This is a genomic window from Paenibacillus durus (assembly GCF_000756615.1).
Taxonomy (GTDB): Bacteria; Bacillota; Bacilli; order Paenibacillales; family Paenibacillaceae; genus Paenibacillus_AQ; species Paenibacillus_AQ durus.
This window is the reverse complement of the sequence record NZ_CP009288.1, coordinates 692,058-749,728: the sequence shown is the minus strand read 5'-3', so window position 1 is coordinate 749,728 and position 57,671 is coordinate 692,058. Positions and strand designations below refer to the sequence as shown.

Below are 57,671 nucleotides of genomic sequence, written 5' to 3'. Positions count from 1 at the left end.
ATGCGGCTGGTCAAGAATCTCCGGGTGAACGCACCCGTCAGAGCCGGAGAGGTGCTGATCGCCGGTATTCTGGGAACCGGCACAGATGTCATCAGTTCAAAAAGCGTTGCGCAAGATCAGCAATCATCAGTTGCTCATGACATATCCGGTGCAGGCTGTTAATGATCTTCATGCGTGATTTTCATCATGCGGAATATTAACATCAGGCCATAATTTTGCTATACTATACAGCAGAATAATAATTTTTCTAAGCTTCCCCAAAAGCAGTGCGAATGCTTACGGGGATATTTTTTTATTCACTTTCGGAACTTAAGGGATGGTAACCACAACGTCGTTGGAATACCCGCCTTCATAGCTGTTGGCGATTGGAGTAATCCGGAAGTAATGCGTACCGGAAGCATAGCTGCCCGCGCTGTAGCTCGTGCCGGTAATAGCCGACGAGTTCACCTTCGTGAATCCGAAGTATTTGTCGGTGCTGTGGTAAACGTTGTATCCGGTAGCGGCAGCGCCTACAATATTGGGACTGGTACCCAGATCGCTGGTAGCTGTCCAGGACAGGTCAACACTGCTGCCTGTAACTGATGCTGTTGGCGCAGAATTCATTTTTGTCGGACCTATTCCGTTCATCGTTGTAAAATAAATACTGGTGATTCCATTAGGATCAAGACTATTTGTAATTTCTCCGCCACCCTGCAGAGGGATTTCAGGAATATCGAGTCTGTAGGCTGTATTAGATAGCAGATTTTTCTGGGCGCCTGTTCCGTTTCCGGCTATGCTCAGCGGGATGTAGAAGAAATCGTCTTGATTCGATTTTACCGGCTGAAATACATCAGTAGTCGTTGTCGGACTGCTCGGATTGTCATAAGTGACTTCAGTGTAGCCGCTGCCTGTATTTTTATACAATTTCAAACCGCTTAGCACCGCGCTTGCATTGCTGGCAGGCTTGCTGAGGGAGATATACAAGCCGCCATCTCTTGCAATATTTCCGTTGTTCTGCGAGTCCATGAATGTCCACATGTTCACATTGCCGGTACCGTAATCGCTGCTGGAATCAGGACGAACGAAAGAGATGACCGGATTTTTCCGTTGCAATGCATCTCCCAGGGTCAGCCCGTTGCCCGCGCGAACCGTAGAGCTTGCTTCAATGGTGTACGCTTCTTTTTCGTCAAAAGTGCCGCTGGCGGCAGTGAGAATATAGCTTGATCCCGGAGCATAGCCGGAAACGCTCAGATTGTACGGAGTAGAGTAGGACGAAATTCCCGTGATGCTGATTGGCGTTCCGCCGGTGCCGATTCCTTCATAGATTTTAAACATATCCTTGGTTATGGACGAAGTTCCTTTGTCCAGATAGACGACAACTTCATCGTCATCGAGAACCTGGACACCTCTGAACAAAAAGTTCGCGTTACTCTGGGCGTTAAGAGCAAACGACGTCTGGGAAAATATCGTAACTGTGCCAATGGCTGCAAGCATGAGTGTTGCCACTTTGCGTTTTACTTTATTTTTATTAAAGATTAACATAATATATTGTTCCTCCTATATATCGTTTTGATTGGATATATTTCGCCTCTCCTGCACCGGATATGGCATGAGGAACTGATTTTGTACAATATTCAGCTTTCAAAGAACATTTCAGCGTAACCAGTATGTATACAGAGCGTTGATTAAGCTTATATTGCTATTATACGCTTAATATTAAGCTTTTTCAATGCTTTTCGCTTAAATTAAAGCTATTCTATTATAATTAGCACTATTTAATGATATTTAGTACATTGATAAGTTTCATTTCCGGGAGTGATTCGATGGAAACCATAGGACAAAGACTTAAATACTTGAGGGAAACTCTTGATTTATCGCAGCAGCATGTCGCGAATGAAACCGGGGTTTCAAGAGGGAATATCAGCAACTACGAGAAAGACAGAGTCTCGCCGGCCGCCGATACAATTGTAGCGTTATGCTCCTTTTTCGCCGTGTCTGCCGACTGGCTGCTGACCGGTCAAGACCATGTTCCTGGGGATGCAGGCAGAACTGATATTTCTTCCGTTCAGGAGCCGGGTGTTATTAATCTGGGTGAAGAATTTAAGAAAGCGCTATATATGAACGCCACGAAAGAAGAAGAACAGCTCATTCTAATGTACAGGGATTTCTCCAGGGAAGATAAAGACTTTATCATGAATATGGTGCTTTTTAAACACGAGCAATTGAAGAAAGTTGAAAAAAAGAGCCTGCCGTCATCGAGCTGAACGTCTGGCGAAGGAACAGGAATCAGGTTCTTGATCAGGAGCAGACATAACTTTTCATCCGGATTATATGAATACAAAGAACCCTGCCAAGCTACTTTCAGCAGTGGCAGGGTTCTTTGTCATGGAAGGGGCCCTCTTAACCGTCAGGCCACCATCCATTTTCACTCTTAACCTTCAGTTCTCTGCTATTTTACAGACCGCGCTTGTCCATCAGTGATTTCAGCATGACTGCGCCTTCGGCGCGGCTTGCATTATCCGCGGGGCCGAAGCTGCCGTTCGGGCGTCCTTTAATGATCCCCAGAGTGTAGACGCTCTTCACCGCATCACTCGCCCATGCGCCAATGCGTTCGTTATCGGTAAATGCCGTATTGCTCAGAGTGCTTACCTTACCTCCGGCATAAGTGTACGCCCGGTCAATCATTACAGCCATTTCCTGCCGGGAAATCTTGTCGCTAGGGCGGAAACGTCCGTCCGAGCCTTTAATGATTCCCGCCTTGACAGCTTTGTTCACATCGCTTGCATACCACGCGCCGGCTGCAACATCCTTAAAGGCGTTGCCTGCGTCCGCATCCGCAAGGTTTAGTACTCTGGACAGCAGGGAAGCGAACTCCGCACGGGTGATATTGCTTTTAGGGGCAAAGGAGGTTTCGTTGATTCCCTTGATGACATGACGCGCCACCATCACTTCGATCTCCTTCTTGGCCCAGTGGGATTGAATATCCGCAAAGGTCTTCTCGGATTCCGCCACCATGAAGGTGGAGAAATGGCTGGTTGCAAAGGTCAATTTACCCTCTTTAATCCGGCCGCCGACATATTCCCACTGCCCGGACGCTTCATTCAGGTAGTACACGCCCAATTTATCCCGATCGGCTGTTCCTGCGGGAATGGGCAGCGTCACCCGGATCTCTTTGTTGAAATTATGAAGCGGGACCCCGTCAGACGAAGCGCTGAACGAGTAGACCGCCTTTTGTCTGGCTGCCGCAGGAGACGTCGTTAGAGCCTCTCCGGAGACTTGCAAGCTGCTAAACGTCATCTTCTTCCCCTGGATTAGCGCCTCCGGAGGAATCGTTAACGACAACTCACCGTCTCTGATGATCGTCAGCTTGTTCATTTGCTTGAGCAAGTTCACGACCTCTGCGGGAAGGCTTACCGTTTTGTCCTTTCCGGCTTCTTGAGAAACATCGATTACAAGAGAGGCTTCGCCGATATCCTTGAGTATATCAGTTGCTTTCTTCACATCTACGTCCAGGGTGACCGTGTCGTTGTCCTTGACGATGTTCCCTAAATCGGGTGCAGGAACGACCTTCTCGGGAACGGCCGGAGTGCCCGGTTCGGGGGCCCCGGGATTGTTACCTGACGGATCGGCGGGACCCGGGTTATCGCCTGACGGACCGCCGGAACCCGGGTTCACCGCTTTGCTCTCTCCCGTCTTGAACGAAAGCGTCACATCCTGCCCGAGCTTGCTGCCATTGTTGGAACACAGGTCTTTACTGATAAAAATCCGGTATTCCGTATTGGGCTCAAGTCCGCTTTCCGGGGAAAGCAGGATAACTTTCTTGCTGTCCGTCTCTTGCAATACGATCTGAGAGCCTTTTTGATAGTAACTCAAATCCACCGCCGGGCTATTGGCAATGCTGTCAATCAAGTTCACATCCACGGCTACCGGAGTGTTCCCCTTAAAGAGCTTGATCGAATCTTCGTTATTGTCATTCTTCCCGATCACGAAATCGGGATAATTCTTGTTGTAAAAAAAGTTCACGTTGCTGTTAAATACAAGGGCGATCTGATCGGTATCCACCGGGACGGGCTCCACAAACCCGTTCTCCGCTCCCTTGATCGAACTTCCCATATACTCCAGCCCTTGAGCGGCTAAGGGAACTGAGAACAATTGCTCGGCCGATGCCTGAGCCGTGTTCACCGCTATCTTGTACTTGCCATCAGGAAGCGAGCTTCCTGATGGCAAGGTGAAGATGGCCTTGTAATACCCTTTACTATCCGTCTTGGTTCCCGAGTAGAAGATGACATTGTTCTCCTTACCTTCCGGATAGACCTGGATGAACACATCGGTATTAGGCATCGGGAGGTCTTCATCCGCTACCTTTCCTGAAATGACCATGACATAGCCGGGGCTGTACGCCGTAATCCCGCCGTTGGTGACAATTTCCACAGTAGGATCGGCCCATACCGGCTGAACCAGCAGGAAACAGGTCATCCATAAGGCAAGAATAGCACTGGCTACTTTTTTCATGGGCTACCTTCCTTCCTCGTGGTTGACTCCAAGCACTAAATGCTTCGTCTCCGCCAGCACTCTTGGCTTGTTCCGGTAGCTCGAGCTTTCACGCATCATGACATCGACATAGACGTCTCCTTCGATATCTTCAGGCACTTTAATAAGGAAAGTGAAATTCGGTAGATATCTGTCGGGTCCTGGGTAGGAGCCGGTATTTATACTCTTTGTTGCAATGACTTCTCCGCCATGTTCCAGGCGTGCCCCCTTCCCGCCCCGGGCAATAAGGTAGACAGCCGCGTCATGAAGTATTGCGTCGCTCATGTTCTTTGCTTTGACCGTAACCAAGTATTCTTTGCCCGGCTCCAGCTTGTCTGTAACCGGAGCGTTAAGCACATCGCTTCGTGTGAAGCTGATCTCATCGGTAAAGGCTGCCGGCTTCGTATAGAAAGTCACACTTGAATCCGTACCCATCACATTTTTGTCCGCATCCGTAACCTTTCCTGGTACGGTCAGCTTATAATATGCGCCACCGTCAAGCGGTTTGGACGGCTTCAGCACAAGTCCGGTTCCATCGCTGCTGAACGTATAACCGGCCGGGATACGTTTGCTGCCGCCCGATGGATTGGAAGCCGTGCCGATCTGCTCCAGAATGACATCCGCTCCGTTCGAAAGGCTGCCCGGTTTGACAGGCGCGGCAAAGCTGATCTTCAGTTCAGCATCCGTACCCACCTCGTACGAAATATCTTTTCCAACCGCTGGTGTCAGGAAAGTAACCAGCGGAGCGGTCGCGAAGCTCCAACTGTAATTCACTGGGAGATGGCGACCTTCGCTATCTGCTACGGCATTAGTTACCGTTAAGACGTATGTTGTTCCATACCCTAACTTGCTCTTTGGCTTAAGTGTAACCTTTCGTGCTGCCGGATCGTAAGCAACCTCAGCCGGAACGACTTTTCCGGATTTTGTTAACTTCACCGTATCGCCGCTAACTGTCGCCGGATTCATATCTTCGGAGAAACTGAACGAGAGGCTGCCGTCTATCGGTACTCTCTTGGCATACGGAGCCGGCTGTTGGTCTAGAATGCGGAACGCGGTATCTTTGGCCTGCGCCCACAGGACAGGATGATCCATGTCGGGGGCATTGCTGATAGTGATCCCCTTGCTGCTGGCCGACGTATCATTATCCGCCTGCAGCGCTTCAACCGCCGCAGCCGCTGTTGACTCATCGGTTACCCGGGTTCCATGTACCGTTGCGTACACCGTTTCGGGACCTATAATCACGTTTTGTTGTTGCTTATTGTCCCATTTCTGATAGCGATACTGCTCGCCGGTCCACACTTGAATTCCCGTATCCGAATCCGAGACCCGGTTACCGTGCATTTCAATCTGTCCCCGCTCCCGCACGGATACACCTGCTGACATAAACCCGTCACGAATTTTCTTATAGTTCCAAATATATCCGTCAAACTCATTATCGCTGTTCCAGCCGGTTACAAATTGTCCCCGATAGCCTTTGATCTCGCTGTCACGAATGACAGTCTTGCCGCCAGTCACCAGTACACCATAACCGGGCTTCCCTGCACCGTCAAATGTACTATTTTCAATCGTCAGCATACCGTCCGGGGAAGAGATTTCCGGCCACTGCTTTACATACACGCCCGCTAGCTTGGCTGGACCGAACGTGCTGTTTCGAATGGTGGGGCTGTCATACCGTGATGTTCTGACACCATACAATGTATTTTCCATACCGGTTAATGTTACGTTGTCCAGCAAAGAGCCCTTCCCTGCAGCCTCTATTATAGCATTTGACTCCATTCCGTTTGCATCAATGACAACATTTCGAATGGCGCTGCCGTCACCCATAGTAAAATAGAGTCCTGTATACGCACCCAGAGAATCCCCAGGTTGACTATGATAAGAAGCAAGCTTCACTGCTTTTCCTTTAAAATCAATGTCTATTATTGGACTAACATCCGAATTCAAATTAACCCTATTTTTCAGAATAATCGTCTTCACTTCCGGCCGCTCAATGGCAGCCATCAGTTCTTCCCTGTACCGGTCCGCATCTTCGTCAGTGAAATTCGCGATCCCCCCGATGACAGCCTCCTCGGTCCATTTGACCGTAACAGGAACAGTAAGCTTCGTAGCCGACTCTCTTCCCGCAATTTTTACAGTTCCGGTTAAATGTACTACGACTTCCGATGCATCAAGAGGCTTGAATACATGCGCAATTACATTATCTGTCCGGATGATATCAGGCCGGTCGCTCGTCCATTCAACATTTACAAGATCATCATACTTATAGTCAGAAGGAGCTCTAAAATTCAGAAGAAACCCCTGTGTAACGGATTGCCTGGAATCCCCGTCCGTATACTGGAACGGCAGCGCCCCGCTTTCAATATCCGTTTTTAATTTATTGGTAATTTCCTCATCCGTCATTGCAGCGGCAAGAAACGGGTGTGACAGCTCGATAATGGGCTCGGTATTATTATAGACATCATAATTTCTTGCCTTATATTCGTAGACCTTCCCTGCCTCCACATTGTAATCGTAATAGACAAAATCTTCTCTCTTTAACCCTATATAAGATGTCCGGTCACCGATTTGAGCAATGAATTTGCCATCCCTGTAAAGGTTCCATTCGGATATCCCGGTACCGTCCTCGCCTGGATTTATTTGAAGCTTGATGGCCATTCTTCCGTCAGGCCCCTGTACATAACCCTGCGGATAAATCTCTGGAAGATTAGCGATCTGGGGGTCATATAATTCAGTGTACATATGGTATTTGCCTGCTTCAGTGAAGTCATCGGTGGAGAAGGTAAAGATCCGATTGTCCACCTTGGAGCGGTCCGTATCGTTCTGATATGTCCATGCCTCCGACTGCCCATTCTCGTCGATTCCGTTAGGCATCAACTGGTTTCTTCCGTCGTACACCCCACTCTTCGCAAGCATGTTGTCCGGAATGACATTCGAGATCGGAACGGTCATCGTTACTTTTTTGGTACCGCGCTCGCCAGGGCCTTTGAGAAGAACGCCATATACCGGCCCTATTCCATCAATCTGCGGAAATACCGGATCATCATTATAAGGATGGACCTTCGGTCTGGCATCCTCGACGGTAATCGTATTTACACCCGGATTCAGCTTTTCCGCTTGTACTTTCAATCCGGACTCAAAAATATACGTCTTCCCTTCCTCAATCGGCGTCTCTACCTGTAACGCCAGCAGAACCGTCGCCGAAGCAATCTCGCCAGACGGAACATTGGCGGCGTCATCCGCCTTGGCGCGAACTTTAACTTGGCTTACGCCAGAAGTGAGGCTTAGCGTTGAAGCATCGATATAAGCATATGTCACTCCGCTAACCGTGTGCGGCACGTCCAGAGTGTTCCATGAACCAAAGCCGCTTCCATCTTCAGCCAGGCTGTATTCCAGATTCGCCGCTCCCTCGGGAAGACCTTTCAAGATTAATTGCGTCCCGGTGAGAGCCGCTGCGATAAGAGATGGAGCGCCCGGTGTTGGAGGAGTCGTCGTTACCGTTTGGACGGCACTCTCCCCCTCAGGGGTATTCAGCTCAGGATTAGCCTTGACACGCACCTGCACTTTGCTTACTTCCGGAGTTACCGGGGCGTACACTGAGTTGGTTACGGAACTGTTGTCCGATTCGTTCACTACCTGCAGCGTTGCCGTTGTACCCGTTACCGCCAGATCAGACCATGCGCCGTAGCTCATTCCATCTTTGGCATACGAATATTCCAGATTAGCCGCGTTATTCGGCAGTCCTCTGAGCGTCAGTTCATTTCCAAGCAGCGTCGCCGCCGTAAACGATGGTATGGACGGTGCTACTGGCCCGACCGTTGTAAACCCGATTTCAATATCAGCGCCCAGTGAATTGGTATTATTATTAGCTGTGATCCCTTTAACTCCGCCATGATCTCCAATTAGCGTTAAGATATATTGGCTTCCTGCCGCCAGTCCATTGAATGTCAATGTTAACGGCTGGCCCATTAGACCGTCCTCAACCTTGATCTCCGCCGGAACACGGCTTCCATTAACAACCCTTTCCAGCTTTACCTTTGATCTATTGTCTATTGTGTAATTCTTGTTCGGCGGCGTGCCGTATCCTAATACTGCATTTGAAAAAGCAGCTGAAAAATAGCCGCTCAGCGGAATGTCTACATTAGCGCCCGGGTCCGCTGATGCTTGCATAGTAGTTGAATTATTCAGCTTAAAGCTTGTTAGACTAAGCCCAGCTGCAAACACCGCTCCTGAAGGAACCAAACTCACAAACGCAAGCACAAATGCCATTAACATCTTAAAAATTGAACTTCTCCGCTTCCTCCAAACTTGTTGCATGGAATTGCCCCCTATCCTGTTAATGATTAAGTACAGTACTGGCTATATATGTCTTTCTCCCCCGCATTCCTCCCCTTTGGATTCATTGCTCGTATTCTGCCAATCTAGGAATCATTCTGGTTGCCCGACCGCTTACCGGCCCGTCTGCGCCGGAAATACAGCAATTCCGCGGCTGCCCATCCCGCGAGCAGCACGACCAGGACAATCATCATCAGACGCCAGTGGGGATCGGTACTTCCTGTATCGGAAAGAGTTGCTGCCGCTTCCGGCTCAGCCGAAGCCGCCTCTCCTGCCCCGGCCTTTGCGGAAGGCTCCGGCATATTTCCCGGTTGAGCCTGTGCAGCCGCAGGCGCTTCAGTGGCCTCCGGCCTTTGCGGAGAAGCCGTAGCGGCAGCTGTCGCTTGGGTCCCGCTAGCCGGGGTCTGGCTCTCCTGCGCCGCCGGTTTTGCCGTCTGCGCAGGGGAGCTAGGGGCAGCCGTGCTTTCAGCAGCTTTATTGGCGGGAGCCGCACTGGCGGCAGTCTTATTGGCGGGAGCCGCGCTCGCAGCAATATCGGTCCCTGCAGCACCACTTCCTGCCGGCTTGCTGGCGGCAGGCGCCTGATCGCTCTTTGTCTTCTTGCTCTCCCCCGACCCTTCCGCTGCGCCCGCTGCAGTCGCCTTAGCCTTCTGCCCGGACGCTTCTTTAGGAGCGGTACTTACGCTTGCCGCCTTCGGTTTTGCGGCACTCTGCACCTTCTGCCCAGCGGGGACGCTTGGCGCCTTAGGGCTTGGAGCAGCAGTCGTCTCCGCCTTAGCAGGAACGCTTGGCGCTTTTGCCTGTTCCTCCCGCTTCGTTGTAAAAGCAATCGTTACGCCATGGCCCGAAGTCGTGCCGCCCAAGGTGGAGACCCCGTTTTTGGCGACCAGTTCAGGACCAACCTTCAGACTGTAGCTTACTCCGGGAGCCAGAGCACTGACCGGCTCCACAAATACGGCCTGCCGCTGGGAAGGATCAATCGTATCGTCCACTTTGGTCACTTCAATTGATACTGCTCCATTGTCTGAAGACAGCGTGAAGCACTCCCGGTTAATTCCCCATACCGTGCTGTTGACTACGTTCTTGTCAAACAACAACCGAAATTTCGGCTTCAGCGGAATATCCGAAGCATCGACGATGCTCGTCTTTTCGTCTACAAGCGTTGCCGAGACGAACTTCAGCGGCTTCGCCCCGGAAGTTCCCCCGCCAGACCCGGTACCGTCGCCATCACCGGCGTAGACCGGCTGTACCGTTAGTACCATCCACATAAGCAGTAAGACCGCCACTATGTACCGCTTCATTACGTTATATCGCATAACCATACATCCCCCTATTACCGGCAAGCTGACAACAGAATCAGCAGCCCGAGAATTCCAAACATGACGCAATCCTTATGGCCGTATCGCAATCTTTGTACTCTGCTTAAATGCGCGCCTCCCCAGTAGCAGCGGCTTTCCATAGCCACCGCCAGATCTCCCGCCCGCTGCAGGGAAGCAGCCAGCAGAGGAAGCAGCACGGCCGCCACACTTTTGATGCGGATCAACAACCGGCTCGAGTGAAGCGGAGCGCCGCGGGATCGCTGGGCGCGCGCCACAATTTCCGCCTCCTCGCTCATCACCGGAATGAACCTCAAGGAAATGCTGATCAACATCGCAAATTTATGTACGGGTATACCAATCCGGGACAAAGGAGACAGCAGCTTCTCAAGACCCGAGGCAAGCTGAATGGGAGACGTCGTCATTGTCAGAAGGCATGAACTGAGCAGAAGCGCCGCGAGCCGAAAGACCGTCAGCCCGCCCTGTATAACTCCCTCCCTGGTAACTGTCACTCCATGCACTGCAAGAAGCGCTTGCCCGTCCGTAATCACCGCCTGAAGCACGAACGATAGCCCGAGCAGCAGCCACAAGCCGCGAAGCCGCCGGAGCATCCGGTTCAGAGGGACTTGCGCCAGTTGAAAACCAAGCACGAGCAGCGCCGCATCAATCAAGACGATGAATGCATCCGCCTTGAGCAGTACGGTGAACGTCAATGCGAGACAGCCTATAATCTTCGTTCGCGGATCAAGCCTGTGGATGACCGTATCTCCCTGCATGAACTGCCCGAGCTTCACGCCTTTCATGTCCCTTCCTCCCTATCAAAGTAAGCAATTCTTCGAGCGCTTCTTCCCGTGACCGTACACCTGTATTTACCGGGTACCCTAGCTCCGCAAGCTTGATCAACACCAGGGCATATTCCGAAAAAAACAAACCGGGGCTGCTGCTCATCATTTCTTCACGCATCACATCACGGGTGCTGCCCCATGCCGCGAGCCGCCCATCGGCAAGTACGGCGATCTTATCAGCAAGCGCCATCACCTCCCGCATACTGTGGGAAATCATGAGAACCGTCATGCCCATCTCTTGCTGAAGCCGCTTGACCAGAGACAAAATATCGGTCTTCCCCGGTCCGTCAAGTCCGGCCGTCGCTTCATCAAGAATGAGGATATCCGGCTTCATGGCAAGCACACCGGCGATAGCCGCCCTGCGCCGCTGCCCTCCGCTTAATGACAGAGGAGGAACAGCCCCAACCTCATCCGGGTTAAGGCCGACAAGAGACAGCGCCTCTCTCGCTCTTGCCGCCGCATCCGCCTGCTTCATCCCCATGTTCCGCAGTCCGTAAGCAACATCATCGATCACAGTCGCTTCAAATAACTGCTGCTCCGGATATTGGAATAGCAGGCCCACTTTCCGCCAAAGTCCATTTCGGTGCTGCCTGTCCGATGTCTTCTTCCCCAAAACCGTTACATATCCCTCATCCGGGCATAGAAGCCCGTTTATATGCTGAACAAGCGTCGATTTGCCGGAGCCATTCGAACCGACTATGCCGATGAACTCACCCGGCTCCACCGCGAACGTTATATCGTTCAGCGCTTGTCTTTCATCCAAGGAGCCTCGGCCGTACCGGTAACTTACATGCTGGAATTCAATAATCGGCATATCCACTCCACCATTCCTTCAACCCTAACGACCGATGCATCGGCCGGTATCCCTCTGGCTGCAAGCCTGCGCATCAGGAACGGGACATCCGGCATAGCAATCCCCCAATCCGCAAGAGACTCTTCCTGTGCAAAAACGACTTCCGGCGTGTCATCAATCGCCACCCTTCCCCGCTCCAGTACAATCAGGCGGTCTGTACACAACAGATCTTCCACATGGTGGGAGATGAGCAGCACGGTTACGCCAAGCTCGCGGTTTACCTTATGTAAAGTTTCCATCAGTTCATCCCTGCCCCATGGATCAAGCATCGAGGTCGGTTCATCAAGGATGAGATGGGACGGCCTCATCGCAAGAGCTCCGGCAATCGCCACCCGCTGCTTCTGCCCCCCCGACAGCAAATTCGGATTTCGGTGACGGAGCTCCGTCAGACCCGTTGCCTGCAGCGCCCAGTCGGTGCGTTCCTTCACCTCACCTTGTGACAGCCCCAAATTTTCCGGACCGAATGCGACGTCCTCCTCGACTATGGAGCTGACGATCTGATTGTCCGGATGTTGAAAAACCATCCCCGTCAGCCGCCGGACATCCATCAGACAAGAGTAATCCGCTGTATCAAACCCATCAATCAGCACCGTGCCGCGAGTGGGCTGCTGCAGTCCGTTCAACATACGGGCCAGTGTGGTCTTGCCCGACCCGTTTCTGCCTGCCAGACCGACAAACTCACCTCCGCCAATTTGAAAGGATACATCCTGCAAAATAGGAACAGCCTCACCGGTTGCGGAATGAACGGTTTTGGAAACTCCCCTCACCTGAATCATGCTCTATTCCCATCTGACCAGTCTGGGCTTCAGCCGATTAATGAGGAAGACGGCAACCAGTCCCCCTGCGGCCCCGAATGCAACATGGGTCAGGGAAGTATATCCTAAGCCCAAAGCGAGAAAGCCCATCGGCAGCTGCAGCAGAAGACCCAAGAGCAAAGATATGAACAGCTTCGACAGACTAGCCAAAGCTCCACAGATGACACCGACGAAGGGATTGGCCATTTGATAAAAAAACACAGGCGCAAGCAGGTCCACTACAAGGCCCGGAACAAAGTATTTGAAGAAAATGAAGATTCCTTCTTTGCCAAGTCCAAGCACCACCGCCAGTACGCCGGAGACAGACCCCATAATCATTCCGCCTCCAAATTTGGGAATCAGCCCTGCTCCCAGCAGCATAATCGCCATCCAGAAGATGCTTGTGTGTCCCGGAATCTGCAGCGGGAGCCGCGTCACATCGTTGACCACGACAATCATCGTGCCGAACATCGTAAACCGAAGCACGTCCGCCAAGCCGAGCTTGAACAGAAACCGACTCTGCACCCCGGCTAATCTTCCCGAAAGCTTCTCATCATGCGCTTGCCCCGGATTATCCTCCATTTTCTCCACCCCTCTATTCAATCTTGTTAATTTCTCTTACATCTTGAACAATTGGCGGACCCTGAGATTTCAGATCGATCAGGTCGACAGTTCCGTGTTCATTAAAGGCCAGCACATAGGATTGACTCAAGCTTTGTTCGTCCGCCAGAAACACTTTTTCCTCTTTCAAGCCCTTTATTTCCACCTGTCTATAGCCGCTTAATCCCGACGCGCCGATCGCATAGAGCAGCGTCGGTCCCTTGGCACCTGGATCGCCGGGATATTGCTGATTCATCAGCGATTCCAGCACATCCACCCCCATAAGCGACACCAGCGAACCGGAAAGCTTGTCCTGCACCTTGATGATCGCGCCTGACTCGAGCCCTTTTTCCCGGGACAGCTTTTCCAATAAGTAGGCTGAAGGAAGAATCAGCGCAATGAATAACAACCCTATCAAGATTCGTATTTTCAAAGATCTCGTATTCACAACTTTGTCACCACACATTTCTCTATTTGGAGATAATTAAATATAAATGTCATACGTGTTAACATTGTTTTTGAACTCATTGTGTATGTTTTATTATATTTGATTATACCAAGGTATAATTGAATATAATTGTGTCATTACATAGAATGTTTTGTCGAAGATGCGTAACATAGCACTACATATTAAGTCATATAATATAACACTCTAACCTTTTTCTCCGTTGCAACCACTCAATGGCAGCCAGTTCAGTAACTCCGAATGTTAATATTTTTTTCATAGCTTGCATTGTATAATGAACCGTAATGAATAGAGCAGGAGGGGAGATTCGCTTATTCCGCCGAGGCATCTCCATTGAGGGGCGGATTGAGCATCTAAAAAGGTCTGTGAGGAAATAGATTCCCGTCTAAGTCAGACATGGTATACTGATAGAAATACTGAGGGTATGAAATGTGCTGTACGAGGAAGAACGGCTAAAGGCCGTTGATTATTCAGGCTGAACATGAAGCCGATTAATGGAGGTAGTCGAGTGTGATTAAAGAGCTTGTCAAGAAAAACCGAACATACAGAAGATTTTATGAGGATGTTAAAATTGAGCGAGAAACTTTGGAGGAGCTGATTGATCTGGCGCGCCTTTCTTCCAGCGGAGGCAATTTGCAATCCCTGAAGTACATCCTTTCCCATGATGAAGAGAAGAACAGCCTGATCTTTCCGCATCTGAGATGGGCGGGTTATTTGACGGATTGGGACGGACCGGAGGAGGGCGAGAGACCTTCGGCTTACATCGTAGTGCTGGGCGACAAAGAGATAAGCGCTAACCATTTCTGGGACCATGGAATCGCTTGCCAAAGCATCCTGCTCGGCGCTTGCGAGAAGGGACTAGGGGGCTGCATGTTCGGTGCAAGCAATAAACAGGCTTTAGTAGAGGCGCTTGATATTCCGGAGCGGTACGAGCTTATTCTGGTTATTGCGCTTGGCAAACCGAAGGAAGTTGTTGTCCTGGAAGAAGTAACGGAGCCGCAGAATATTAAATACTGGCGCGACGAACAAGGCGTTCACCATGTGCCGAAGCGAAAACTCGAGGACATCATCATTAATTTTTAAATTGTCCCATAGAACCCTAACGCGAATTTCATACCCTCTTCATTATTAAAAAAGGAACGCCGAAGCGTTCCTTGTCGTTTCTTGTCACCAAAGCTATTATTTTACGACCAGCACCGGAATTTTCGCACTTTGCACCACATTATGGCTGACGCTCCCGAGCACGAATTCGCGGATGCCGCCAAGCCCCCTGCTGCCGATCACGATAATATCCGCGACGTTATCCTTGGCATATTTCAGAATGGTCTCTGCAGGCGAACCTTGCAGCAGCTCAACTTTTGCGTTAAGCCCTTCCGTTTCAAGCCGTTTCTTCACTTCTTCCGTCGTCTGTACCGCCAAATCATAGTAATCCTTGTTAACCGAAGCCGGTAGAGGCGCGAGAGCTTCCCCGATAAAAAACCGCGGAAATTCAAATGCGTGTACGACATGCAGGGAGGACCCCGGCGTTACCTTGGCTAATTCGACCGCGCGATCCAACGCTTTGTTGGCGGCTTTCGAACCGTCATAGGCGAGCAAGATTTTAGAGAATAACATGTGCGCCACCTCTTTTTTTGTTTTGGCCTGCCGATGAAATAGTTATTGCAAAAAATAGCCGTATATCAGGACGTTCAGGAGCAGCAGCAGCGGAATGCCGATTACAAAGGACATATGCCGCGTCTTGTGGCGTCTGCGGTACATGGCTGTAAGCACGCCGAGAGCCCCGCCGATCGCCGCCAGCAGAAACAGCGTTTTCTCAGGGACCCGCTCCCGTCTGCTTCGGGCTTTATCCTTGTCCTCCGACATGACCATATAACCGATAATATTGATGACCGCAAACCACAACGTCACAAGCTTGACCATTCCAGGCTCCCTTCCCCTGCCGTCCTATATCTTTATTATATTCTCCTTTCAGGCAAAAAACCAACAAGACCTTCGCCTCTAATCGCCTGTTTTCCCGTCTTTCCTGACGCTATCTCCTTTTGCAGACAGACATGCGCTGCTCTTCATTCACAGCCGGACTCAGGCGCTTATTTTGACGCTTGCCTGATCTTTTTGCCTAAGCCAAATGAAAGAGAGCAGCGCAGCGAAGCCAGCGGCAATCCCCCCTAGCCAAAATCCTCCCCTCAATCCATACAGCGCACTCATCCAGCCCGCGACAAAAGGACCGCCCGACATTCCCAGCGCATACACCGCCTGATAGAATCCCATCGCCGTCGCCCGCTTGTGCGGATGGATATCCGACACCGACTTACCAAGCAGCAGCGGGAAAATCAGCCCCTGCATAAACCCGTTCCCGATCTGGGTGGCGCACAGCGTCCCGAAACTCGGCATTGCCGGGATAAGCAGCGTGAATAATGCACTTCCGGCAAAACCGAGGACGAGCGTGCCACGGTCGCCCAGCCATCTTCCGAGCACCCGCGCCCCGTACAGCGTCGCCGCCGCGTGGGGCAGCATGAACGCCAGTGTGAGCCAGCCCAGGCTTTCTTTGTCGGCTCCGAGACTCAGCGCCTGATTGGGCGTGTATCCGAACATCGTAATGAACAGCACGCAGTGGGCCAGCACCGACAGCAGGGATACTTTTACCAGCACCGGTTCCCGCATGACCGGCACCAGTTCGCCGAGCTTAATCGCGGTTTCTCCGCGTACTTCATGCTTCTCAGGCAGACGCAGTCCGATCAGAAGCGCCAGCGCAGCAACGACGGCTCCGGTCCAGAACGGGGCATTCCAGCCCCAATGCTCCACCATGTAACCGCTGAGCATCATGCTGGTTAGTTGGGCGATTACCATCGTGAACTGCAGCATTCCCATCGCCCTGCCGGCCTCCTCCTTTGGAAAATACCCGGCGTACATTACGCTGTACACGACCCATGCGCTTGCCGCAATGCCGGATACGGCGCGTCCCGCAAGCGCCCAGCCGGGATAAGGCCCCAGCAGAAACAGCAGGCAGCTGGCACCGCTTGCGATCAGCCCCAGCCATATGAACGGCCGCCTCCGGTTAAGATAGTCCGAACCGATCCCGATAGGCATCCGGAATAAAATCTGCATCAGGCCGTAAACACCCAGCACCATGCCTACCATGAAGTAGGAAGCGCCTAGATGCTCCACATAAGGAGAAAGCACTGGAACGTAAATATAGGAGGAGAACCAGAATAAATAAACAATCACCAGAAAAAACAAGCGGCCGCTTCGGCTGCCCTCTGGAGCTGGATCCGCCTGTGTTGACACTCTCGCTTGACTTAACGCCACTTGGAATCACCCAATCCCTCGTTTAATGACCTGCCTCATCAATCTTTCCGCTGTATTCACGGACGTTTTGCTGCTTTCCTTATTAATACCGTGACGAGTTCACATCCTTCGAAAAAATTTCGGGTGATGCTTCGTCCGGGTACTGATTTGATTCCTAATTCGTTATTTCGTGGAGGGAAGCTGTCCGTTACTGGAGCCGGGTCTTTTTTTATACACCTCGCCCCAATCGCGCATCAACAGAATAATCGGAACCAGCGTATGGCCAAACTCCGTTAGCGAGTATTCGACCTTGGGCGGCACCTGATGATACACTTCGCGATGGATCACGCCGTCCTCTTCCAGTTCTCTCAGCTGCAGGGTCAGCATTCTTTGGGTAATCGCGGGGCATATCCGTCTGAACTCGTTAAACCGCTTGGCCCCTTCGATCAGGTGGTAGAGCAGAACGCCCTTCCATTTGCCTCCGATCACATCCAGCGTATATTCTACCGGACAACCCAGATCATTCGGACATTCGCCATATCCAACTTTACGGTTCCGCATACAAATCCCCCTAGGTATCAATATGGATACTACATAACATTAATGTGTGTACTTATTATTTTGCAGCCGAATATTTAAATTAATTATAGGACATTTCTTCTATTGGCACACAAAAAATTTAGGGAGATGGAGGACATATGAACCGCTTAATCTTACGAAGCTTCTAAGCAAGATCACATGGGCCGAACCATAGAAAAGATCGTGCTGGAGCATTTTGAATAACCCTCCTTAAGAAGGGCTTGGATGCTCCCTCACGCCCCACTCTTTACCTGGAGCTTATAGCTCCGATGCGTTCTTAGTGCAAAGAGGCCATGAACGGATTTCCGTCCTAGGCCTCTTCTTGACTCCTAAGCTTCACTTTTACTTTCGCTTCGGCCTTTACCGCTTATCGGCGCCATTATTCCCCGTCTTTTTTACCTTCCATAGCGGCTTTTAGCAGATCCCCCAGATTGGTGCCTAAGCTTTCCGGCTTGCTGTACTGCTGCACAAGTTTCTGCTGCTCACGCTTATTCAAATGCTTGCTATCCTTGTTCACCGTCTCCGTAATGCCGCAGCCAAGGCACTGCACGAATAGTCCGGCCTTGCCTTCTTTCAATTCCATCTTCTTGTGGCACTGCGGGCAGCGGCGGTTCGACAGCCGCTTCTCTCCGGCGCGGGTATACCCGCAGTCATCCGCCGGGCATACAAGCAGCTTGCCGCGCTTCGACTTCTTCTCCAGCAGCCGCGTGCCGCACTGCGGGCAGTGGCTGTTCGAGACGTTATGCGGCTTATATTCGGCGCCGCTGTTCTTCACCTCTGCGACGAGTTCCTTCGCCATGCCGCGTATGCCCTGGAGGAATGGCTCCGGCTTTCCTTGGCCGCGGGCAATCCGTTCCAGTTCGGCCTCCCAGCGGGCCGTCAAGTCCGGAGTGCGCAGCTGCGGGGAAACCAGCTCGATCAGTTGCTTGCCCTTGCCTGTCGGATGCAAGACATTGCCCTGCCGCTCGATCGTATCCGACGATACGAGCTTCTCGATAATGTCGGCGCGGGTCGCCGGCGTGCCAAGGCCGTACTTCTCCATCTGCGTTAGCAGCGCCGCCTCGCTGTAGCGTCCCGGAGGCTGCGTCCGTCCGCCGCGCAGCATGCAGCGGCGGATCGATACCGTATCGCCCTGCCGCAGCTCCGGCAGCGTCACCTCGTGGCCTTCCGCCTCTCCTCCTCCGGACTCGGATTCCCCGTCTTCGTCCGTACTGAGATCGCCGCCGTAGACTTCCCGCCAGCCGGCATCCTTAACGGTCGTTCCCTTCGCCGTAAAGGTTTCCCCGTCTACCGTAACCGTCACCGCTACAGCGTCGTACCTTGCAGGCGGATAGAACAGGCTGATGAACCGGCGAACTATCAGATCGTACAGCTTCCGCTCCTCCGCGCTGAGCTGATTCAGCAGTACAGTCTGCTCCGTCGGGATAATCGCATGGTGATCGCTTACCTTGCTATCGTCGACAATCCGCTTCGTAATGTTCAGCGGCTTTCGCAGTAGTGGCCGCGCCAAGGGCGCGTACGGGCCCACCGCCACGCTGTCCAGACGCTCCTTCAGCGTCCCGTCATGTCCGCCGTCAAATACCGGCTATCCGTGCGGGGATACGTGACCAGCTTATGCTGCTCATACAGCCGCTGAAGCACGCTCGACGTCTGCTTTGCCGAAAACCCGAATTTGCGGTTCGCATCCCGCTGCAGCTCCGTCAATTCGTAAGCGAGCGGATGCGGCTCGCTCTTCTCGCTCTTTTGGACCTTGACCAGCGTACCGCTCCGCCCTTCGAGCCGTTGCGCAAGCGCGGTACTCTTTTCCTTATCAAAAATCCTGCCGTCTCCTCCGCTTGCTCTCCACTGCGCCTGGAAATTCCCGAAGTCAGCCGTCAGCGTATCAAATTCCTGCGACCGAAAATTCATGATTTCCCGTTCCCGGTCCATAATCATGCCGAGCGTCGGCGTCTGTACCCGGCCCGCCGAGAGCGGCGCGCCGAACTTGGTGGTCAGCGCCCGCGTCACATTCAGGCCAACCATCCAGTCAGCCTCGGCGCGGCAGCGCGCCGACTCGTACAGCCGGTCGAACTCCCGGCCCGGCTTAAGCGACGCAAAGCCTTCCTTGATCGCTTTATCCGTCTGGGAAGAGATCCATAGCCGCCGGAACGGCTTTTTCCACTGAGCCATGGTCATGATCCAACGCGCCAGCAGTTCTCCTTCGCGCGCCGCATCCGTCGCGATAATGAGCTCGCCAACATCCTGGCGCTTCATCAAATGCTGAACCGCCTTGAACTGTCCGCCCGTCTCCCGCAGCACCTTCAGCTTCATCCGGTCCGGCAGAATCGGCAAATCCTCGAGCGCCCATGTCGCAAATTTATGATCATAATCCTCAGGCTCCGCCAGACCCACCAGATGGCCGAGCGCCCAGGTTACAATATACCCCGGTCCTTCCATATAGCTCTTCTGCTTCTCACGGCAGCCCATCACCCGCGCAATCTCGCGCGCTACTGACGGCTTCTCCGCTAATATCAATGCTTTCATTGGATGCTCCTTTCCGTCTTGAACCATTATAACAAAGAAAAACAGTGTAGGTTCCAGGAACTTCAGAACATAACGACAGCATGTTAAATTCCTTACTGCTCAGACAAGCTGATTCTGTAATAGATGACGACTTGAACATCCATTTCTTCCTCCCAGCGCAAAATTCAGCTGGAAACCCCTGCAGGTTTGCAGGCAAATGTTCAGCTAGGGAGCATTTGCCTTAGCGAGGATGTTCAATCTTGCATTCAAGTCCCGGTAATAGAATGTTCCACGCTGGCTCGTCCATTCGGATATTCGTGCTTTCGAGTAAAAACAAAAAACCACTGCTTAGTTTCAGCAGTGGTTCATGTGCTTGGCAGCGTCCTACTCTCCCAGGACCCTTCGGTCCAAGTACCATCGGCGCTGGAGGGCTTAACGGTCGTGTTCGGGATGGGTACGCGTGGAACCCCTCCGCCATCGCCACCAAACGGGCATTTGTGAAACAAATGCTGCCGCGAAACATTCGGTCCTTCACCTTCCGGTGCGGATGAATGTTGCAGCGTTCTTCAGGCTTGATCGCCTGAAAACTGGATTCGAAACGAAACATTGCGTCTTCCCCATTCCGGGGTCCCCGCAAAGTACTCGGATTCAGCTTCGTCAGCCTCATCTTCACTTTGTGGGGTGAATTTGGATAAGCCCTCGACCGATTAGTATTGGTCAGCTCCACACGTTGCCGTGCTTCCACCTCCAACCTATCTACCTCGTCGTCTTCAAGGGGTCTTACATACTGGGAAATCTCATCTTGAGGGGGGCTTCACGCTTAGATGCTTTCAGCGCTTATCCCGTCCGTACGTAGCTACCCAGCCATGCTCCTGGCGGAACAACTGGTGCACCAGCGGTACGTCCATCCCGGTCCTCTCGTACTAAGGACAGCTCCTCTCAAATTTCCTGCGCCCACGACAGATAGGGACCGAACTGTCTCACGACGTTCTGAACCCAGCTCGCGTACCGCTTTAATGGGCGAACAGCCCAACCCTTGGGACCTACTTCAGCCCCAGGATGCGATGAGCCGACATCGAGGTGCCAAACCTCCCCGTCGATGTGGACTCTTGGGGGAGATAAGCCTGTTATCCCCAGGGTAGCTTTTATCCGTTGAGCGATGGCCCTTCCATGCGGTACCACCGGATCACTAAGCCCGACTTTCGTCCCTGCTCGACTTGTAGGTCTCGCAGTCAAGCTCCCTTCTGCCTTTGCACTCTTCGAATGATTTCCAACCATTCTGAGGGAACCTTGGGACGCCTCCGTTACTCTTTAGGAGGCGACCGCCCCAGTCAAACTGCCCGCCTGACACGGTCCCCGTACCCGATGAGGGTACCAGGTTAGAACCTAGATACGATCAGGGTGGTATCCCAACGTCGCCTCCACCGAAGCTGGCGCTCCGGCTTCTAAGGCTCCCACCTATCCTGTACAGATCGTACCCAAGTTCAATATCAAGCTGCAGTAAAGCTCCATGGGGTCTTTCCGTCTTGTCGCGGGTAACCTGCATCTTCACAGGTATTAAAATTTCACCGGATCTCTCGTTGAGACAGCGCCCAAGTCGTTACGCCATTCGTGCGGGTCAGAATTTACCTGACAAGGAATTTCGCTACCTTAGGACCGTTATAGTTACGGCCGCCGTTTACTGGGGCTTCGGTTCACAGCTTCGGATTACTCCTAACCGCTCCCCTTAACCTTCCAGCACCGGGCAGGCGTCAGCCCGTATACTTCGCCTTGCGGCTTCGCACAGACCTGTGTTTTTGCTAAACAGTCGCTTGGGCCTTTTCACTGCGGCCCCCTCGGGCTATTCACCCTACCGAGGCACCCCTTCTCCCGAAGTTACGGGGTCATTTTGCCGAGTTCCTTAACGAGAGTTCTTCCGCGCGCCTTAGAATTCTCTTCTCGCCTACCTGTGTCGGTTTGCGGTACGGGCACCTTCTCCTGGCTAGAGGCTTTTCTTGGCAGTGTGAGATCATGACCTTCGCTACTACAATTTTCGCTCCCCATCACAGCCCAGCCTTACGGTGTACGGATTTGCCTATACACCAGCCTCACTGCTTGGACGGACATCCATCAGTCCGCGTCACTACCCTCCTGCGTCCCCCCATTGCTCATAACGGATTATGGTGGTACAGGAATATCAACCTGTTGTCCTTCGACTACGCCTGTCGGCCTCGCCTTAGGTCCCGACTTACCCTGAGCGGACGAGCCTTCCTCAGGAAACCTTGGGCTTTCGGCGGATCAGATTCTCACTGATCTTTTCGTTACTCATACCGGCATTCTCACTTGTGTACGCTCCAGCTGTCCTTACAGTCAACCTTCAATGTATACACAACGCTCCCCTACCCCTGATGCAAGCATCAAGCCATAGCTTCGGTGGTGTGTTTAGCCCCGTTACATTTTCGGCGCAGAGTCACTCGACCAGTGAGCTATTACGCACTCTTTCAATGGTGGCTGCTTCTAAGCCAACATCCTGGTTGTCTGTGCAACTCCACATCCTTTCCCACTTAACACACACTTGGGGACCTTAGCTGATGGTCTGGGCTGTTTCCCTTTTGACAATGGATCTTAGCACTCACTGTCTGACTCCCGGCGACAAGTAGATGGCATTCGGAGTTTGACTGAGCTTGGTAACCCTTGCGGGCCCCGCACCCAATCAGTGCTCTACCTCCATTACTCTCATTCACCGAGGCTAGCCCTAAAGCTATTTCGGGGAGAACCAGCTATCTCCGAGTTCGATTGGAATTTCTCCGCTACCCCCACCTCATCCCCGAACTTTTCAACGTTCGTGGGTTCGGGCCTCCAGTGCGTGTTACCGCACCTTCACCCTGGACAGGGGTAGATCACACGGTTTCGGGTCTACGCCCACGTACTAAGTCGCCCTATTCAGACTCGCTTTCGCTGCGGCTCCGGCTCCTCGCCTTAACCTTGCACGTTAAACGTAACTCGCCGGTTCATTCTACAAAAGGCACGCCATCACCCAGATAACGGGCTCTGACTTCTTGTAAGCACACGGTTTCAGGACCTGTTTCACTCCCCTTCCGGGGTGCTTTTCACCTTTCCCTCACGGTACTGTTTCACTATCGGTCGCCAGGGAGTATTTAGCCTTGGCAGATGGTCCTGCCGGATTCATACGGGGTTTCACGTGCCCCGCACTACTCGGGATCCGTCTCGGAGGGAACGACTTTTCAGCTACAGGGCTTTTACCTCTTCTAGCGGGCCTTTCCAGACCTCTTCGCTTAAACCGTTCCTTTGTAACTCCATGTGAGACGTCCCACAACCCCGAAGAGCAAGCTCTTCGGTTTAGGCTGTTCCGCGTTCGCTCGCCGCTACTGACGGAATCACTCTTGTTTTCTCTTCCTCAGGGTACTTAGATGTTTCAGTTCCCCTGGTCTGCCTCTAGCTCTCCTATGAATTCAGAGAGAAGTGACTGTGCATTACCACAGCCGGGTTTCCCCATTCGGACACCCCCGGATCAAAGCTTGCTTACAGCTCCCCGAGGCCTTTTCGTTGTTCGCCACGTCCTTCATCGGCTCCTGGCGCCTAGGCATCCTCCGTGTGCTCTTACTAGCTTAACCAACGCTCCAATTTCCGCCTGATCGCTCCGTCTTGTTTGAAAGGCCGCTTCCGGATGTCTCCGTTCGCTTTCGCCTTTCAAGCCAAAAGTCGCTCTCATTCGAAAATCTTCGCTCTCAGCTAATAACTATTTCAACTTGTTTGGACACAAGTTCAGCTAAAAGATGTTCTAAAACGCAATTTTCGTTTCGGTATCCAGTTTTCAAGGATCAAGATTTGAGAGCTTGAACTCTCAAAACTGAGCAACGAGTGAGCGTTGCCGGAAGTCAAACTTCCGCATTTGAATGTTTCCGCTACGGGAAACGATTCTCCATAGAAAGGAGGTGATCCAGCCGCACCTTCCGATACGGCTACCTTGTTACGACTTCACCCCAATCATCTACCCCACCTTCGGCGGCTGGCTCCTTGCGGTTACCCCACCGACTTCGGGTGTTGTAAACTCTCGTGGTGTGACGGGCGGTGTGTACAAGACCCGGGAACGTATTCACCGCGGCATGCTGATCCGCGATTACTAGCAATTCCGACTTCATGCAGGCGAGTTGCAGCCTGCAATCCGAACTGAGACCGGCTTTCTAAGATTGGCTCCGCCTCGCGGCTTCGCTTCCCGTTGTACCGGCCATTGTAGTACGTGTGTAGCCCAGGTCATAAGGGGCATGATGATTTGACGTCATCCCCACCTTCCTCCGGTTTGTCACCGGCAGTCACTCTAGAGTGCCCAGCTTGACCTGCTGGCAACTAAAGTCAAGGGTTGCGCTCGTTGCGGGACTTAACCCAACATCTCACGACACGAGCTGACGACAACCATGCACCACCTGTCTCCTCTGTCCCGAAGGCCGCCTCTATCTCTAGAGGATTCAGAGGGATGTCAAGACCTGGTAAGGTTCTTCGCGTTGCTTCGAATTAAACCACATACTCCACTGCTTGTGCGGGTCCCCGTCAATTCCTTTGAGTTTCAGTCTTGCGACCGTACTCCCCAGGCGGAGTGCTTACTGTGTTAACTTCGGCACCAAGGGTATCGAAACCCCTAACACCTAGCACTCATCGTTTACGGCGTGGACTACCAGGGTATCTAATCCTGTTTGCTCCCCACGCTTTCGCGCCTCAGCGTCAGTTACAGCCCAGAAAGTCGCCTTCGCCACTGGTGTTCCTCCACATCTCTACGCATTTCACCGCTACACGTGGAATTCCACTTTCCTCTTCTGCACTCAAGCTGCCCAGTTTCCAGTGCGACCACAGGTTGAGCCCATGGTTTAAACACCAGACTTAAACAGCCGCCTGCGCGCGCTTTACGCCCAATAATTCCGGACAACGCTTGCCCCCTACGTATTACCGCGGCTGCTGGCACGTAGTTAGCCGGGGCTTTCTTCTCAGGTACCGTCACTCTTGTAGCAGTTACTCTACAAGACGTTCTTCCCTGGCAACAGAGCTTTACGATCCGAAAACCTTCATCACTCACGCGGCGTTGCTCCGTCAGGCTTTCGCCCATTGCGGAAGATTCCCTACTGCTGCCTCCCGTAGGAGTCTGGGCCGTGTCTCAGTCCCAGTGTGGCCGTTCACCCTCTCAGGTCGGCTACGCATCGTCGCCTTGGTGAGCCGTTACCCCACCAACTAGCTAATGCGCCGCAGGCCCATCCCTTGGTGACAGATTGCTCCGCCTTTCAGCCTCTTAGCAGGAGCTAAGAGGAATTATCCGGTATTAGCTACCGTTTCCGGTAGTTATCCCAGTCCAAGGGGCAGATTGCCTACGTGTTACTCACCCGTCCGCCGCTAAGTCTTTTGAAGAGCAAGCTCTCCAAAAGACTCCGCTCGACTTGCATGTATTAGGCACGCCGCCAGCGTTCGTCCTGAGCCAGGATCAAACTCTCCAATAAAGTATTGAAAGAGCGATTAGCTCAATTTGAAACATCTGACGAGAATTTGCATTCTCAAGGATGGCATTTCAAAAGCGTGAAACACGCTGTGAAATTCATCTTATTTTTGGAACTCGCTAAAAGCGAATTCCCACTCACTCGTTGTTCAGTTTTCAAAGATCAAACTTCTTTGCCGCCGCTCAACTTTGCCTCAGCAGCAACTTTTATAATATATCATACACTCTACAGAAACGCAAGCTTTTTTTGAAAGTTTATTTTATCTTGTCGATAAAAGCTTGTGTCCCCCGAGGACGACTTACCTATAATACCTCTTCTTTGGGAATATGGCAACCCCTAAATACAAAAAAACAATCCACTTATTATTTAAGCGGATTGTACATTTCATTCATGAAGCTTTCAGTTGCTTAATAATATTTCACACCGGTATATTTGCTGGCGTTTTTAATCAGGGAGACCGATTTATTACTCTTACCCAAGCCGGCGTCTACCGTCGTGTCAATAGTCACCCACTGCCCATCAATGAGGACTTCATTCCATGCATGGTATTGAGATACATAGCTGCTTTCACCCATCACTAGCTTAGCGGGAACGTTCACACTGCGGAGCATAGCGGCAAAGAGGGAAGCATAGTCGTAGCAAATTCCTTTTTTGCTGGTAAGCGTTCTGTCGATGTCCGGCACATAGTCGGTGGATACGTTGGCTGCCAATGCGTAGTCGTATTTTACATTGGAGACGATATAGTTATAGATGGCGGTTACTTTTTCTTTGTCGGTGTTGGCATTCTGGGTGAGTTGTTTCGCTTTTTGGATCGCTTTGTCGGACGGACTCCATTTAACATTCTGCACAGAGCTCAGATATACGGCGTTAGGGTCGCTTACCGAAAGGTCGATAGAATCGGAATATATGATTTTATACTTGTTGCCGCTGGTATTCTCAAGGATGGAAACTTTATAGGAGCCGCTGCCTAGCTGCAGCGGGAAGGACTCGTTGGGCTCTGATGCGAAGAGGTTGTAAGTATAACTGCTGCCGTTCTTCGTAATCATCAGTTTCGTGCGCTTGCCCTGAGGAGCGTTATATTGAATGCCAACAACGCCTTGGCTTAAATTCGAAGTGTCGAGCCATTCGGAACTGCCGCTCGCGGCGGCTGCCGGGATAACTGGAACGGAGGTGGCTAATGTAAATAATATGAGAAGTATGAAATAAAACTTCTTCATAGATAAAACTCCTTTCGGTAGCTGGCTGCCATCCTCCCGGGAAGGCCCTTTAGCTTTGCGTCCCTACCTTTCGATAGGTTTGCCATTATCGTACAAGTTCCATCTCTTTTGAATATATGGTATAAATGCCATTATTTTTTAAAAATGAATAAATAAAAAAGCCTCTTCATTCGGTAGCTGGCTGCCATCCTTGCGGGAAGGCCCTCTAGCTTTGCGTCCCTATCTTTCGATAGGTTTGCCGTTATCGTGGTTAGCTTTTCTAATATCAGATTACCATATTTATATAAATTATCAATAGGAAACTAGGAAAATATACCTGGTCAATTGCCTATTTTCCCATATTTCCGCGACAGTCACGGGAGCTTTGCGTGTACAATTAACCGATGTGTCGGATTAATCAGCGGATCGCATGTGATGAGCGTAAGGATGCGGTCTTTGTTATTGCCTTCCAGCACGGACACGTCAGTAGGCTCGACAATCGAGATATCGTAGACCGTATAGTTATAGACCTTCCCTTTGGTCTTAACAGAAATCGTATCGCCAATCTCCACCTCATTCAGGCGGTTGAACAGTCTTCCCTTGGTATGGGCGCGGTGAGCGGCGATAGCCGCATTTCCAATTTCTCCAAGCGGAGCGGTCTCGGTCAAATGCACGGCCGCATGCCGCATATTGGCTTTGGTGGCTCCTTCAAGCACGGGAAGCTTAACGTTGATTTTATCGATCTCAATCAGCGCGATCGCCTTCTCGTCTACGTCTGAACCGCCTTTATCCGCCGCGAGCTGCGACTGCTCGTCCAAGGCCGATTCTTCGGCAAGCAGCTGTGTCACTTTGGCGTATTTGAGCCGCAGATCGGGATCGGCCGAATTCTGAGCCGTCTCCGCACTTTGTTCAAAGCTCTGCTCCGCTTCCTTCAGCAGCTTCTGCTGCTGCCAATCTTCAAACCATTCGCTGGCCTTCGGATAAAGGATAAGCAGAACGCCGGCGATAATTATGATATAAGAAAGCTTGCGCAATATCTTCACCCTCTATCGTCGCTCCGCATCTGCTCCTGAGATCGCCTCACCGGAGACAGGCAGAGACTGCTTCGGCTTCACAAACACCCATTTTCTGCTGCCAAAAAAATTGATGATGACCGTAACAAACGTAACCAATACCTTCGACGACAGTTCCTGCAATCTCAGACGGCCGATTAGAACGCTCATGAGCAGCAGGGATATGCACAGCACAAACAGATTCAATGCTATAAACCTCAGAAGCTGCCTATGATCAAATCCTTCTTCCTTGCTCCGCTGCCGGTCCTTGAACGTTATTTTACTGTTCAAAATAAAGCTGTTGGCCGTTCCTGCGGCATAGGAGATGACCTGGGCGACGACATAGAACAGCCCGAGCGAGTTCAGCAGCGCGAACACGGCCATATCTACCAGCGTATTCAGCAGGCCGACAATATTAAATTTAACGAACTGAAGGAAATCGCCTCGCACATTTTTGTTATTCATGGGGTACACCCTTCCGTGGTTGTCCGGCTTCCTCCCGAAAAAGCTCGGCTTCCTCTTCCTTCAGGTTTCTGCAGCCTACCGCTTCGCGGACAATGTATAGCGGCCGGTCCTTCGATTCATCGTATATCCGGCCGATATATTCGCCGATTACTCCGAGGATCATAAGCACAATTCCGTTAAACAGCAGGTTCACGCCGACGATGGAAGCCCAGCCGGGTACCGTACGGGACGTAAACCACTTCTGCATCAGCACGAAGAACAAGAAGACAAAGCTGGAAAACGAAAGCAAAAACCCAAGGTAAGACGCAATTTTGAGCGGTTTGTGCGAAAAGGACGTGATGCCGTCGAGCGCAAACCGGATCATTTTTTTGAGCGGATATTTGGTCTCCCCGGCAAAGCGCTCCTCGCGGACATATTCCACCATCGTCTGGCGGAAGCCGACCCAACTGACAAGCCCTCTGACATAGCGGTTCTTCTCCTTCAGTTCGCGCAAAACGTCGCACACCTTGCGGTCGATCAGGCGGAAGTCACCTGTATCGGTGGGAATATCCACGCTCGTCAACCTGCTCAGCAGACGGTAAAACAGCTTGGCGGTGATTTTTTTGAAAAATGTTTCACCGTGGCGCTTCATCCGTTTGGCATACACCACTTCATATCCCTGCTTCCACTTGGCAATCAGCTCAAGTATGACTTCGGGCGGGTCCTGTAGATCTGCGTCGATAACGACGACCGCTTCCCCCCGGGCATAATCCATGCCTGCGGTAATCGCGATTTGGTGGCCGAAATTCCGCGAGAAGTCAATCAGCTTCACATGACCGTCCTGGTCTGCAATCTCCCGGATCATATCGGCTGAGCGGTCCCGGCTTCCATCGTTCACGAAGATCAGCTCGTACGCGTCTCCGCTGCGGTCCATGACTTCTTTTAGACGCTCGTAAGTATGGGAAATCACTTCTTCTTCATTATACATCGGGACGATCACGCTGTATCTGGCTTTCATTTCTTTTCCTCCTAAATTATAGACGGCCGTAACTCTAAAAGACCCAAGTCGGGAACCAGCGCAGGAAGCCTGTCACGTAATCCCCGCTAACCTGCATGCCCGACAAGACGGGATAGAACATGATAAATAGCAGCGCCGCCGCAGCGACGTACACATAACGGATGACTCTCGACCGGGATTCGGGGAACACGCTGTCCGACAGCTTCAGCATATAGACCAGCGCCAGAATCATGAACGGAACCATGGCGAAATAATGGTAAAGGAACGTCTCGCGCGGAACGAGCATCCAGGGAATGTATTGGGAAAAATAGCCGATCCAAATGACGTATTGCGGCTTTTCCCGGCGTTTCAGCGTCAGCCACAGGACAGCTAGGATGGCAAAAACCCCTGTCCACCAGATCAGCGGGTTGCCCATCGTTACAATGCTGCTGGTCTGGCCTGCCGGCAATCCTTCTCCCCCGCTGAAGAACCATACCGGACGCTTCATAAAGGGCCATTGCCACCACTGGGATGAGAACGGATGGGTAGCCACAAGCTGGCTGTGGTAATCGTACATATTCTTCTGCGCTTCGAGCAATCCTTTAATCGTATAGCCTTCCGGTGTGACGGACAGCACGGGAATAAACGATAAGCTGTAAATCGCAGCCGGAATAACAATAAAGAAGATAATGCAGGAGGCCAGAGTGATAACGGCTCTGCTCCAGAATGTTCCTGCGGCCTCTTGGCAAGCGGCTGACAGTTCCGGGTCGGCACGCTTGCCGAGGGCAAGCACTCGCCGGGCCGCCAGGTGCTGCCGGTACCGGTCAAAGAGCGATATACCGAGCATAACGGCGAGCCCCGCCCCTCCATACAGCACAATCCATTTGGAGGCAACTCCGATGCCAAAGAACAGGCCCGACCAGAACAGCGGCCAAAGCGTCTTGCGCAGCGGAAGGCGGTAGAAATTCATTGCCGCGTAACGCTGCATGAAGTAGAACATCAGCATGATGAAGAAGACGCCGTACACATCAATAGTAGAAATCCGGGTCTGCGTAAAATGCATGAAATCCAGCGCGAACAGCCCCGCCGCAAGCGCGGCATAGCGAGTCCGCCCAAACAGCCGCAGCGCCATCACATACATAACAGGCAGCATGGCGATGCCAAATACCGTGCCGACGATCCGCCAGCCGAAAGGATCAACGCCGAGCAACGCCATTCCGACGGAAATCAGCAGCTTCCCGAGCGGCGGATGCGTATTCTCGTACGGAACGATGCCATGGGCGTATTCATACGCGGTGCGTGCATGATAGATTTCATCAAAATAGGTGCTGTTCATATAGCCCGAATTGGCTGGAATAAGCTGCTGCTCGTCGAACAGGTTAGCCGGATCTCCTTTTTTGGGAGTTCCTCCCGTATCGGGCGACACTTCGGCAACAGCCAGCGGTGACGCGTTTCCTTTCTCATAAAAGGCGATCTCATGCAGATAAAAGCCCGGCTTATTCACAAAAACTCGGACATACCGCGCCGTGGCGTTAAGCTGCTGGCTTTTCCAGATAAAGACGTTGCCGACATCCTCGTTAATCTTGACAGGTCCGGACCAGCTTTGCGGCGAATTGCCAAAATCCAGCGTAAATTCACCAGTGCCTACGCCGCCGAATATTCTCACCTTGTCGAGCTGCTTCGCGGCGCCCAAATCGACATAGAAGCTTTCGCTCGCAGCCGAAGGCGCCCATACCGTTTCCGGAGAACGGACCGAACCGAGATTGACCATAGCTAGCGCTCCATAAAGGAGCGTAATAGCCGCCATCCACAGCCAGTCTCTGCGCATCATCCGGGGAACAGCACTTCCTTGCAGGAAATTAACCGGACGGAGTTCACCGACGAGCGCCAGATCGGTTTCCCGTTTTTGCTTATCGGTATACGCAGGAGCCAGCGTCAGCACCCTCCCCCTGAAATATAAATCCCAGCCGATATACAGCATGTACAGCAGCAGCCCGACGTTGGTGATGGATGTAACAAGGATGATGCCGTCCGAACCGGGATTCCGCCCCGCATTCAGATGCAGCAGTACATACTCCACATTGGCAAATTGGGTCAGGCTCAGGCCGAAGAACAGCGTCAGCAGCCTCCGGTCCTTAATCTCCATAAAGGCGAACAAGCTCAAGGCAAGCGCCGGGAACATATACCGTTCATGCATTTTGGTTCCAACCACAAACATGACCACAATTAAAACGAGACCGATAAAGAAGGACTTGGACAGGTCTTTTCGGTCTTTCCGGAACGAGAACAACGCGGCCAAAGCTACTGCGGCTATAATAAAAATATTGCCCCAAGCGCGGTAAGGAATACCGAGCCACATTTGGTCAATCGGCGACCAGGACGGAGCGATGAGCGTGTAGAGGTTAAAAGCGTTGACGGTGGAATAAGGATAGGAAGACAGCGTGCTTTTGTACAAATCAATTAGACCGCCAATCCCTCCGTTGCCCCAAAAGAACGGCAGTGTAATCAGGGTAAAAGCGATAAGCCCGTACACCGCTCCTTTCAGCAGCTCTTTCCACGCGCGGTAATGAATGAAGGCGAACAGCAGTACCGGCGTAAAAATCAGCGCCTGCGGCTTCACCGCCGCAGCCACAGTAAACCAGACCGCGGAAGCGGCAAGGCGTTTATCCGAGACGGCCAAAATACTGAGAAGCAGGAACATCACGAAAAAGGCATCCGCCTGCCCCCACACCGCCGAATCCGTCAGTACAGCCGGATTAAATGAATATAGAATGACAAGGCCGAGCGCAATGCCGCCGCCCAGCTTTTTGCTTCCGATCCGGTAAATCAGCCAACCGAGAGCGATATCCGACAGGATCGCCGGCAGCTTAAACAGCAGCATCTCCCCAGGAGAATCCGGATGTAAACCGAGGCCCTGATGGATGAGATGAAGAAGATACAATATATAAATATACCCTGGAGGGTAATCCGCAAAAATGCCTTCCTGATAAAAGCGTCCCGGACCAACCTCCGCCAGCCGCTGGCCCCAGTACATAAAGGTCTTCATGTCGTTCATGTAACCCTGCGAGGTCCAGCCAAGCCACAGACGCAGCAGAAAAGCCGCAGAAAGGACAATCCACAGCCACGCGCCGTAATCATAGCTCTCCCGTCTGAGCAGACGCTTGCTGCGCAGCGCGGTCCGGTAAACCCAGGCGAAGAGGCAGGCGAACAATGCGGAAAAGAACAATATATTTTTGGATGATATCTTCACCGGCTTCCCTGCCGCTACGGCCTGAGCGCCCCCCGGATCAAGCGAGATTACCGGAACGCCCGCAGGGGCGGAATCAAGCTCCTCCACGGATAGATCGTCAAAATACGCCTTGCCCGCAGACAAATTCCCATATCCGCCAAGGGCGGCGCCGATGCCTATTTCCTTTTGCTCGGAGCCCGTCTTGCCTATGAACTGAAGCTGCTGCCAGCCTCCGCCGGTGTCTTTGGTGCTCGGATACCCCCCGCCAACACCGACAACGAAAATATTGGCCCCGATGCCTTCCGCTCCAGCGTCCACCACTTTAACCCAGCCGGAAATCCGGTAATGGGTGTCCGGCTTTACGGCGATGGTCTGAATCCATTTTGCATGATTCTGCTGCATATTCTCTACAGCGGCCGCAGCATTTCCGGAATGGACGTCTGCGGATTCCACGAACAGCAGGCTTGCCTGATCGCCCTGTACCCATACATCTCTCGTCCAGGAGGCGGGAGCGTCCGATGCCGTTTCCTCAAACCCCGGATTTTGCAAAAGATTTCCTGCTGCAAACATGGTTCCCGGAGGGATAACTAGCATGCACAGCAGCAGCATAAACATCAGTTTCGCAGCAATACGCCACTTCTTCATCATCGTTACCACCTTCGTCTTATCGTCCGAATCTATGTATATGAAGTTCGCTTCATTTTTTCCCTCATTTCAATATAATCGAATTGCCGGGTTAAGAAAAGTCCGGCGCTCTTTTCCGATAACACCGCCAAGTATCTTGTTCGCTAGCAAGAAGAAACGGCTTCGCCGTCCTTGCAGGAGGAGGGCATCCGTTTCTCGTAGAAATATAAGACAAAATGATAAGCGCTCAGCTTATACATTCTTATCTTTAAAAAAAGACTCCTTCCGATTGAGAAGGAGCCGTAAAAGAGCGGCCAAGGCTTAGCCCTGGCTGCCAATCATCAGGTAGCGAAGTACCACCAGAACAGCCAAAAGCCACATCATCCAGTGGATGTCGTATTTCTTTTTACCCGCAAGGTTAGCCACAAACGCCAAAATAACGTAGGTGACGATACCGAAGGAGATACCGTTCGCGATATTGTAGGTGAAAGGCATGATCGCAAGGGTCAGGAACGACGGAATGGCGATAACCATATCGTTAAAATCAATCTGGCGGACGGACTGTGCCATCAGCACGCCGACGATGATCAGGGCCGCCGCCGTGGCGGAGCCGGGAATCAGAGCGGCAACCGGCGCCAGGAACAGGGCAAGCAGGAAGCACACGCCCGTCGTAACGGCGGTAAGTCCAGTACGTCCTCCTTCGGCCACGCCCGCCGCGCTTTCCACATAAGCCGTTGTGGTGGAAGTACCCAGCATCGCGCCGCCTGCAACCGCAGCCGCGTCAACGAGCATGGCTTTGCCGACGCGTCTTTTGCCTTCCTCGGGATCATCCATAATTCCCGCGCGCTCCGCCGTTCCGACCAGAGTGCCGAAGGTGTCGAACAACTCGACGAAGGTGAATGTCGCGACCGCAGAAATAATACCGGTATGCATAATGCCTTTCCAGTCAAACTCCAGCAAGTTAAGCTTCGTGAAATCCGGCACCCATGGGGTGGACGGATTGGACAGTGTGGAGAAATCAACCGCGCCCATCAGCATGCCGATTACCGTGGTGCCAAGAATGCCGAACAGAATCGCGCCTTTTACCCGCAGCACCATCAGAATGCCGATCAGCAGCAGGCCGATGATAGCAAGCTGGACATTCGTGTTCTCGAGGCTTCCGAGATGGAAGACCGTTTCAAAGTACAGCACATCGGTAAAGGTGTTTGCCGGAATTGCATTGCCCGCTTCCACGCCGACCGTCATCAGGCCGCTGTTCTTCAGGCCGATAATGGCGATGAAGAGTCCAATACCGACCGTAATCGCATGCTTCAGACTGTCCGGAATCGCATCCAGCAGAATCTGGCGAATCCGGGTGATGGTCAGCAGAATAAAGATCAGCCCGGAGATGAACACCGCCGTCAAACCCATTTGCCAGGTAAACGGATGATCCGTTGTAGCCGACGACAATACAACCGATGCGAAATACGCGTTAAGGCCCATACCGGGCGCAAGGGCAACCGGGAAATTAATGAACAGCCCCATGGCAATCGTAAAAATGCCCGCCGCCAGCGCAGTCGCCAAAAATACGGAATACCAGCCCATATCGATCCGGCCGAATGCAGTCAACGTCCCGGGATTTACCGATAGAATATACGCCATTGCCATGAAGGTCGTTAGACCAGCCATAATTTCAGTGCGTACTGTGGTGCCGTTCTCTTTCAACTTGAAAAAGCGTTCCAAAATGTTCTCCCCCTAAGATGTTTTGAAATGAGGCAGCAACAAAAGGCCGGAGTCTTGGCGGACCCCGGCCTGAAAAAGAGCCATCCCCGAAGGGTTCGGCACGGGACCAAATCTTCACGTAGGGACAGCTTGTTTTAATCGTAGCCAGGTCATTACGGTGACCTCGTAGAGACTCCCGGGCCCATTCCCGAGATTATACGAATACTCATGCTGCTGATGCTTTCTCATTTTAGGTGGACATGACATGGGTTGTCAATGACGAAAACGAACAAACTTTGTCATGTTTTTGGCATTGTAACCTGCCTTGATTGGCGAAATTGGCGGAATTCGCGCTCCTTCTGCCCGAATTTATTGACAGACTTTTTAAACAGTTTGGTAAGAAAAGGAGTGAATTAAGAAGAACGCTATTTTTTTTCTAAAGTCAAAACAACGTCATTTTTTGTAACTTCACCTTTATTTTCGATTTCAAATTCAGATAAATTATCAGAATTCGTGATTACAGCAATAACAGTATCATCTAATCCAGCTTTCTTAATGGCTGGAGACCAGAATTCAATTAGAAGCTCCCCTTGTGAAACACGTTGCCCTGGTTCGAAATAAGTGATAAAACCATTTCCCTTCATCTTAACTGTTCCAATCCCAATATGAATCAATGTTGCAATTTTATTTTCGGAGACAAGACCAACAGTATGACGCGTTGAGAATGTTGCCTCAATTATGCCATCAAATGGCGCGTAAACTCTCCCATCACTTGGTTTAATTGCGAACCCTCTCCCCATTGATCCAGTCGAAAATACTGCATCTGAAACTTGTTCAAGGGGAATCACTTCACCAGCAACTGGGGCATAATAAGATAGTTCAGCTTTGGAACTCGGTTGACTTCCAGTTGACTCACTTTCATCATCACTATCAAAGTCCTTTGCCCATGTTCTCTCAAGCTCGTCAACGATTGAAGCATGCATTTTTTCATCGAGTTTCACTTTTTTGAAAAAGACAAGAGCACCAACTAAAATGGATACTGCCGGGACACCAAGCATAACGAATTTAAAGATAAAGCGGCCGTGGTTCGTGATCGTTGCAGCTGTGGCTCCTGCTGTCATACTGGCTGCTACAGCCGTGATCCCAACAACTAAGTTTGAAATCGCTCCTGCAAGCTTATCCAACAATGGGCGAACAGATAAAGTCAGCGATTCATCGCGATGTCCTAATTTTAATTGACCATATTCTACTGAGTCAGTAATAGTCATCAAAGCCACTAAAAAGATTAGTGGTTGTGGAATGAAAAATAACTCCGCTGCGACAAGCACTAGAATAAGAGAGCTGTTCGCAAGACTGAATACCATTAAGCCTATCAACATTAAGGCAATGGCTACTAGAAATACATTTCGGCGATTCCATTTCTTCGCCAATGCGGGAAAAATCGAAATGGCAGCTAAGCCAACGATTGTATTTATTAGTGCCAAAATTGAAAATTTCGATGCATCTCCCAAAATAAATGTGAAGTAGTAGAGTTCAAATGAGTTGGTTAAAGACATACCAATGGCATAAAGACCATACGCTAACGATAACCACATTAGCTGATCGTTGTGCATAAGAACGCGAAAGACTCCTTTAAAAGTTGTTGCTTCCTTGTTCTTTCGCAAATCAGATTCTACTTCTTTTGTCCCTAATCCAACTACGACTGCTGATAGAGCTGCGGCACAACCAATAATCAGCGCAAACCAGAACCATCCACGAGAATCACCTGTTCCTTGATTGGCATTGAGTGAGAACAGCAGCACTAAAGGCATGACCACAATACCAATTGTTCCTCCACCAATATTTGACCCGATTCGAGCAAATGTGGCTGTTTTTTCACGTTCACGTGAGTCAAATGACAATGCAGGAATCATAGACCAAAATGCAATATCTTTGAAACTGTATAAAATATCCATCGCAATATAAAGAATGGCAAACAAGATAAGATAGAGCATTGGATTGCTTTTCGTCAGTCCGCCAAAATCTGTGAATAATATGACTAAAGCCGCTGGTCCTAAGACACCACCCACTACAACCCAAGGCTTGAATTTCCCCCAACGCGTATGGGTGTTGTCAATGGCATTCCCAATAAATGGATCAATGGCTAATTCTACAAACCGTAAGAAGAAAATAATAAGTGTAATAAATCCAATCATTTTCGCATCCTGCGCCTTATTTCCACTGTTAAACAAGTGAGTTGTCACAAACATGATGAAATAAGTACTGAGTAATCCAAACAGCAAGTCATTCCCAAAAGCACCAAAGCTATAAGACAACCGTGAAACGATGTTTCCTTTTGAATTTTCCATCCTAAAAATCCCCTTTGCATTTATCCGATTTCTTTACACCTCAATAGTAAGGGTAACGCTTTCATTTTAGAATGGAATAAATTTTGTTAAATCCTACATTTTTTTAGATGATTCCGAATTTCGAGTAAAACTAAAGTATAATTTTATTTGGAAGATTTGAGCAAAGGAGGATTAACGATGAACAAACGTAAATATTGGGATGTATTTATTAAGGAAGATTATTTTTCTGATTTCTATTTTTTTAATGTAGGTCATGAAATTTGTGCGCCACTGCACTATGGTCCAACCATGAGGGAAAATTATGTTGTGCATTACATAGTATCAGGAGAGGGAATCTTTGAAAGAAATGGAGGAAAGAAGCATTTAAAAAAAGGAGATTTTTTTGTTATTCGTCCCAACGAGGTGAATTTCTATCAAGCAGATGAAACAAATCCATGGGAATATTACTGGCTTGGGTTTAACGGAAGTCGAGTACCGGAATTGTTGTTATGCAATGGCATCAATGACCATGATTCAGTTGGAACCGTTTCACCCGATAATGAGTTACAGAAGCTATTCGAAAGAATGATGAAAATGGATTTATTTGATATAAAGGAAAAAATGAGTGTACAGGCATTGTTTTATACGATTTTTGCTCATTTCAAAATCGAAAAGAACTATTATCTGCTCAATCCAACGAATATAAAGCAGAAAAAGTATAGTGAATTATTTTTTCTTTTTGTTCACAATAATTATTCGTGCCTCGACCTTTCGATTCAGAAAATCGCTGAGTCAATAAACCTTACTCCAGCTTATCTCAGTCAGGTTATTAAAGAAGAAATAGGTGTTTCTCCTGTTCAATATTTAAAAACTCACCGCCTGCAACAAGCAAGTATTCTATTGAAAACCAGTGAAAAAACCGTTTATGAAATTGCTGAGGAAGTAGGATATTCAAATGTGGACTCCTTTTCGAGAGCATTTAAAAATGCGTTTGGCGTTTCACCGACAAATTTCCAGAAAAACAAACAGGATTTGATTTTTCACTAATACTCTCTCGTTTTCATCTTAAGATCTCTAAATGAAGAAAGAAAATCCCCATCAAGAAAATTTCTTGGTGGGGATTTTGGTGGGGAACCACTTGTTAAATCAATGTTCACGCTTCAATTTATGTTACTAGGTTACTCCCACTCAATCGTAGCTGGCGGCTTGGAAGTGATGTCGTAAACGACGCGGTTGACGTTCTCGACTTCGTTGACAATCCGCACGGAGATTTTCTCCAGCACATCCCACGGAATACGTGCCCAGTCTGCGGTCATGCCGTCGATGGAGGTTACGGCGCGAATGCCTACGGTGTAGGAGTAGGTCCGGGCATCACCCATAACACCCACGCTCTTCATGTTCGGCAGCGCGGTGAAATACTGCCAGATTTCGCTCTCCAGTCCGGCCTTGGCGATTTCCTCACGCAGAATATAGTCCGAATCCCGGACGATCGTCAGCTTGTCTTCCGTAACTTCGCCCAGCACGCGGATGGCAAGGCCCGGTCCCGGGAACGGCTGGCGCCATACAATAGCATGCGGCAGGCCGAGCTCCTCGCCTACCTTGCGCACCTCATCCTTAAACAGTGTATTCAGCGGCTCGATCAGGCTGAACTTCATGTCCTCCGGCAGTCCGCCGACGTTATGATGTGATTTGATCGTCTGCGCCGTGGCGGTTCCGCTCTCTACGATATCCGTGTACAGCGTTCCCTGTGCAAGGAAATCGAAATCGCCGAGCTTCGCCGATTCCTCATCGAAGCAATAGATAAATTCGTTGCCGATAATCTTGCGCTTCTGCTCGGGGTCGTCTACGCCGGTCAATTTGCCGAGGAAACGCTCACGGGCGTCGATTTTGATGACGTGAATGTCGAATTTACCGACGAACGTCTCCATGACGCTCTCGGCTTCGCCTTTGCGCAGCAGACCGTGGTCGATGAACATACAGGTCAGCTGGTCGCCAATGGCACGGTGAATCAGCATGGCGACAACGGAAGAATCAACGCCGCCGCTCAGAGCGCACAGCACCTTCTTGTCGCCAACCTTGGCGCGGATATCCTGGACAGCATCCTCGATAAAGGATTCCATCGTCCAGTTGCCCTCGCAGCCGCAGATTTCGTACAGGAAATTCGAGATCATCTCGTTGCCGTGTACGGAGTGACGCACTTCGGGATGGAACTGCACCGCGTACAGCTTCCGTCCTTCATGGCTCATCGCCGCAATCGGCGCGCTCTCGGTACCGGCATCGAGTTTGAAGCCTTCCGGAAGCAGTGATACATGGTCGCCGTGGCTCATCCATACGGTCTGGCTGCCTTCCAGCCCTTTAACCAGGATGGCGCCGGGTTCAAAATTCAGATCCGCCTTGCCGTATTCCCGCTTGGAGGCGCGTTCGACCTTGCCGCTGAGCTGATGGGCCATCAGCTGCATGCCGTAGCAAATGCCGAAAATCGGCAATCCAAGATCATAAATCGCCGGATCAACATGCGGAGCATCCTCGGCATAAACGCTCATCGGGCCGCCGGAGAATACGATGCCTTTAGGCGAAAGTTCCTTGATCCGTTCGATCGGCGTATTGTACGGCAGAAGCTCGCTGTATACTCCTAAATCCCGAATTCTGCGCGCGATTAATTGGTTATATTGTCCACCGAAATCGAGAACAACGATAATTTCATTTGGCTTGTTCATTACTTGCCTCCCTTGATTGTTGGATTCATTATACGAGAACGTAATTCGCACCGTCAAGGAAAGGCGGACAGGCTGCGAAGTAATCGCTTACGGATTCTTTTAGCGGAAAGTTTTCACAGATGCATAATGTGCTTTCGCAATCGAAAAATATAGCTTCGGCTGACCCGTATGCTGACCTGTATAAGGAAGTTAATAATTGAAGTCAATCATTTCGCGAGCACTCCCCCCGGGGTATATGAATTCGAGATGGACCCGAAAGCGCCATTTGGGACCGCCAAACGTTGAACTTTATTATTGCAGGCATGGGCTATGGCCTCTGTGGCACCGGCAACACCATGGGGGCCCAAGTCAAGTTGGCTGTGATTTAGTTCTGCGTCTTACAAAAACTACTAAAGTGCAGGTTTTTCCAGCGAATGCGTATGCCTGCAGGAAATTCCTACAATTGTGCAGGTATTTTGAGGCTATACCGGCTGCATATGAGGTTGAACGGGTAAAAAACTGCATTTTATCAGGCATATTGTGCAGTGGCGACTATCAAGATGACAAAAGATGTACAATCGCAGGTTATCTGCAAAAAAGCGAGAGGCGGCCGTCCGAACGGCTGCCTCTTTAGCTCAAATAGAAAGCGATCCGCAGACAATCGCGCAGGAATGCTCTTATGCTCCCGAGAGCCGGCGTCTCCGGGAATCCGTAAGTCTCTGAAGGCGGTGAAGGTTCCGGGAATACCGCCGGAATGGCGGAGCCGCTGGCTAAGCGGCGGATGCGCTGCGGGAGGCTGCGCGCAGGGCCGGAGCCCGGCAAGCAGTTGCCAGCCGGAGCGGGGTCCGGTCCGGAGACGGCGGGCTGATGCCGTCCAAGCGGACCGGGAACGCCGGGCTGACGCCGTTCAAGCGGAGCGAGGTCCGGTCCGGGAACGCCGGGCTGACGCCGTTCAGGCGGAGCGAGGTCCGGTCCGGAGACGGCGGGCTGACGCCGTTCAGGCGGAGCGGGGGCCGGTCCGGGAACGCCGGGCTGACGCCGTTCAGGCGGAGCGAGGGCCGGTCCGGGAACGCCGGGCTGATGCCGCCCAAGCGGACCGGGACCGGCCCTGCGCAGATCAGGGCCGCCCGCGCCGCCGTACGCCAGCGCCTCCCAGCGGCGGACGAACCGCCGGACGGCTGCGCGCAGTCCGGCATCGTTAATGGGCAGGGACGCGGCGTACTCCCTGCCCGTCATCCCCGGCGGGGGCGGGCCGTAGCGCGCGGCCAGCACCCGCCAGACCAGGGACGCGGCCAGCAGCAGCCGCTCCCTGCCCAGGGCGCTGCGCCCGAGGCGCAGCAGCGCCAGGCTCCGCCGCCAGCGCCACGCGGCGGTGGCAAGCAGCGCCGCCGCTGCTGCGGGCGGCGCCGGAGCCTGTCCGCCCCCGGGAACCGGGGCGGACGGCATTCCCGCGCCGGCAGCGGCAGGCGCGGGGTGCCCCGGCGGCGCGGGCGCAGCCGCCGGGGGGCTGTCTGGCAGCGCGGAGCCCGCTGCCGAGGCCGGCGTCGGGTCGAAGGGGACCCAGCCCGCGCCGGCAAAATACACCTCGACCCAGGCATGGGCATCGCCCTGGGTCACCATATACCGCTGCGGCCCGGGTCCCGCTTCCTTCCGGCCAGGTGCATAGCCCTGGACATACCGGGCCGGAATGCCGGAGCTGCGCAGCAGGACAGTCATCGCGGAGGCGAAATGGACGCAGTACCCCTTCTTTTCCGTGAACAGAAAATCGTCGACAAAGTCGGCCCCTTCCGGCGGCACTCGCGTATCCAGCGTATAAGGATACGTTACTTGCAAATAATCGCGGACAGCCAAGGCCGCGTCGTACCGGCTGCCTGCGGAGTCCGTAAGGCGAGCGGCCAGCATCCGGACCCGCTGCGGCAGAGAGGACGGAAGTTCCAGACCGGCTGCTGCAATCTCAGGAGGGTCGCTGCCCGCCAGCTTCCGCAGCACGGCGGGATCACTCTCGGGCAGCAGCGAATCCACCGTATACTCGGTCACTTTGGAGGAGCCTGCCAGGTCGGGCAGAGCGAAGCTGCCCTTCTCTCCGCCTGCCAGAATATAGCCGAGCAGGCTCCCGTCAAGCTGTCTGACATCCGAGACGGATAGCACCTTGCCGGCGCCAAACACGGGAATGCCGCCAGCGGACGGAGACGCGAAACGGAACCGCTGACGAAGAACACGTCCGCCCGCAGACTTGGCATCCCCGGAAGAAAGGGCGGTCAGACTTAGCGGTGAGGCTGGAGCAGCCGACTTCGTCCAGCGGCGCCCGTCATACCGGTCCAAGCTTTCTCCGCGCAAGTAGGTGGATCGGGAGCTTTCCACCGTGAAGACCGGGTCGCCGCTTCGCGTGAGCGGCCCGCCCAGCTCGCCGCCTGAGCCGTATCCCGTGATCCCTGCGGTGCCCGCAATCTCGGCCGCGCGGCTGCGCAGTCCATCGAATGCCCAGTCCCGCAGCTGCTGGGCAGCCGACTTCAGCGGCTGAACCCGGTCCGGCTGTCCGCCCGGCAGCTCTGCTCCGGTCCAGGCTGCGGCCGTCAGACTCCCCGCCAGCAGACAAGCGGCGCCGGTCCAGCGGAGGAACGGGACTCGGGCTGCGGCGCCGGCCCTTTCCAGCAGGCGCGGCAGGCCGCTCATTCCTTGCATCCACGCAATGAGCGCTCCCGCCAGTATGATCTCGGCGGTTGTATCGCTTCCGAGACCCTTATCCAGGATCAACAGATAAATCAGCGTCACGGATGTGAACAGCATTGTGCTTCCCCTGAACAGCGCAAGATGCTGCACCGATAAGACGAGCAGGCTCCAGCCTGCCAGCAGGAGAAGAAGGCGGCTTGCGGCGCTCATTTCAGCGATTTTGCCGGAAAGAAGAAGGATGCCGTCATGCCCCATAGTCTGGAGAAGACCATCAGGCCAAGCCGCTCTCGCGGACGACGAGCATAGATAGAACCATGACAGCGCAAAAATAGCCAGTTGGACCGGAAACGTATGCCAGGGAGATGCCCGAAACACCCCGGCGATAAGCAGCGCTGCGGCCATTAATGCCAGAACTCCCAGCAGCCTTTCCGTCTCCGCCCCCAAATCCATCCGGTACAGCGGATGCAGCCAGTCCGCGAATAATCCGAACAGGGACAGGGAGAACAGAGCCCGGTAGCTTAAAGACAGTGATTCAGGGGCACCTCCGTCTCTGTGGTCCGTTAGGGCAGCGGTCCGATTCATCCGAGCCGTCCCGTTCCTATACCCGGACCCGGCAATATGAGGATGCGTAGAATCGGGCATAGTTCCCGATTTGCCGGACTGCCGCTTCCAAATCCGGGACATGGACGCAGAGCCTCGGCCGCTGCGCAATTTCTCTCCGACTTTCTTCCTTCCGCCGCCCGGCGTGTTCTGCTTGTCCAATCTCTCCCGCTTAACGATTTTGTTCGGCCCATCCGGGTTGTTCCGCTCTGCTTCATCCGTTCCGGACGTCATCCCAGATGAGGCTGCGGGGGAGGAAGCAGGCGGCTTAACGCGCCGACGGCTTGCGGGATAATTCATCCGCTGTCCCCTCCCTGCCCCTGTAGGGCTGCGCATGCTCAAGGCAGTACAGTCCCGCTCCCAGACGGCCCAGACTGCCGCAAATTGTCTCGGCGGGCGCGGAACGCGCAGAGACTACCGTATGCTGCCCATTCAAATGCCGCATGTGTTCAGGGGCTGCGGAGAGTCGGCCGTCCGCCTCTTCATACAAAGCGGCATACTTAGCGTTTGAAACCGAAGCCGCTCTATCCCATACATAATACAGATCCACCTTGATCCCCTGAGCGAGCAGCCGAGAGATGGTTAATGCGGCTTCCCGGTCCGGGCGGCCGGTGATCACCGCAATGCTCATCCCCGGAATGCACTGCCGGGAGGCATCTTCCAGCAGCCTTGCCAGCGTGCGCGTTCCATCCGGCGCCACCTCGGCAAGCGTATCCAGCACTCTGGCCGGGATAATGCCCATTCCTTCGTATCTCGCCATTCCTTCGGGCCAGCCGCCAGTGAACAATTGGGCGTAAGAGCCTGTGCGTTCCGCAGCAAGCAGCAAGCCCAGGGCAGCCGAGACGGCCAGTTCAAAGGCCGGAGTTCCCTGCAAACAACTTCCCCGGGGAGGGAGCGATTCCCACGGCGTTTCATAGGAAGCGGGGCAGTTGTCCAGGACGACGCAGAACATGCGGCCTTTCTCCCTCTCGGGAACGCGGCTTTGCAGAGAACCGCGCCGGGCCGTATTTTTCCAGTCCACCCGGTTCATCGGATCTCCCGGCTGATAATTTCGGATATCCGACTCTTCCTCCGCTCCCTTACGCCTCCGGCTCTTGGCTGAGGCTACCCCTGGTCCGGCGCCGGAATCGGCGCAGACCTCTCCGCAATACAGCGGAGCCGGCATCACTTTAAATTCCCGGTTCCCCTCGGGAGCGCTTGTTCCAGTGAACCAGCCCGGCAAATCTCCCCAGCTGACGCGGCAGGAACGCAGCTGCTGGCGGCCCCGGGGCAGCCATTCCAGATTATAGGTGTATTGAAATGAACGCTGGAATCCGGGGAACAGCAGCAGACGGTGGTCCCCGCAGGTCCAATGCTCTTCAATCATCATCCAGGGAATCGGCAGACGGCAGCGGAAGCTGAGATCGACCGTTACCATCACGCTGTTCCCTGCCGTCGGCTGAACCGGAGAGAGCGTCCGGACGAGCTCAAATTGACTAGGGCCGAGCACCTGCAGCAAGAGCCCGCCAAGCATCACCAGCCCGATAAATATTAGGAGAAACAGGAGGGCAGAGCCGCCAAGCCAGCCGTACAGCCCTGCGATGATGCCCATTGCGCCCAGCGCCCGCGCCCATTGACCGGGCAGATTCGGATTTGGAGAAACGGCAGGGCTATCGGGCCTGCGGATTGGTTTCATCAATGGACATCCTTCCTTTTCCTTAGGGATTTGTCATTATTATTCCCATGAAAAGGAAAAGACAGACCTTACGATATTCCCGTGTTCGTGTGTGCGGCTTTAGGATGCTTTTACCCTCCGTTCTTCCGGAACCGATGTCGCTCCAATCAGGCGATGTCCGGCGGACTTCAGTAAATCCCTCAGCGGCAGCCAGATGGCGCCTCCTCTAAGCGTAACTTCCGAGGCGATTGCTCCCCGGTTCCCGTCCCCAGCGGTAAAGGCGAGTTCACCGACATCCGTATCCGCTGTTATTGTCCGCCCATTCAGCACCGCCAGGCCGCTGTGAGTGCCGGTATCCCAGCTCACTTGTCCGCCAAGCCGCTCGACTACGGCCCGCAGCGGAACGATATACTGACCGTTCTCAATCCGGTATTCCCCCGGCTGCAGCGAAGTTTGCAGCGTTCCGGCTTCGACCGCCAGCGGTTTTCCGGGCGCAAACAAGGCGGCATTCGGGGTTATATTGGCAGCGATCCATGCTTCGTTAGGCTTAGTTCTTTCAGCGGCTCGCTTGTCCGGATGAGGCTTGAATTGAACCGGCTCACTGCTGCTGTCCAGCGTCTTGAAGACATAACCCGCTGCTTTGTACTTTTTAATGATTTCCGGCAGCGCCTTTGCGCTTTCCTGATGTCCCGCTCCGTCATGAAGCAGCAGGACGACTCTGGAAGATTGGGTATCCTGAACGGAGTTCTTCAGTATTTCCGCGGCCGGTACTCCCCTCCGTACCGAATCACCGCTGTCCACCGTCCAGTCCGCAGCCAGGTAGCCCGCTTGCTTCATCAGATGGAAGTAGGTATCATCAAAATGTCCGTATGTTCCGCCAGGGGCACGGACAAGCTGCGGCCGCACTCCGGTAATCTGGCGGACGATTTCTTCCGTTTTTTTGATTTGACTCCAGAAATATGTAAATCCGCTGTATAAATCTTTATAATTATGATCATAGGTATGATTGCCGATGGCATTCCCCTGTTCCCAAATCGCGTTAATCAGCTCAGGACGGGTTTCCGCCTGGTCTCCGATCACAAAGAACGTCGCCTTCACCTGCTCCCGCCGCAGAATCTCAAGCACTTTGGGGGTAACGGCGCTGGGACCGTCGTCGAAAGTGAGATAGACTGTCTTTTGTGCGGCTCTATTCTTAGCGGGCGCCGGCATGGCTTTAGCCTTGCTTACGCCAGCCCCGGAGATGCGGGATACAGGCGCCCGGCCTTCCGGAGAAGCCGGCGGCAGGCCGACAAATGGCATCGGTTGACTGCTGCCGCGCACCACCAAGCCAGGGTGTGCTTGTCCGCTCAGAGCACCGGAGATTGCCGAATGAGGCGATGCGCCGTCCCTTCCTTCGGCTGCTCCGCCGCTGTCAGCGGCATCAAGCTTCCCGGATGATTTTTCTAAAGGGGGAGGCCCTGCTTCACGGTAAATCAGAGCGGCCATGAGGACCACAGCGGCAAGCACAAGCCGGACAGCCGTACGGCGACTGATTCCGCGCTTTTTCCGAACCATATTCTCTACCTCCAGCATTCTATTGGCTGCTACAGCCTTCTGTTGGATTTATATGAGGACAAGCCGGAAATTAGACATGTCTTCCCGCCAGTAAGCAGCCGGTGCCGGAAGTAAGAATAAAAAACTTGAAGCGGCATATGCCCATCTTTTTGGAGAGTGACATCAACTATGGAAATGCTGAATTGGATACAGGAATTATTCGGGAAGTATGGGTATAACGTGCTGTTCTTCGGGCTGCTGCTGGAATTTATCGCATTGCCCTTCCCCGGGGAGACAACGATGGCGTTCGCCGGATACCTGTCCTATACAGGGCGGCTCGACTTTATGATATTGATTATCGTCGCCTTTTTCGGAACGACAATTGGGATGACTATCACCTATTTCATCGGCCTCAAAGCTGGAATGCCGTTTATTCAGCGGTACGGACGGTGGTTTTTGTTCTCTCCTGCCAAGCTTGAAAAAACGCAGCGCTGGTTCGAGCGGTACGGCAGCGGTCTGATTACAATCGGGTATTTTATTCCCGGCGTGCGCCATTTTACCGGTTATTTCTCCGGCATTATCGCTCTTCCTTTCCGCAAGTTCGCCCTCTACGCCTATGGCGGCGCGCTGTTCTGGGTCATTCTGTTTCTCGGGATCGGCCGGCTGTTCGGACCCCAGTGGACGGCTGTATTCCATCTGTTTGAGGCTTACGCCCCATGGATCGTGCTGGCCGCCGTCCTGCTGGCCGCGATGATTGTCGTCTACCGCTTCCGTTTCAGCCGCAGACCCAAAGCTCTAAGCGTAATGGGCACGGTTAAGGAGTCCTCGAAAGAACGCTGACTTTCCTACCCTTTCTGTCCTTCACCCATGCGTACACCCCCAGAAGAACGGCAATTGCGGCAAAACAGACACCTCCCGCAAGCCCCATTAAGCGGGGCTCCACTCTGGCTAGCAGATAACCGGCCAGCAGCATGGACAAGCCGAGTACCGTACTGCCCGCCGCCGTCATCAGCCCGAACAGAAGAGGCTGCCACCTGGCGGGCGTCTCCCGCATTAGCAGCGTATCGAGAGAGGCGGACCCGATCCCCGACACCAGAGACGCAAGAATATACAATCCGCAGACTGCCGCAAAGCTCCCTGCCGCGCTGATGCCGATGTGAAGCAGCCCTTCCAGCAGCAGCCCGCCCAGCGCCGCCGCCAACAGGTTCCGCTTAACCAGGCTCCCGGCCCAAAAGCTCAGTGTAAGCCCGGCGCCGAGCGATGCGTAAAAAGCCCCCACACCAATATCTCCCGCGTGAAATACACGGATGGCATACACGCTGATCAGCACATTGTCGAGTCCGCTCACAAGCGAAACAAGCAGCTCATAGCCCAGCACAATTTGCAAGCATACGCTTCCGGCGATGAAAGCAGCCAGGCCTTTGGACCGTGAGGAGCGTTCGGCCACCCCGGGTTTTGCCGCCGGGTCCGTCCCCTCTTTAGCTTCATCTTCCTGCCCTTCCGGCGGGGTACGGGGGAATGAAATCCCCGAGATGATGAGCGCCGCGCCCAGGAAGGAGACGGCATTCAGAACGAACGCAATCTGCGGACCGAACCAGTGGGAGACGAAGCCGCCTGTCAAAGCACCCAGAATGAGCACGCAGCCGGTCAGCATCTGCTCCATGCCGTTAGTCCTCAGCAGAGCGTCCCTCTGCGCAAGGAGCGGTATGGACGATTTCCGCACCGGGGCATAGATCGCCTCTCCCGCAGCCAGCATAAAGCTGCCGACGTACAGCAGCCACAGCCGATCCTCCCCCGTAACCCACAAAAAAGACAAGGCGAACGGAACCCGCGCGATATCGGCTGCCATCATAACCGTCTTGCGCGGCAGCTTCCCTCCCAGAAAGCCGCCCAGCGGCGCGAGCGCCAAATAAGGTATGAGCTTAACCCCGAGCGACAGGCCGACGGCCATGCCCGACCCGGTAAGCTGGAGAATCAGCGACAGCATGGCAACCTGACTGAAACGATCCCCGATCCCGTTGATGATGCCGGCAGCAAACAATCGGTAATAACCGCCGCTTATGCCGCCCTTGGCGGTGCTTTGTTGTGTCATAACGTTCATCCTCACTATTACAAAATTAAATAAATATCTAATTAGATAATAATCGAATGTATAGAGGATGGCAATCCCTAGCCCTTCCGGGATTCGAAAAAAGGGACACATCCCGGTTTAAGACAACCTGGGATATGTCCCTTTTATAATATCGGCTATACGGGCTTATGCCGTTATTCCGTTCCCGGAGTGACTGCGTTCCCGGTCTCCAGAAAATCCGCCTCCGGCGATGTCTTGCGGATGAAGAAGGCCAGCACCAGGCCGATCACCGTCACCCATGTCGCGACGATAAAGGCGTGGGTAACGCCGTGAATCATCGCTTCCTGCGAGAACTTCGCAAAAGCGGCCTTGTCGGTTTGCGATACCTGGCCGCTCATGACGGCGTCCCTAATTTCGCTCTTCGTGTTGTTCGTCATCAGGCTGACGAACAACGCCATCCCGAGCGCCCCCGCTACCGCCCGCAGCGTATTGGCCATAGCCGTGCCATGTGAGCTGAGTCGCTGCGGCAGCTGGTTAAGCCCGGCGGTCGTAATCGGCATCATCAGCATCGACAAGCCGAACATCCGCGCCGTGTATGTCAGAATCAAATGCGTATACGTGGTCGAATCGGTCAACTGGCTGAACTCCCATGTCGTAATAACCGTAATGATCAATCCGGTGATCGCGAGCCATCTGGCGCCGATTTTATCGAAAATAATGCCGGTCACCGGTGACATGATCCCCATCAGGATCGCTCCGGGCAGCAGCAGCAGGCCGGAATCCAGCGGAGTGAAGCCGCGGATATTTTGCAGGTACAGCGGCAGCAGGATCATGCCTGAGTACAGCGTCATCGTTACGATAATATTAATGACTGTCGTGAGTGAATACATGTTGTAGCGGAAGATGCGGAACTCAAGCATGGGCTTCTTCGCAACCAATTCTCTCCACACGAGCAGACCGAGTCCGACGGCGCCTACGATCAGGGCGCCCATCACTGTTTCACTGTCCCAGCCGCCCATTCCGGCTTCGCTGAAGCCATACAACAGCCCGCCAAAGCCGAGCGTCGAGAAAATAATCCCCAGCTTATCCAGCTTAGGTGATGTTTTGACCGTTACATTCTGCATAAACTTAACGCCCAGCAGCGTAGTGAGCACGGCCAGCGGCAGCACGATATAGAACAGTACCCGCCACGAATAGTTCTGCACCACCCAGCCGGAGAGAGTCGGGCCTACAGCCGGAGCGAGAATCATGGCGACCGCCATCAGCCCCATCGCTTTGCCGCGCTCCTCAATCGGGTAGATGATCAGAAATACGATGTTCATCAGCGGCATCAGGATACCGGCTCCGGCTGCCTGGATGACCCGGCCGACCATAATCATCTCAAAGCCGGTACCCAGAGCGCATATCAGCGTACCGAATGAAAATAAGGCCATTGCCGTTATAAACAGCGTACGCGTCGTAAACTTCTCGACCAGATAGGCGCTCACCGGAACACACACCCCGTTCACCAGCATAAAGCCGGTGGTAAGCCACTGCGCCATATTGAACTCAATCCCCAGACTGTTCATCATTTGCGGCAGGGCGACGTTCATTAGCGTCTGATTCAGCAGCGCGACGAAGGCGCCGATCAGCAGCGCCGCGATAATCGGGCCTCTGCGAATATGTTTTGCTGCCGATGCAGCAGTTGCCGTGATCGTACTCATTGTTCTAATGTTTCTCTCCCTCGTTCTAATATTTGAATGATTTGGCCGTGAATCCTCAGCAGCTCCTGCGCATCTTCCGGCGGAATTTGAGTCAGCGGAAGCAGATGCTGTCTCAGTGACACATCGGTCTTCTCCTTGATTTCCCTGCCCTTCTCCGTAAAAGCGATCCGATAGATCCGGCGGTCTTCCTCCGAACGCCGCCTGGTAATCAATCCCGCCTTCACCATTCGTTCAACGATGCCGCTTACCGCGCTGTTGCCAAGGTAAAGCTTTTCCGCCAGTTCGGTAACTGACATATCGGGATACTGGGAGAGCCTGCGCAGCACCATAAACTGGGTGGGAGTAATGCCAAGCTGCTCCGCCTCCTTCCCGAGCAATTGCTGAAAAGAATGGCTGATGCGCCGAAAAGAAGATACGATCTCGCCAAGCTGTTCTCTGCCCTCCATCTATTTTTGCCTCCATCTGTTTTAAATCTATATATTTCGCATACGAAATATTTTACTGCTTACTAAATTGCGCGTCAATGTATTTCTGGAAATTTCTGAAAAACAAAAAAAGAGATGATATCCCGATTGGAATCATCTCTTTAATTTAATTCGCAAAACAAGGCCAAGACTTTTGGGTAACCAGCCTATACGGCGGTTAGACGAGCCGGCGGCCACACCGCTTTTCGTCTAAGCCTGCGCCGTCTCCAGCTTTGTCCCCGCCGTGGTCCCGGCTGACTCTTGGAAAAGCGCTCCGCCGCTTTCCAGTTCCTTGGCGATCGACATCATCAGCTTGATCCGATTCGTCTGGTTCACCGCACTGACGCCCGCATCGTAGTCGATGGCGGCAATATTGGCGCTTGGATACAATTCTTTCAGCCCTTTCATCGTCCCGCGTCCGGTAATATGGTTCGGAAGGCAGGCGAACGGCTGGATGCAGACGATATTGTTCACTCCATGATCAAGCAGGTCCATCATCTCGGCGGTCAGGAACCAGCCCTCACCCATCTGGTTGCCTACCGACACAAGTCTTTCGGCTTTTTCGGCAAGACGGTAGATGTTCTTGTCTTTATGGGCGAGTCCCAGACCTTCAAGCGCCGCTGTGATCGGCTTGCGGTACATCTGTATATACGTAATGAGCAGCGGGTTGATCAGCCCGAGCGTCTTGCTCTTCCCGAACTGCTCCGCCCCGTAAATCGGATTGTACACACAGTAGAAGAAGAAATCGAGAAAATCGGGCATTACCACTTCCCCGCCCTCGGCCTCGATCAGATCAGCAAGCCGGTTGTTGGCGTCGGGATGGAACTTGATCAAAATCTCGCCGACCACGCCTACCCGCGGCTTAACCTCCGTCGTCACCGACAGACGGCTGAAGCTTGACGCAATCTCGCGGGATAGCCGCTTATATTCACGGAACGAGAAGGAGGATAAGCTGTCCTTGCAGCGCTCCATTCCCTGGCGGAACAGGGCTTCTGCGCTTCCCGGAACCTTCTCGTAAGGTCTGAAGCGGTATAGCAGCCGCATTAGCAGGTCGCCGTAGCAGGCGGCGGCGAACATCCGGTTGATCATCTTGAACCCGATCCGGAAGCCCGGCTGGCTCTCAAGACCCGAGGCGTTCAGCGACAGAACCGGAATCTTTCCAAGCCCCGCATCCTTCAGCGCTTTGCGCAGCAGGGAAATATAATTCGTTGCCCGGCAGCCTCCGCCCGTCTGCGACATAATGACCGCCGTCCGGTCCGGATCGTAATCGCCGCTCTGCAGCGCCGACAGAATCTGGCCGATTGTCACAATCGCCGGGTAGCAGGCATCATTGTTGACATACTTCAGTCCTTCCTCCGTCTCCTCGGGACCGGACTTCTCAAGCACCTTGAGACGGTAGCCGAAATCCTGGAACACCCGCTCGAACAGCTCGAAGTGGATCGGCGACATTTGCGGCGCCAGAATCGTATACGCCGACTTCATGTCCTTCGTAAAAGTCACTCTCTGCTCGTCTTCCTTCGCTGCACGAGGTGCGGCTTCTCCTTGCTCGCGCTCGCGCATCGCCGCGAGCAGCGAGCGCAGCCGGATGCGGGCCGCGCCCAAATTGCTGATCTCGTCGATCTTGATCAGCGTGTACACCTTGCCCTGCCGTTCCATAATCTCCTGCACCGCGTCGCAGGTGATCGCGTCGATGCCGCAGCCGAACGAGGTGAGCTGCACCAGTTCAAGATCGCTGCGTGACGCCGCGAGCCGCGCGGCTCTGTATATGCGGGCGTGATAGGTCCATTGGTTGACGATGCTGATGTCGCTTTCTTCGCTCCCCAGGTGGAAGATCGCATCTTCGGTAAGAACCGCCAGCCCCATTCCCGTGATGAGCTCCGCGATTCCGTGGTTAATTTCCGGGTCGGCGTGGTACGGATGCCCGCAGAGCAGGATGCCTTTGGTTCCGGTTTCCTCAAGGAATGCCAGCGTCTCCTCGCCTTTTCGCCGCAAATCGCTCTTGGCCCGTTCCGCTTCCGCCTGACCGGCCTTCACGGCGGCGGCAATTTCCTCCCTCGGGATATAAGGGAAGGTCCGCGCCAGTCCTTTGATCAGCGCCTGAGTGTCGTCAAAGGTCAGGAACGGGCTGACGAGCGGGATCCCCTTCTCCTTGAGGCCGTCCATATTGTTGCGGATGACCTCCGGATAAGAGGCGACGACCGGACAGTTATAATGGTTGTCGGCACTTTGATCCTCTTTCTTCTCGTACACGATGGCAGGGTAGAAGATAAAATCAACGCCCTGGCCAAGCAGGCTCTGCACATGGCCGTGGGCCATCTTGGCCGGATAGCAGACCGCTTCGGACGGAATGGTGTCCATTCCGCTTTCGTACAGCTTTTTGTCCGATTTCGGGGACAGCACCACCTTGTAGCGAAGCGCGGTAAAGAACGTGTGCCAGAACGGATAGTTCTCGAACAGGTTCATGGCGCGCGGCAGCCCGACAACGCCCCGTGCCGCCTCCGCACCCTGCAAAGGCTCGTAATCAAAGAACCGGTCATATTTATACTGCATCAGGTTCGGCAGCGCGTTCTTCTCCTTCTTCCCTCCGGCGCCGCGCTCGCAGCGGTTGCCGGTCACATGGAAGCTGCGGTCCGGGAACCGGCTGATGGTCAGCGGGCAATTATTGCCGCAGCGTCCGCACCGGCCCTGGGTCACCTCGTAAGTAAAGCTCTCCAGCTCCTGCGGGCCGAGCAGCGTGCTGACGCCGCTCTCGGCCGCGTTCTCTCTGGCGAGCAGAGCGCAGCCGTAGGCCCCCATTACACCGGCGATATCCGGGCGGATGACGGTTCTTCCCGTCAGCTGCTCAAATGCGCGCAGCACCGCTTCGTTGTAAAACGTGCCGCCCTGCACGATGATATGTTCTCCAAGTTCATCAAACCTGCGGATTTTGATAACCTTCTGCAAGGCATTCTTAATGACGGAGTAGGCTAAACCGGCAGACAGGCCGGACAAGGACGCCCCTTCCTTCTGCGCCTGCTTAACCTTGGAATTCATGAATACGGTGCAGCGCGAGCCGAGATTGACCGGGTCCTTCGACTGCAGCGCGGCCTCGGCGAACTCGGCGACGCCCAGGCCGAGCGCCGAGGCGAAGCTCTCCAGAAAGGAACCGCAGCCCGCCGAGCAGGCTTCGTTCAACATGAGGCTGTCGATGACGCCGCCGCGGATTTTGATGCATTTCATATCCTGGCCGCCAATATCGAGAATGAAGTCGACTTTTGGCATAAATTTGGCAGCGGCCCTGTAGTGGGCGACCGTCTCCACTTCGCCGCCGTCGGTCTTCAGCGCTGCCTTGATCAGCCCCTCGCCGTAGCCGGTCGCGTAGGAGCCGGCGATATGGCAGCCTTCCGGCAGCTGCCGGTATATATCCTTCAGTGCGTCGCTTACCGATTGCAGCGGATTCCCTCGATTGCTTCCGTAATATGTATACAGAATTTCGTCGCTTGCGCCCGTCAGCACAAGCTTCGTTGTCGTTGAACCCGCGTCAATGCCGAGGTAGCAAGGGCCTCGGTAAGAGGACAGATCTGCCCGAACTGCCGCCGCTTCCGAATGGCGCCGTCTAAATTCCGCAAGGTCGGCCTCCGACTCAAAGAGCGGCGGCAGTTCGCCGTCCTCGGAACGCTCGGACGCGAAATCGATCGCGGCAATCCGGTTCCGCCACTCCGCAAGCGGCGCGGCGGAACTGCCGCCATCGGATAACGCCGAGCCGATCGCCACGAAATACTGCGATCTCTCCGGAAACAGAATGTCTTCTTCCGCGAGCTCCAGCGTTTCTGCGAACCGGGCCCGAAGCTCAGACAAATAAGTCAGCGGACCGCCCAGAAAAGCGACCCGGCCGCGGATCTTACGCCCGCAGGCCAGACCGGCGATCGTCTGATTCACGATGCTTTGGAAGATCGAGGCCGCAACATCCTCCCGGCGCGCCCCTTCGTTAAGCAGCGGCTGAATGTCGCTCTTGGCGAATACACCGCAGCGGGAGGCGATAGGATAAATCCGCTGATGATCCGCCGCGAGTCTGTCAAGTCCGGTGGGATCGGTCTGCAGCAGCGCCGCCATCTGGTCGATGAAAGCGCCTGTCCCGCCCGCGCATGCGTTGTTCATCCGCTGCTCAATGCCGCCGCTGAGGTAAATGATTTTGGCGTCCTCTCCACCAAGCTCAATCGCGGTATCGCAGGAGGGAAGCAGTTCGCTGATCGCTTTTGTACAAGCGATAACCTCCTGAACGAAGGGTACGTTCCCTATCTTGGACAGAGACAAGCCGGAAGAACCGCTTACCGCGAGCGCCGCTTCCCTATCCGGAAACAGGGATATCACTTTATCAAGCAAAGAGAGAACCGCTTTTTTTATATCACTATAGTGTCTTACATAATCCTCATGAACGACCAGGTTCCGCTCCATGACAACCAATTTAGCCGTAGTCGACCCCACATCCAGTCCGATCTTCAGCTGCATCCTGCTATCACCACGCCTTATTGAAAATTTTAACTATAGGAAAAATATCACATAACAGACTGCTAAAAGCTGTTAAAAATGTAACAGTAAAAAATTTAACGGAACGCCTGGAGCTTCAAATACCTACACTATTCCCCGTCAAGGGTCGCCGCAACCGCCTCCGCGTGGCCCTTTACCCGCACCTTTTTCCATATGTCGGACACGACGCCCTGCTCATCGATCAGGAAGGTGGAACGCACAATGCCCATAAATTCCTTGCCGTACAGTTTCTTAAGCTGCCATACGCCGTACTGCTCGCTTACCTTATGGTCCTCGTCGGAGAGCAGCAGAAAGGGCAGTTCATTCTTTGCGATAAATTTGGCGTGCGACTGGAGACTATCGGGGCTGACGCCCAGAATAACGGCTCCCTTGGCCGTAATCCGGTCATTGACGTCTCGAAATTCGCAGGCTTCCTGGGTGCAGCCCGGCGTCATATTTTTCGGATAAAAATAAAGCAGCACCTTCCGTCCTCTATACTGGCTTAAGGTGACTTCGCTTCCGTCCGAGGCGGGCAGCGTAAAGTCCGGCGCCTCTTGTCCAATGGACAGCTCTTCCATAATTCATGCACTCCTCTAATTAGGTTTATGGCTCTTCGGGGCGTTATATGGCCCGCGGGGTGTACAATTGATTGTATCCATAAAAGAAATTATAATGTAGGGAATGCAAATGTGAAAGGAAGAGCGAGAATGCCGCCAAGGTCGAAAAGACACGCCAAGAAGGGAAAATCCAAGAAAACTCTGGTTCGGAGCCTGATAATCCTCCTTCTGCTTCTGGCCGGAGGAGCCGTATATTACTTCACATCCATCTACCAAGGTCTTAACAGCATGCAGAAGCAGGGCGAAGATTCTCCATTCGCAAATGTGGAAACGGTAGACGCTGATACGCCCGATCCTCCGAAATGGGAGGGAACGGAACCCGTTAATATCCTGCTGATGGGTGTCGATGCGCGCGGCGTAAAAAAGGGCGAAATCCCCCGATCGGACACGATGCTGGTGGTCTCTCTCGACCCGGTGAAGAAGAAGGCTCACGTCTTCTCCATCCTCCGGGATACTTACGTATCGATTGAAGGTTATGACAAAAATCGCGTGAATACCGCCATAATCCACGGCCCCAATACGGCGATGAAGACCGTCGGCGATCTGCTCGGGATTCCGATTCAATATTACGTCTACACCGACTTTCAGGGCTTTATCAAGCTTATAGATGCGGTCGGCGGCATTGACTATACGGTCGAGAAGGACATGGTCTACAAGACCATAGCTGACGGCCCCGAGTACGATATCAATCTTAAACAAGGCTATCAGCACCTTGACGGCAGCAAGGCGCTCCAGTATGTCCGTTTCCGCCACGACGCCACCTCGGACTATACGCGCACGCAGCGTCAGCGCGCTTTTCTTAGCGCCGTAGCGGACAAGCTCAAGAGCACCACTTCGCTCGTCAAGCTTCCCGGCATACTGTCGCAGGTCAGCCCCTATATCGACACGAACCTGTCAGTGAACGATATGTGGAAGCTGGCGAGCGTAGGGTATGACAGCAGCGTGGCCGGCAGTGAACAGATCCCGCCGAACAACCTGCTGGAAGAAAGAAATGCCGGCAAGCTCGGTTCCGTGCTCGACATCCGCGACCCGGATAGACTGAAAGAGTTCGTACAGGAGACGCTGAACGAACCGGAGCCGTCGCCGGGGGCTTCTCCTTCCGCTTCATCCGCCGCCGGGGCCGGACAGTAGATTTTACTTCGGAGCTGTGCGCCCCGCTATGGCGGCGCAGCTTCAGAAAGAACGCATAAGTCGTTACATGACAGACAGCATAACAGGCATTGCCCCTCACGGGCGGACGGCGGATCGGCGCCTTCCGCCCGTTGACGCGCGTGCACCCAAATATGAGCTCAGCAAGAACACCGAGCCGAAAGGATGACCCATTTATGAATCGTTCCACCTCAGAACAGCTGTACCAGGAAGCGCTCCAGCACATCGTTGGAGGCGTAAATAGCCCCTCCAGATCCTTCAAGGCAGTAGGCGGCGGAGCGCCCGTCTTCATGAAGCGCGCCTCCGGCGCCCATTTCTGGGACGAGGACGGCAATCGCTACATCGATTATCTCGCGGCCTTCGGTCCCGTTATTACCGGGTTCGCCCATCCGCATATTACCGCCGCCATTACGAAGGCCGCGGAGAACGGTGTGCTGTACGGAACCCCGACGGCGCTCGAGATTACCCTCGCCAAAATGATCAAGGAAGCCATTCCTTCGCTGGACAAAGTCCGGTTCGTCAATTCCGGCACCGAAGCCGTCATGTCGACGATCCGGGTCGCGCGGGCGTTCACCGGCCGGACCAAGATCATCAAGTTCGCCGGCTGCTACCACGGCCATTCCGACCTGGTGCTGGTCGCCGCAGGCTCCGGCCCGTCCACGCTGGGCATCCCGGACAGCGCCGGCATTCCGGTAAGCATCGCGCACGAAGTCATTACCGTGCCGTTCAACAATCTGGACGGGCTGCGCGAGGCGCTGAACAAATGGGGCGGTGATGTCGCCGCCGTCATGGTCGAGCCGATCGTCGGCAACTTCGGCATGGTTATGCCGAAGCCCGGGTTTCTTGAAGGCATGTGCAAGCTGGCGCATGACAATGG

General features: G+C 53.2%; 36 protein-coding genes, 3 rRNA genes, 1 pseudogene and 3 riboswitches (2 of these 43 cut by a window edge). Of the genes and pseudogenes, 7 read left to right on the top strand and 33 right to left on the bottom strand.

All coding sequences use genetic code 11. The annotated features are described in order from the left end of the window. Positions 1-162, top strand: partial view of a DUF1667 domain-containing protein gene (locus PDUR_RS03420; RefSeq protein ID WP_052409981.1) — the 3' portion only. Its footprint begins 249 nt before the window's first position; 162 of the gene's 411 nt are visible here — the last part of the coding sequence; its start codon lies off the left edge, out of view; the stop codon is at positions 160-162. Between the two features lie 147 nt (positions 163-309). Here PDUR_RS03420 and PDUR_RS03415 read toward each other — a convergent pair whose 3' ends face one another. Continuing rightward, entirely contained in the window at positions 310-1,521 is a 1,212-nt protein-coding gene (locus PDUR_RS03415) for a fibronectin type III domain-containing protein (RefSeq protein WP_042205103.1), read from the bottom strand. Positions 1,522-1,802: 281 nt separating this feature from the next. On the opposite strand from PDUR_RS03415, the gene PDUR_RS27055 reads away from it, so the two are divergent. Further along, positions 1,803-2,243 (top strand): helix-turn-helix domain-containing protein, encoded by a 441-nt coding sequence (locus PDUR_RS27055; RefSeq protein ID WP_052409979.1) that lies wholly within the window; start codon positions 1,803-1,805, stop codon positions 2,241-2,243. 190 nt (positions 2,244-2,433) lie between these two features. Here the strand turns inward: PDUR_RS27055 and PDUR_RS03405 are convergent, their stop codons facing one another. The 8 genes from PDUR_RS03405 to PDUR_RS03365 form a co-directional block, all read right to left on the bottom strand. Next, the gene (locus tag PDUR_RS03405; protein ID WP_042205102.1) at positions 2,434-4,491 is read right to left on the bottom strand and encodes an S-layer homology domain-containing protein; all 2,058 of its coding nucleotides are present in this window, start codon (positions 4,489-4,491) and stop codon (positions 2,434-2,436) included. Positions 4,492-4,494: 3 nt separating this feature from the next. After that, positions 4,495-8,823 carry an Ig-like domain-containing protein gene (locus PDUR_RS03400; RefSeq protein WP_081949374.1) on the bottom strand — a complete coding sequence of 1,443 codons (4,329 nt, stop codon included), beginning with the start codon at positions 8,821-8,823 and terminating at the stop codon, positions 4,495-4,497. A gap of 104 nt (positions 8,824-8,927) precedes the next feature. Beyond that, complete coding sequence (locus PDUR_RS27050) at positions 8,928-10,157, bottom strand: hypothetical protein (protein WP_052409977.1); 1,230 nt, start codon at positions 10,155-10,157, stop codon at positions 8,928-8,930. A gap of 17 nt (positions 10,158-10,174) precedes the next feature. Continuing rightward, a complete protein-coding gene (locus PDUR_RS03385) occupies positions 10,175-10,960 on the bottom strand; it encodes an energy-coupling factor transporter transmembrane component T family protein (RefSeq protein WP_042205099.1) in 786 nt (261 codons plus the stop codon). Next, entirely contained in the window at positions 10,902-11,816 is a 915-nt protein-coding gene (locus PDUR_RS03380) for an ATP-binding cassette domain-containing protein (RefSeq protein WP_042205098.1), read from the bottom strand. Before PDUR_RS03380 ends, PDUR_RS03385 begins: the two co-directional genes overlap by 59 nt. After that, positions 11,789-12,631 carry an energy-coupling factor transporter ATPase gene (locus tag PDUR_RS03375; RefSeq protein ID WP_042205097.1) on the bottom strand — a complete coding sequence of 281 codons (843 nt, stop codon included), beginning with the start codon at positions 12,629-12,631 and terminating at the stop codon, positions 11,789-11,791. Before PDUR_RS03375 ends, PDUR_RS03380 begins: the two co-directional genes overlap by 28 nt. A gap of 3 nt (positions 12,632-12,634) precedes the next feature. After that, positions 12,635-13,231 carry an ECF transporter S component gene (locus PDUR_RS03370; protein ID WP_042205096.1) on the bottom strand — a complete coding sequence of 199 codons (597 nt, stop codon included), beginning with the start codon at positions 13,229-13,231 and terminating at the stop codon, positions 12,635-12,637. A gap of 13 nt (positions 13,232-13,244) precedes the next feature. Then, positions 13,245-13,697, bottom strand: a complete 453-nt coding sequence (locus PDUR_RS03365) for a hypothetical protein (RefSeq protein ID WP_156130265.1) — start codon at positions 13,695-13,697, stop codon at positions 13,245-13,247. A 528-nt stretch (positions 13,698-14,225) separates the two neighbouring features. Here PDUR_RS03365 and PDUR_RS03360 point away from each other — a divergent pair. Next, on the top strand, positions 14,226-14,798 hold the full coding sequence (locus tag PDUR_RS03360; protein WP_042205094.1) for a nitroreductase family protein: 573 nt from the start codon (positions 14,226-14,228) through the stop codon (positions 14,796-14,798). A 96-nt stretch (positions 14,799-14,894) separates the two neighbouring features. Here PDUR_RS03360 and PDUR_RS03355 read toward each other — a convergent pair whose 3' ends face one another. The 15 genes and pseudogenes from PDUR_RS03355 to PDUR_RS03285 form a co-directional block, all read right to left on the bottom strand. Then, positions 14,895-15,329 (bottom strand): universal stress protein, encoded by a 435-nt coding sequence (locus tag PDUR_RS03355; RefSeq protein WP_042205093.1) that lies wholly within the window; start codon positions 15,327-15,329, stop codon positions 14,895-14,897. A gap of 42 nt (positions 15,330-15,371) precedes the next feature. Continuing rightward, a complete protein-coding gene (locus PDUR_RS03350; protein ID WP_025689264.1) occupies positions 15,372-15,635 on the bottom strand; it encodes a DUF1294 domain-containing protein in 264 nt (87 codons plus the stop codon). 159 nt (positions 15,636-15,794) lie between these two features. Next, the gene (locus tag PDUR_RS03345) at positions 15,795-17,021 is read right to left on the bottom strand and encodes an MFS transporter (RefSeq protein ID WP_081949373.1); all 1,227 of its coding nucleotides are present in this window, start codon (positions 17,019-17,021) and stop codon (positions 15,795-15,797) included. Between the two features lie 162 nt (positions 17,022-17,183). Next, the gene (locus tag PDUR_RS03340) at positions 17,184-17,561 is read right to left on the bottom strand and encodes a winged helix-turn-helix transcriptional regulator (protein ID WP_042205091.1); all 378 of its coding nucleotides are present in this window, start codon (positions 17,559-17,561) and stop codon (positions 17,184-17,186) included. Positions 17,562-17,958: 397 nt separating this feature from the next. Beyond that, positions 17,959-20,102, bottom strand: a pseudogene (locus PDUR_RS03335) (DNA topoisomerase 3). Between the two features lie 350 nt (positions 20,103-20,452). After that, positions 20,453-20,569: ribosomal RNA gene (gene rrf / locus PDUR_RS03330) — 5S ribosomal RNA — on the bottom strand. A 199-nt stretch (positions 20,570-20,768) separates the two neighbouring features. Beyond that, a 23S ribosomal RNA gene (locus PDUR_RS03325) occupies positions 20,769-23,695 on the bottom strand. Between the two features lie 314 nt (positions 23,696-24,009). Continuing rightward, positions 24,010-25,564: ribosomal RNA gene (locus tag PDUR_RS03320) — 16S ribosomal RNA — on the bottom strand. Together the 16S, 23S and 5S rRNA genes form the textbook arrangement of a ribosomal RNA operon. A 404-nt stretch (positions 25,565-25,968) precedes the next feature. Continuing rightward, positions 25,969-26,778 carry a transglutaminase-like domain-containing protein gene (locus tag PDUR_RS03315; protein WP_052409976.1) on the bottom strand — a complete coding sequence of 270 codons (810 nt, stop codon included), beginning with the start codon at positions 26,776-26,778 and terminating at the stop codon, positions 25,969-25,971. A gap of 13 nt (positions 26,779-26,791) precedes the next feature. Beyond that, positions 26,792-26,872, bottom strand: a riboswitch (cyclic di-GMP riboswitch). A gap of 75 nt (positions 26,873-26,947) precedes the next feature. After that, positions 26,948-27,028, bottom strand: a riboswitch (cyclic di-GMP riboswitch). Positions 27,029-27,131: 103 nt separating this feature from the next. Next, positions 27,132-27,791 (bottom strand): class D sortase, encoded by a 660-nt coding sequence (locus tag PDUR_RS03310; protein WP_042205090.1) that lies wholly within the window; start codon positions 27,789-27,791, stop codon positions 27,132-27,134. A 12-nt stretch (positions 27,792-27,803) separates the two neighbouring features. After that, the gene (locus PDUR_RS03305; protein ID WP_042205089.1) at positions 27,804-28,274 is read right to left on the bottom strand and encodes a GtrA family protein; all 471 of its coding nucleotides are present in this window, start codon (positions 28,272-28,274) and stop codon (positions 27,804-27,806) included. Continuing rightward, positions 28,267-29,271 carry a glycosyltransferase family 2 protein gene (locus PDUR_RS03300; protein WP_042205088.1) on the bottom strand — a complete coding sequence of 335 codons (1,005 nt, stop codon included), beginning with the start codon at positions 29,269-29,271 and terminating at the stop codon, positions 28,267-28,269. The genes PDUR_RS03305 and PDUR_RS03300 overlap by 8 nt, the downstream gene beginning before the upstream one ends. A 34-nt stretch (positions 29,272-29,305) precedes the next feature. Beyond that, a complete protein-coding gene (locus PDUR_RS27730) occupies positions 29,306-33,127 on the bottom strand; it encodes a phospholipid carrier-dependent glycosyltransferase (RefSeq protein WP_081949372.1) in 3,822 nt (1,273 codons plus the stop codon). Between the two features lie 297 nt (positions 33,128-33,424). Continuing rightward, positions 33,425-34,825 carry an NCS2 family permease gene (locus PDUR_RS03290; RefSeq protein WP_042205087.1) on the bottom strand — a complete coding sequence of 467 codons (1,401 nt, stop codon included), beginning with the start codon at positions 34,823-34,825 and terminating at the stop codon, positions 33,425-33,427. A gap of 121 nt (positions 34,826-34,946) precedes the next feature. Further along, positions 34,947-35,046: riboswitch (purine riboswitch) on the bottom strand. A gap of 183 nt (positions 35,047-35,229) precedes the next feature. Next, the gene (locus PDUR_RS03285; RefSeq protein WP_042205086.1) at positions 35,230-37,152 is read right to left on the bottom strand and encodes a sugar MFS transporter; all 1,923 of its coding nucleotides are present in this window, start codon (positions 37,150-37,152) and stop codon (positions 35,230-35,232) included. Positions 37,153-37,329: 177 nt separating this feature from the next. Here PDUR_RS03285 and PDUR_RS27040 point away from each other — a divergent pair, with 177 nt between their 5' ends. Further along, complete coding sequence (locus PDUR_RS27040) at positions 37,330-38,178, top strand: AraC family transcriptional regulator (protein ID WP_052409975.1); 849 nt, start codon at positions 37,330-37,332, stop codon at positions 38,176-38,178. A gap of 131 nt (positions 38,179-38,309) precedes the next feature. On the opposite strand, the gene guaA is transcribed toward PDUR_RS27040, so the two are convergent. The 4 genes from guaA to PDUR_RS03260 form a co-directional block, all read right to left on the bottom strand. Further along, positions 38,310-39,848 (bottom strand): glutamine-hydrolyzing GMP synthase, encoded by a 1,539-nt coding sequence (gene guaA, locus PDUR_RS03275; RefSeq protein ID WP_042205085.1) that lies wholly within the window; start codon positions 39,846-39,848, stop codon positions 38,310-38,312. A 609-nt stretch (positions 39,849-40,457) separates the two neighbouring features. Next, entirely contained in the window at positions 40,458-43,397 is a 2,940-nt protein-coding gene (locus PDUR_RS03270) for a transglutaminase-like domain-containing protein (protein ID WP_042205084.1), read from the bottom strand. Further along, on the bottom strand, positions 43,366-44,772 hold the full coding sequence (locus PDUR_RS03265) for a DUF58 domain-containing protein (protein WP_042205083.1): 1,407 nt from the start codon (positions 44,770-44,772) through the stop codon (positions 43,366-43,368). The genes PDUR_RS03270 and PDUR_RS03265 overlap by 32 nt, the downstream gene beginning before the upstream one ends. A gap of 99 nt (positions 44,773-44,871) precedes the next feature. Continuing rightward, positions 44,872-46,305 (bottom strand): polysaccharide deacetylase family protein, encoded by a 1,434-nt coding sequence (locus PDUR_RS03260; RefSeq protein WP_042205082.1) that lies wholly within the window; start codon positions 46,303-46,305, stop codon positions 44,872-44,874. A 168-nt stretch (positions 46,306-46,473) separates the two neighbouring features. Between PDUR_RS03260 and PDUR_RS03255 the strand changes: the two genes are divergently transcribed. After that, positions 46,474-47,124: a DedA family protein gene (locus PDUR_RS03255; RefSeq protein ID WP_042205081.1), complete on the top strand. Its 651-nt coding sequence runs from the start codon at positions 46,474-46,476 to the stop codon at positions 47,122-47,124. Here PDUR_RS03255 and PDUR_RS03250 read toward each other — a convergent pair. From PDUR_RS03250 to bcp, 5 genes are all read right to left on the bottom strand, one after another. Then, entirely contained in the window at positions 47,099-48,376 is a 1,278-nt protein-coding gene (locus tag PDUR_RS03250) for an MFS transporter (RefSeq protein WP_042205079.1), read from the bottom strand. The genes PDUR_RS03255 and PDUR_RS03250 overlap by 26 nt on opposite strands. 173 nt (positions 48,377-48,549) lie before the next feature. After that, positions 48,550-50,058 (bottom strand): DHA2 family efflux MFS transporter permease subunit, encoded by a 1,509-nt coding sequence (locus PDUR_RS03245; protein ID WP_042205078.1) that lies wholly within the window; start codon positions 50,056-50,058, stop codon positions 48,550-48,552. Next, positions 50,055-50,504: a MarR family winged helix-turn-helix transcriptional regulator gene (locus tag PDUR_RS03240; RefSeq protein ID WP_042205077.1), complete on the bottom strand. Its 450-nt coding sequence runs from the start codon at positions 50,502-50,504 to the stop codon at positions 50,055-50,057. The genes PDUR_RS03245 and PDUR_RS03240 overlap by 4 nt, the downstream gene beginning before the upstream one ends. A gap of 228 nt (positions 50,505-50,732) precedes the next feature. Beyond that, positions 50,733-55,010, bottom strand: coding sequence for a 2-hydroxyacyl-CoA dehydratase (locus PDUR_RS03235; protein ID WP_081949369.1), 4,278 nt, complete (start codon positions 55,008-55,010; stop codon positions 50,733-50,735). A gap of 128 nt (positions 55,011-55,138) precedes the next feature. Further along, entirely contained in the window at positions 55,139-55,606 is a 468-nt protein-coding gene (gene bcp, locus PDUR_RS03230; RefSeq protein WP_042205076.1) for a thioredoxin-dependent thiol peroxidase, read from the bottom strand. Positions 55,607-55,735: 129 nt separating this feature from the next. Here bcp and PDUR_RS03225 point away from each other — a divergent pair, with 129 nt between their 5' ends. Further along, the gene (locus tag PDUR_RS03225) at positions 55,736-56,776 is read left to right on the top strand and encodes an LCP family protein (protein ID WP_042205075.1); all 1,041 of its coding nucleotides are present in this window, start codon (positions 55,736-55,738) and stop codon (positions 56,774-56,776) included. A gap of 194 nt (positions 56,777-56,970) precedes the next feature. Further along, a protein-coding gene (locus PDUR_RS03220) for a glutamate-1-semialdehyde 2,1-aminomutase (protein WP_042205074.1) crosses the window boundary here: on the top strand, positions 56,971-57,671 show its 5' portion. It continues 616 nt past the right edge of the window; 701 of the gene's 1,317 nt are visible here — the first part of the coding sequence; the start codon lies at positions 56,971-56,973; the stop codon falls past the right edge of the window.

Coding starts and splice junctions, on each gene's coding strand:
- PDUR_RS03415 (WP_042205103.1), bottom strand. CDS start 1,521: ATGTTAATCTTTAATAAAAATAAAGTAAAACGCAAAGTGGCAACACTC.
- PDUR_RS27055 (WP_052409979.1), top strand. CDS start 1,803: ATGGAAACCATAGGACAAAGACTTAAATACTTGAGGGAAACTCTTGAT.
- PDUR_RS03405 (WP_042205102.1), bottom strand. CDS start 4,491: ATGAAAAAAGTAGCCAGTGCTATTCTTGCCTTATGGATGACCTGTTTC.
- PDUR_RS03400 (WP_081949374.1), bottom strand. CDS start 8,823: ATGCAACAAGTTTGGAGGAAGCGGAGAAGTTCAATTTTTAAGATGTTA.
- PDUR_RS27050 (WP_052409977.1), bottom strand. CDS start 10,157: ATGCGATATAACGTAATGAAGCGGTACATAGTGGCGGTCTTACTGCTT.
- PDUR_RS03385 (WP_042205099.1), bottom strand. CDS start 10,960: ATGAAAGGCGTGAAGCTCGGGCAGTTCATGCAGGGAGATACGGTCATC.
- PDUR_RS03380 (WP_042205098.1), bottom strand. CDS start 11,816: ATGCCGATTATTGAATTCCAGCATGTAAGTTACCGGTACGGCCGAGGC.
- PDUR_RS03375 (WP_042205097.1), bottom strand. CDS start 12,631: ATGATTCAGGTGAGGGGAGTTTCCAAAACCGTTCATTCCGCAACCGGT.
- PDUR_RS03370 (WP_042205096.1), bottom strand. CDS start 13,231: ATGGAGGATAATCCGGGGCAAGCGCATGATGAGAAGCTTTCGGGAAGA.
- PDUR_RS03355 (WP_042205093.1), bottom strand. CDS start 15,329: ATGTTATTCTCTAAAATCTTGCTCGCCTATGACGGTTCGAAAGCCGCC.
- PDUR_RS03350 (WP_025689264.1), bottom strand. CDS start 15,635: ATGGTCAAGCTTGTGACGTTGTGGTTTGCGGTCATCAATATTATCGGT.
- PDUR_RS03340 (WP_042205091.1), bottom strand. CDS start 17,561: ATGCGGAACCGTAAAGTTGGATATGGCGAATGTCCGAATGATCTGGGT.
- PDUR_RS03315 (WP_052409976.1), bottom strand. CDS start 26,778: ATGAAGAAGTTTTATTTCATACTTCTCATATTATTTACATTAGCCACC.
- PDUR_RS03305 (WP_042205089.1), bottom strand. CDS start 28,274: ATGAATAACAAAAATGTGCGAGGCGATTTCCTTCAGTTCGTTAAATTT.
- PDUR_RS03300 (WP_042205088.1), bottom strand. CDS start 29,271: ATGAAAGCCAGATACAGCGTGATCGTCCCGATGTATAATGAAGAAGAA.
- PDUR_RS27730 (WP_081949372.1), bottom strand. CDS start 33,127: ATGATGAAGAAGTGGCGTATTGCTGCGAAACTGATGTTTATGCTGCTG.
- PDUR_RS03285 (WP_042205086.1), bottom strand. CDS start 37,152: ATGGAAAATTCAAAAGGAAACATCGTTTCACGGTTGTCTTATAGCTTT.
- PDUR_RS27040 (WP_052409975.1), top strand. CDS start 37,330: ATGAACAAACGTAAATATTGGGATGTATTTATTAAGGAAGATTATTTT.
- guaA (WP_042205085.1), bottom strand. CDS start 39,848: ATGAACAAGCCAAATGAAATTATCGTTGTTCTCGATTTCGGTGGACAA.
- PDUR_RS03270 (WP_042205084.1), bottom strand. CDS start 43,397: ATGAATTATCCCGCAAGCCGTCGGCGCGTTAAGCCGCCTGCTTCCTCC.
- PDUR_RS03265 (WP_042205083.1), bottom strand. CDS start 44,772: ATGAAACCAATCCGCAGGCCCGATAGCCCTGCCGTTTCTCCAAATCCG.
- PDUR_RS03260 (WP_042205082.1), bottom strand. CDS start 46,305: ATGGTTCGGAAAAAGCGCGGAATCAGTCGCCGTACGGCTGTCCGGCTT.
- PDUR_RS03255 (WP_042205081.1), top strand. CDS start 46,474: ATGGAAATGCTGAATTGGATACAGGAATTATTCGGGAAGTATGGGTAT.
- PDUR_RS03250 (WP_042205079.1), bottom strand. CDS start 48,376: ATGACACAACAAAGCACCGCCAAGGGCGGCATAAGCGGCGGTTATTAC.
- PDUR_RS03245 (WP_042205078.1), bottom strand. CDS start 50,058: ATGAGTACGATCACGGCAACTGCTGCATCGGCAGCAAAACATATTCGC.
- PDUR_RS03240 (WP_042205077.1), bottom strand. CDS start 50,504: ATGGAGGGCAGAGAACAGCTTGGCGAGATCGTATCTTCTTTTCGGCGC.
- PDUR_RS03235 (WP_081949369.1), bottom strand. CDS start 55,010: ATGCAGCTGAAGATCGGACTGGATGTGGGGTCGACTACGGCTAAATTG.
- bcp (WP_042205076.1), bottom strand. CDS start 55,606: ATGGAAGAGCTGTCCATTGGACAAGAGGCGCCGGACTTTACGCTGCCC.
- PDUR_RS03225 (WP_042205075.1), top strand. CDS start 55,736: ATGCCGCCAAGGTCGAAAAGACACGCCAAGAAGGGAAAATCCAAGAAA.